Below are 57671 nucleotides of genomic sequence, written 5' to 3' on the forward strand. Positions count from 1 at the left end.
GACCACCGGCCCGCGTGATCAGTGTTCCACCGACCATCGCGCCCACCAGGAATCCGACCAGGGCGAGCACCGAGCCCCACAACGAGAAACCGGGCGCCCCGCCCAGTGCGAAACCGATGAACACGACGTTGCCCGTCATGTTGGCCACGAACACTCGACCGAGAGCCAGCAGGCTGAGCGCGTCGATCGCACCGGTGACGACCGTGACGGCCAGCAGGATCATCGGCAGCGGCCCGTGGCGGGGATGCGCGACGTAGTCCGAGAAGCCATGTGAGGTCACGGCCACGCATTCTGCCCCAGCAGCGCGGATACAGTCGGGTGATGACCACCTCGAGCAGGACCCTGACCGCGGCGGACGGCACGCTGAACGTCCACACCGGGGTGACCGGTCGAGCGTCGAAGATGGGGCACCGGCTGACCATCGCGTTCCGCGACTGGAGCGTCACCGTCGACGAGTCGGACGGCGCTCCGACGGCCGTCACGGTTCGGGTGCGCGTCGACTCCATGGAGGTCGTCAGTGGCGAGGGCGGCGTCACACCGATGTTCGGCCCCGAGAAGATGCTCGCGCGGTCCAACGCCCTCGGCACGCTGGACGCGTCGGACCATCCCGAGATCCGCTACGACGCGACCGCCGTCGAGTCGACGAAGGACGGCTACCGTCTCGACGGCACGCTGACGATCCACGGCGTGACACGCGAGCACACCGTCGACCTTTCGGTCTCCACCTCCGACGGGACGACGCACGTCGCCTTCGACGCGGTGGTGACGCAGACGGACTTCGGCGTGAAGCCCTACTCCCAGCTGCTCGGATCGATGAAGGTCGTCGACGACGTCGACGTGTCCTTCTCCGCCTCGATCTCCCAGCCGGCCTCGGCGGACTAGCCGCGCGCCATGTCGACGAAGCGCGACAGGTGCAACTGGTGCGCCACCGTGATGGTGGCCGTGGGTCCGTTGCGGTGCTTGCCGAGGATCAGGTCGGCCTCGCCGCCGCGGGGATCGTCGCGCTCGGTCGCATCCGGACGGTAGAGCAGGATGACCATGTCGGCGTCCTGCTCGAGCGAGCCGGACTCACGAAGGTCCGAGACCATCGGCTTCTTGTCCGTGCGCTGCTCGGGACCACGGTTGAGCTGACAGATGGCGACAACCGGAACCATGAGCTCCTTGGCCAACAGCTTCAGCGATCGCGAGAAGTCCGAGACCTCCTGCTGACGCGACTCCACCTTCTTGCCGGACGACATCAGCTGCAGGTAGTCGATGACGATGAGCTTGAGATCGTGTCGCTGCTTGAGTCGCCGCGCCTTGGCGCGGATCTCCATCATGGTGAGGTTGGGGGAGTCGTCGACGAAGAGTGGTGCCTCGCTGATCTCGCTCATCCTGCGGGCGAGGCGGGTCCAGTCGTCGTCCGTCATCTTTCCCGAGCGCATGTCGCCGAGCTTGATCTTGGCCTCGGCGGAGAGGAGACGCATGACGATCTCGGTGCGGCTCATCTCGAGCGAGAACATGACGCTGGCCATGCCGTGCTTGATGGAGCACGAGCGCATGAAATCCATTCCGAGAGTGGAGTTGTGTGTCGGCACCATCGAACGACCGGCGAGATAGAGGTGGTCCGTGTTATCGACCTCGACACATCTGACCGGCACCGAGTCGACGCGACGAACGTCGACGATGAAGCGACTCGAAGACCTGGACACATTCGATGAGGCACGACGCTCTTTGTGCAGCAACTGCTTTCGATGCAGACCGAAGACCACATCATCGGTCGAGAAGGTGAGTGTGAACGCCGTCGACGACGCCTCGGTGCGTCCTGCCACCCTCTTCGTCGATCGATGTACTCGGTACCCCAGACTGACGATGAGTTCCTCGACGTCGAGTGCCAGTCGCTCATTGGTGACACTGAACTGCGCGGATCCGCCTGCCGTGACGGTCCCGTCGGTGTCCAGCAGGCCGGCGAGTACAGCTCGCCGCTGCGACTCCGACGACCTGAGGTACTCCATGGGAATGTGCTTGTTGTTCAACACACCGAGTGTTCGGAGGCGAGCTTGCACCGTCCCCGTGGCGTTTCGGCACTTCTGGCACATCCGAAGTCCGGTGCACAGCTCACCGCAGAGCGGGCACAGCGGCTGATCCACCACGTCATCCTGGAAACGAGCCCGGCCACCGCATGAACGGCCGCAGGTACGCACCTGAGAAGAGAACGGCACGAAGCGTTTTCCGCACACCGTACAGAACTTGGCCGGTACAGGTTCGGGTGCGGGAAGCTGAATCGAGTATCGCAACTCAGCTGCTGCGGATCGAACGGCCACCAACCCCTCACCTTCGATCCGAGCAATGATCTCGGGATCGTCGGAGGTGATCTGCGCGCAAGCGCTGGTGCCGTCCCCCAACCACGCGCCCAGCGTGTAGGGAGGGACGGAAAGGACCGCGTCCGGACGCTGGATCGGCTTCGCGTTGGTCACCGAGTGATTCAGTCGAGCGTCCTTGGTCGCGCACCTGACCGAACCGGCGATCTGCTCGGTGGTTCGCACCTCGGCGAACGTTCCTTGGTTCTTGGTCCTGTTGTATCGAGCAGCCGCAGCCTGCGCCGACTTTCGCGATGCGCGGGTATCCGTGAGCCACTGATGCTCCGCGTCGGCCACGATGACCGTGCCGTCGGAGAACTCGACCTCGTAACACGGCCTACCGACCATCACGTCGGTCGCAGCGACGACCCGAGTCGCAGATCCGGACGCATCGATGAGATGGTCCCCGACCTCGACTTCACCCATCGTCGTCCACCCAGTGGGCGTCGCCAACGGCGTGTCGAGGGCGAGCGCCTTGCCCACACCAGGCCTCGCCGCGACGATGATCATCTGGCCCGGATGCAGACCGTTGGTCACCTCGTCGAGCTCGGTGAAGCCGGTGGGGACACCGTTCGACATGCCGCCGCGGCTGGCGATGGAGTCGATCTCGTCCATCGTGGGCTGCAGCAGTTCCTCGAGCTGGACGAAGTCCTCCGCGGTACGACGCTCGGTGACCTCGTACACCTCGGCCTGAGCCCGGTCGACGACTTCGGACACGTCCTGACCGTCCGCGCCCGCGTAGCCGAACTGGACGATGCGCGTACCGGCCTCGACGAGGCGACGCAGGATCGCCTTCTCGACGACGATCTCGGCGTAGAACGACGCGTTGGCCGCCGTGGGGACCGTCTGCGTCAGCGTGACGAGGTAGGGCGGGCCGCCGATGCGCTTGAGCTCGCCGCGCCGTTCGAGCTCCGCGGAGACGGTGACCGGGTCGGCGGGGTCGCCGCGGCCGTACAGATCGAGGATGGCGTCGTAGACCATCTGGTGGGCCGGGCGGTAGAAGTCGCCGGGACGCAGAACCTCCAGGACGTCCGCGATGGCGTCCTTGCTGAGCAGCATGCCGCCCAGAACGGACTGCTCGGCAGCCATGTCCTGAGGGGGCTGACGACCGAAGTCCTCACCGGGCGCCTCGGACGGCCCCTGGTAGTCGTTCGTTCCCCGATCGTCCACGACTGCCACAGAAGTTCGCCGCCCTCTCGCTCGACCGAAGCTCGCCCCCGGAGATCTCGTCCGTCCTCGGCCGTGTCGGCCGAGTCCGTGCTCACCACGTTGTACCCCCGGCCTCCGACACGGTCCGAACAGGTGACTGCACGCGCGTGCGCGAGCGGCTGTCCGGCGGTCGACGAGGCCCGTCGATGGTGTGCCGGAGGGACGTTAGGTGCTCGGTCCGCCAGCACCAAACGGGCCTGTTGAGCAATCTGTGGACGGGGTGTGGACAACGCAGGCGAGTCGTGTTGACCACCTGTGCAGAACCTGTGCAGCAACAAGATCACACAGCCCATCAGTGCACGTCAGGGCGATTTCGCAATTTTTCTCTCTGTGGATGAATCCGCACTCGGCGTGTCCTGCCGACTTGACATGTCGGGCGTGTCAGGTCTCCATGGCTGGAGTTATCAACATGACCTGGGTCACATGTCGGTATCCGCCGGTGAAACCGCCGAGTGATTCTGATCCGGTCCGGATAACGGCCGCCGGACACGCGACGGGGCGCCGCGATGCAGTGCATCGCGGCGCCCCGTGGAGACCCTGGTCAGTTCTGCGCTTGCTCCTGATCGAGCTCGGTGACCGAGGCCGCGTCGACGAGCACGACCCGCGCCGTGGGAATGTCGAAGAAGAGTCCGACCACCTCGAGCCTCCCCTCGGCGACCGCCTTGCCCACCACGGCGTGACGCGACAGGGTCTGCAGTTGTACTGCCACGTTCACCATGGCGAGCTGGTCGATCTCGGAGAACCCCAGCTCTGCGGCATCCCGCGCGACGGGGTGGCCACTCCGGAACGCACTGAGGCTCGCCCGGCCGTGCGAGAGCCACTCACCCACCACCCCGTCGGCGTCGTGGGCGTCCGCGAGCAGCCCCCGCATGGCTCCACAGCCGGAGTGGCCGCAGACCACGACGGAACTGATGGCGAGCGTGTTCACGCCGTACTCCAGAGCGGCCTCGAGCGACGTGTCCGGATCACCGACCGGGATCAGATTGCCCATGTTGCGGACGGTGAAGAGGTCGCCGGGTCCGGCGCTGGTGATCGTGTTCGGCAGCACGCGCGAGTCGACACAACTCAGGAAGAACGTGTCCGGGTCCTGGAACTCGCTCAGCTTCTCGAGGTGCGGGCGCATGGACGACGCGCTGCGACGGTGGTATTCCTCGACACCGGCCAGGACCGGCCGGAGCGCCGCCGGGGTGACGGCGTCGGCGGTGAACGGCCCGGAGTGGCTGTCGACGGTCTGCCATTGCGACCACGGCATGAACGTGCGCGCGGACAGCATGTGGGGCATGCGTCTCGGTGGCCCGGCCGTGGCCGACGCCATGTCCACGGCGCCGACCTCGTCGACGACGACGGTGCCGCCCGTCGCCTCGTACTGCTTCGTCCACTCGTGCAGCGCGTCGTACACCGCGTGGTCGAGGAAGTCGACGGTCAGCTCGATCGTCACGGATCGGCCGGCAGGAACGGACTGCAGCACCCGCGTGAGGCGAGGAAGCGACAGGAAGCTGAGCGATCCCTCCACCACGACGCGCCAGGAGTCCTCGGTGAGCTGCTCGGCACGCACCCGTGCCCACAGCACGCGGCGCAACACCAGCAGGACGGAGATGGCGAGCCCGATCAGCACGCCCTCGAGCAGATTGAGGGTGACGACACCGACGACCGTCGCCGCGTACACCACCACGTCGCCGGTCCTCGTCGCCGAGCGGATGTCCGCGAGCTTGACCAGCTGCACACCGATCATGACGAGCAGACCTGCCAGTGCGGCGTAGGGGACCAGCTCGACCACACCGATGAACAGGACCGAGAAGATGAGAACCCAGACACCGTGCAGCACGGCCGAAGCGGGGGATCGGGCGCCGGATCGGACGTTGGTGGCGCTGCGCACGATGACGCCGGTGACGGGCAGTCCGCCGGCGACACCGGACACCATGTTGGCGGCGCCCTGACCCATGAGTTCGCGATCGAAGTTGGTGCGTCTGCCCGAGTGCATCTTGTCGATGGCGACGGCGGAGAGCAGGCTCTCGACACTCGCGATCAACGCGATGGTCAGCACACCGGTCGCGAACGCTGCCCACTGCCCGTCCGGGAATGCCGGCAACTCCACGGCCTCGATCAGGTTGCCGGGCAGATCGATTCGTTCGACGTTCATCGAGAAGGCCAGTGAGAGACCGGTTCCCGCGACCACGGCCACCAGCGGGCCGGGGACCTTACCGAGTGGGCCGGTGATGCGCGGCCACAGCAGCATCAGCGCAACGACCACGCCGCCGATGGCGACCGGCGCCGCCTCGGCGTTCAGGATCGACGAAGGCAGAGACGTGATGTTGGCGACGGCGGAACTCCGGCTCTCCCCACCGAGCAGCACGTGGATCTGCTGCAGCGCGATGGTGATACCGATACCGGCCAGCATCGCGTGCACCACCACCGGCGAGATGGCGAGCGCCTGGCGGGCGATACGGCTCAGACCCAGCACCACCTGCAGCACACCGGCGAACACCGTGATGAGACACGTGATGCGCCAACCGAACTGGTTCACCAACTCGGCCACCACCACGGTCAGGCCGGCGGCCGGCCCGCTCACCTGCAGCGGGGACCCACCCAGCGCACCGGCGAGGATGCCGCCGATGACGGCCGCGATGAGGCCCGCCATGACGGGAGCGCCGGAGGCCACCGCGATTCCGATGGAGAGCGGTACCGCCACCAGGAACACCACGAGAGACGCGGGCACGTCGTACCGGGCGACGCTCGCCAGCCGGTCGCGCGGTGTGGGGCTCGGGGCGGGTACGGGTGGTTCGGCGGGGGACGAGCGATCGAGTTGTGCAGTCACGGTGAAGCCTCCAGGCGGACACGGATGGTGTGGGTCTGTGCGGTTTCGTCGGTGCAGAACGCCCGGTCTCTCCTCGGGGCGCATCGTTGGTCAAGACATCTCGAAGAGTACGTAAAGGTTTCGGCGCACCCTCGGCGCCGGACGGTGCTCGGGCCGCGTCTGCTCCGAGGTTTGGGGACGGTGCCAGTGGACCCACCCGGAAACACTCACCGCGTACAGAATCACCACCTCGCCCGCGCCGGAGGACGGCCGAGACAGGCAGGAAAAGAACGAACGCAAACGCAGAATGCCCCGGCCGAGAATCGGCCGGGGCATTCGGTACTGCGTGTCGGTGATGCTTACGAGGCGGTGACCTCGAGGTCGAACGACGCCGTCACATCGGGGTGCAGCGCCACGGTGATGCGGTGCGTTCCGGTGGACTTCACGTGCGACTTCGGCAGTTCGATGCTGCGCTTGTCGAGCACCGGGCCACCGGCGCTCTTGACGGCAGCGGCGACGTCGGCTGCGGTGACCGCACCGAAGAGCTTGCCCGAGCCGCCGGTTCGCACCGACAGCGTCACGGACGTCAGGCCCTCGATGGCCTGCTTGAGCTCGTTGGCATGGTCCAGCCCGCGCACGGCGCGAGCTTCCTGGGCACGACGGATGCCCTCGACCTGCTTCTGTGCTCCGCGGGTGGCCGCAATGGCCAGTCCACGGGGCAGCAGGAAGTTACGTCCGTAGCCGTCCTTGACCTCGACGGTGTCTCCGGGTGCGCCGAGGTTGTCGACATCAGCGGTGAGGATGAGCTTCATGGTTACCTTTCCCCTTATCGCGCAGTCGCGGCGTAGGGCAGCAGTGCTACCTCACGCGAGTTCTTGACTGCGATGGCGATGTCCCGCTGGTGCTGGACGCAGTTGCCGGTGACACGACGAGCGCGGATCTTGCCGCGGTCGCTGACGTACTTACGCAGCAACGTCGTGTCCTTGTAGTCGATGGACGTGTTCTTTTCCTTACAGAAGGCACAGACCTTCTTCTTGATCACCTTGTCGCGCAACGGCGGTTTAGGCATGGACAATCTCCGAATCTTGATTCACTGCATGTGTGGTGCGTACCGGATCAGAACGGCGGTTCGTCGTCGCCGCCGCCACGGGAGCCACCGAACGATCCCGATGCCTGCGGGGCACTGCCCCACGGATCGTCACCGCCCGAGCTGCCACCGGACGAACGGCTCGACGAGCCACCCGATCCACCGGAGGAACCACCGAACCCGCCGCCGCTGTTGCCGCCGCCTCCGCCGCTGCCACGACTGACCTTGTTGACCTTGGCCGTCGCGTACCGCAGGGAGGGGCCGACCTCGTCGACCTCGAGTTCGACGACAGTGCGCTTCTCGCCTTCACGCGTCTCGTAGGAACGCTGCCGCAACCGGCCCGTCACGACGACTCGCGCACCGCGGGTGAGCGACTCCGCGACGTTCTCCGCAGCCTCGCGCCAGATGTTGCAGCGCATGAAGAGTGCGTCGCCGTCCTTCCATTCGTTGGACTGACGATCGAACGTGCGGGGCGTGGACGCGACGGTGAAGTTCGCGACCGCTGCACCTGCGGGGGTGAATCGGAGTTCGGGATCGGCCGTCAGGTTCCCGACGACGGTGATGACGGTTTCGCCTGCCATGATTCCTCTTTCTCGTGCCTTGTCAGCGCATGATCTTCTCGGTTGCCGTCAGCCTAGGGCGAGACGGTGACACGAGGGATCACTTGCCGCGGCGCAGAACCTTGGTGCGCAGCACCGATTCGTTCAGGCCGAGCTGGCGATCGAGCTCCGACACCGTGGCGGGCTCCGCGTTGATGTCGATCACCGCGTAGATGCCTTCGGCGTGCTTCTCGATCTCGTAGGCGAGACGGCGCTTTCCCCACACGTCGACCTTGTCGACCTTGCCGCCGTCCTTGCGGATGACGTTCAGGAACGTATCCAGCGACGGGGCGACCGTGCGCTCGTCGAGATTGGGGTCGAGGATGACCATCAGTTCGTAATGACGCATAAGACCTCATCACCTCCTATGGACTGTGAAACGGTCACGGACGATCCGTGACAGGAGGGTCGTTGCGTCAGCAACCGGTCCAGGGTACCTGGACCGCGGCTCACCACGAAATCGGCGGATCGACGGTGCGGACAGCACGGCGCGAGGTCCGGGGCACCTACTCTTGTCCTCATGACCACCGGCCGCGCGACGATCTCCGGCCGCGCCGGGGTCGCCACGGCGGCCGCCGTCACCGCGATCTCGGTGATCACGATGGTGCTCGGCTACGTCAACAAGGCGCGGTGCGCGGGAGCACCCTTCGACGAGACCGGACGCAGTCTGGCGTTCGACCGCATCAAGGACTCGTCCGTCTGCTACTCCGACATCCAGTTCCTGTGGCTCGACCGCGGCATCGATCAGCACCTGTTCCCCTACCTGACCGGCGGTATCTCCGCCGACGGCACACTCACCGGCGGAACCGTCGAGTACCCGGTGCTCAGCGGACTTCTCATGTGGGTCGGCGGTCTGGCGAGCCACACCGACGCCCAGTTCCTCCTCTACTCGGCGCTCCTGCTCGCACCGTTCGGCGCGGTGACCGCCTGGATGCTCGGACGCCTCGGCGGCCGCGTCGCGCTGCTCTGGTCGGCCGGCCCCGCGCTGGTTCTCTACGCGTTCCACAACTGGGAACTCCCCGTGGTGGCGACGACCGTCGGCGCCGTGTACGTGATGTCCACCCGCATGCCGCTCCGACGTCGGGCGTATCTTGCGTCGGCACTCCTGGCGGTGGGCTTCTGCCTCAAGCTCTATCCGGGCGCCTTCGTTCTCCCGCTCGCGTCGTACGTCCTGGCCGGGGGCGTGGGCGGGGTGGAGTCCCCCGTGTCCGCACGCCGGTCGCCGCGCCGACTCGACGTGCGCGGGGCGGCCGGAGTGATCGCCGTCGCCGCTGCCGTGGTGGCCGCCGTCAACCTGCCCTTCGCGATCCTCGGCTACGACGGATGGCGAGCGTCGTTCGCCTTCCAGGGCATGCGGCAGGCCGACATCACGACCAACTCGATCTGGTACTGGGGACTGCGGATCCTCTACGACGTGCCGTCGGCGACGCCGGACATGAGCGCCGCCAACGACCAGGCGTACCAGAGCCTGGTCTCGGTGCTCTCGCCGTTGCTGGTGCTGGTGTCGTTCGCCGCCGCGCTGTGGTTCGGCTGGCGTCGACGTCTCGCGGAAGGCACCTACCCCTGGGTGCAGACCAGCGCGGTGATGCTCGTGGCGTTCCTTCTGTTCCACAAGGTGCACTCACCGCAGTACACGCTGTGGCTCGTCCCGTTCTTCGTCCTGTTGCACGTTCCCTGGCACGTGGTGACGGCTTACCTGATCACCGACGTCGTACTCGGTGTCGGCGTCTTCCGGTACTTCGCCGCGTTGTCGAGTGGCAGCGACGCGACCACCGAGGAGAACGTCGTGGTGTTCGGGGTGTGGGTGCGCGCCGTGCTGCTGGTCGTTCTCGTCGTCCTGTTCGCACGGTCCCGTCGCCGCACTCTCGACGCCCGTCCCACCCGGTCCCCGCGCCGCCGGACCGACGCCGAAGCGGAGGTACCCGTGTGAGCACGCCGTTCGATCCCGTCCCCCTGCTCGGCGAGCACGTGCACCTCGAGCCGCTGACGCCCGATCACGCGGGCGAGCTCGCGGCGGCCGCGGACGACCCCGCGATCTTCCGCTGGACCGGATCCGTCGTGTCCGACGACACGACCGCCCGCGCGTACATCGACACCGCCCTCGCGGACACGGCGCGGCGGGCGTTCCTGCAGCGGGACGCGCGTACCGGCGTCGCGGTCGGCACGACGTCCTACTATCAGATCGACGCCTCGAATCGGAGCGTCGCCATCGGATACACCTGGCTCTCGCGCTCGGCCCAGGGAACCAGGATCAACCCCGAGTCGAAGTTCCTTCTGCTCGAGCACGCCTTCGGCTCCGCCGGCGTGGTGCGGGTGGAGTGGCACACCGACGCACTGAACGAGCAGTCCCGTGCGGCGATCGGCAAGCTCGGCGCACACTTCGAGGGATTGCTGCGCAAGCATCGTCGCCGCGTCGACGGAACGTGGCGCACCACGGCGCTGTTCTCGATGACCGACGACGAATGGCCGGCGGCCCGGGACGTTCTGCGCAGCCGCATCGACAGCTGAGCCGTCCGTCGACCTGCGCCTTTTACAGAATGTGTGCACTCGTCCGGCAGAGTTCGTGACGAGTCATTCTCCGGGGAACGATGACAAAACCGACTGTTCGGTGAGAGACTGTTGAAGAAACCGGCAGTTCGACCGAAACCAGGGACACGAGAAACAAGGGCACACCAGTGACGACCACGACATGGCGCCGTCCGGATCAGGACGGCTCGGCCACCGTTCGCACGCATGGCCACACCGACAGCACCACCTACCAGCGCCCCAACCTCACGGTTCGTGAGATCGAGGTGCTCATCAGCTGGTTCCGCTGCGATTCCAAGCCGGCCGTCGCGGCCAGCATGTTCCTCTCGCTCGGAACGGTGAACACCCACCTGACGCGGATCCGTCAGAAGTACGCGGCCGTCGGCCGGCCCGCACCGACCAAGGCATCACTGGTCGCGCGGGCCCTGCAGGACGGCCTGATCGACATCGACGAACTCTGAGGTCCGCCCGTCACTCCTGGATGTGCACCTTGGCGTCGTCGGCATGCCCCTCGGCCGCGAGGCGCCGGTTACGGCGCACGCTGGACAGGAACGACAGTCCGATGAGGACCACACCGACGAGTCCGGTGATGATCTCGTTGATGTGCACGCCGATCGAGACCAGCAGGATGATCGACAGTGCGCCGATGGCCCAGTGGGCGCCGTGCTCGAGGTACACGTAGTCGTCGAGCGTGCCCCTGCGCACCAGATAGACCGTGAGCGACCGCACGAACATCGCACCGATGAAGCCGAGGCCCAGGGCGATGATGATGGGGTCGGCGGTGATGGCGAACGCGCCGATGACGCCGTCGAAGCTGAAGGACGCGTCGAGGACCTCGAGGTAGAGGAACAGGAAGAAGCCGGCCTTGCCGGTGGCCTTCGCGAGGTCCGACGGCCCGCCGGAGGCCTCCTCCTCGTCTTCACCGGGGACGTGGAACAGATTGCCGAGGCCGTTCACCGCGATGTAGGTGACCATGCCCAGCACGCCGGACACCATGACCGTGGAGATCTTGTCGTCCTCCGCCATGAACTCGGCCGCGAGAACCAGCAGGATGCCGGCGACGATCACGGACATCATGTCGAGCTTGCCGGCCTTGGCCAGCGGCTTCTCGATCCACGAGAGCCAGGTGTGCTCGCGCTCCTCGAAGATGAAGCCGAGGAACAGCATGAGCAGGAACATGCCACCGAACGCGGCGATCTGCGGATGCGCGTCGGTGATCAGCGTCTCGTACGACGGGCTGCCGTCGGGGAAGTAGGCGGCGTCGTCCGCGGGCGGGTTGAGCGCGAGACGGAGCGCCGCCACGGGGCCCAGGCCGGACGCGGCCCAGACGATGACCAGCGGGAAAACCAGCCGCATACCGAAGACGGCGATGATGATGCCGATGGTGAGGAAGATCTTCTGCCAGAACTCGCTCATCCGGCGCAGGACCGTCGCGTTGATGACCGCGTTGTCGAAGGACAGCGACACCTCGAGGATGCCGAGGATCACGACGAGAGCGACGGCCTGCCAGCTCCCGTAGATGAAGGCCACCACGATGGCGAGCGCGGTGATCGCGAACGACCATCCGAAGATGCGTAGAACCACGGGTGGTGGCCTTTCTCTGGTGTCGATCCCTGCGGGCTCCGGCAACGGGGCGTCGTTGCCCCGACATGCAACGGAGAGTGTCGCAGCGCCGTCCGACGAGGACGACGCGCAACACTCTCCGGTACTCGGACCGAATGCCCCGTCGAGCGGGACATTACTCCTTCACAGGGGTCAGACGTTCACTCCGAAGTCGCGGGCGATGCCGGCCAGACCGGAGGCGTAGCCCTGGCCCACGGCGCGGAACTTCCACTCCGCACCGTTGCGGTAGAGCTCGCCGAACACCATGGCGGTCTCCGTCGAGGCGTCCTCGCTGAGGTCGTAGCGGGCGAGTTCGGTGCCGTTGGACTTGTCGACGACGCGGATGTAGGCGTTGCGGACCTGGCCGAACGACTGCGAGCGTGCGTCGGCCTCGTAGATGGACACCGGGAAGTTGATGGTGTCGATGTTCGGCGGCACGGCGGAGAGCTCGACGTTGATGACCTCGTCGTCGCCGTCGCCCTCACCGGTGGTGTTGTCACCGGTGTGTTCGATCGACCCGTCGGGGCTCTTCAGGTTGTTGAAGAACACGAAGTGCTGGTCGCTGACCACCTTCTTGTCCGTACCGAGCGCGATGGCGCTGGCATCGAGGTCGAAGTCGGTGCCGGTGGTCGTGCGGATGTCCCATCCGAGACCCACCGAGACGGCCGTGAGGTTCGGTGCGGCTTTCGTGAGGGAGACATTGCCACCCTTGGTCAGGCTGACGCCCATGGCTCGAGTCCTTTCGGTTGCGTGCTACCGGTCGCGTGCTGGAAAGTGCTGTCCACTCGCGTTCATACCCTCAACGTGTGGCATCGCACCAGCGTTCCCGCGAGCCGGTGCGACTCGAGATCGCCGGCGCGTCCGAGAACTGCGCCGCCAGTACCATCGGGCGGGTGACACACCGCTGGCCCGGGCGCCTGAGCCGCGGCCGGGCGCGCACCGAGGCGGTCGCCGCCATCCGGGCCGACACGGTCCGGACCTTCCTCGACATGGACAAGCGTCAGTCGATCGCATCCGCGGGGGTCGACGCGCTGGAACGACTGGGCAGGTCGGACGACAGTCTGCGAGCGCGCTGGCGGCCGGTGGAGGAGCAGTGCTTCGCAGCGGGTGCCTCGTATCTGGCGGCCACGGAGCGCCCCGAGTCCGACGCGAGCGAGGAGGCGTACGACGCCTTCGCCACCGCCATCGCCCACCTCTCCGCCGCCAGCGCCGCGGTCGACCAGTTCTACGAGGCGCACCGGGCACGGCTCGAGCACGCGACGCTCGAGTACGCCGCGGTCCCGCGCCTGGCGAACGACGCACGCACCGCGGCGACCTCGGTGCTGGCGACCGTCACCGGATCGGAACCGCACCACTCCTATCGCTCCGTGCGTGACGCCGTCGCCGCGGTACACCGTGCACTGGACGGTCTCGCGGCGGCGGAATCCGGGGGCAGCGGCACCGCGGTCACCGGCCGCGCAGCGCAGGTGCGCTCCGCCGCGGACGATCTCCGCCAGGCACTCGCCGAGGCACCCGGCCGCGCCGGATCGGCGTCCACCGCCCTGGCATCGGTCCGCACTCGGCTCCAGGCGGTCGGCACCAAGGCCGAGTACATCGCGCCCGCCTACTCCGCCCTGCTGCGCGAGTTCGTGGCCGCCAGCTCGGACGATCTCTCCCGAGCTCGGGAGAACTGCGAGACCCACATGGTCGAGGCGGCCCGCGACATCGACGACGCGGCGACCGCACGCGACCGAGGCGATCCGGAGGAGGCACTCGACCGGATCACCGCCGCACGGCAGCATCTGGCCGACGCGGAGGCGGACATCGAGGCCGTCACCGGACGCCTGGCACGCCTGCGCGAGGTGCGGGACGACCCCGGGGCCGTGGATCGCCGCGTCCGGTTCCGGCTGCGCGACGCGCAGCTGCTGGCCGTCGACCGGGGACTGGTTGCCGAATGGGGCTCGGTGTTGGATGCTCAGCTCGCACGGATCGAGAGGGCCGCCGCGGCACTCGGAACGGGCCGACCCGACTACTGGGCGTACCTGCGCGAACTCGATTCCGTCGAGGACTTCATCTCCGGTGTGGTCGACCGCATCCGCGGCCGACAGAGTCGGACCTGATACGAAAGGGGTTGCAGTGCAGCACTTCTCTCACCTGGAACCCGCCACACTCGAGTACCTGTTCCACCGCCCGCCCGTCGCCGTGACCGCGGAGAGCGACCTCACGACGCGGGCGCTCGCCCTGGGCGCCACGCTCTACGTCCCGGCCACCAGGGCGAACCTGGTGGAGACGGTACGCAAGCGCGCGGCCGAGGGCTCCCGGTCCGTCGTGCTCGATCTCGAGGACGCCGTTGCCGACGCCGACCTCGAAGCGGCGCGCGGACACGTCGTCGCCGCGCTGGACGCACTCGCCGTCGATCCGCCCGAGGCCGCCGTCTTCGTCCGCGTCCGCACGGCGGAGGACATGCACCACGTCTGCGACCGTCTCACCACCGGCATCGACGTCCTGCACGGCTTCGTTCTTCCCAAGTTCCGGCCGGAGAGCGGCGAGAAGTTTCTCGAGGAGGTGGCCGCTCGGTCGGCCGCAGCGGGCAGACACCTGGTGGTCATGCCCGTGATGGAGTCCCGCGAGATGGTCTACCGGGAGACCCGTGACGACGAGTTGGCCGGTGCACGTGACGTGCTCGACCGATACCGCGACAGCGTCCTGGCGGTGCGAGTCGGTGCCACCGACATGAGCGGCGCCTTCGGGATCCGACGCGACCGCGACCTGACGATCTACGACGTGCGGGTGGTCGCGGACACCATCGGCGCCATCGTCAACCACCTCGGGCGCAGTGACGGAACGGGTTTCGTCGTCACCGGCCCGGTCTGGGAGTACTTCGCCGACCACGAGCGGCTGTTCCGCCCGATGCTGCGAGCCACGCCCTTCGCCGAGCACGACGCCGTCCGCTTCCGCCAGCAGCTGGTCAGCCGCGACATCGACGGTCTGCTCCGTGAGGTCGCGCTCGACCGTGCCAACGGGCTGCACGGCAAGACCGTCATCCACCCGTCCCACGTCGCCGCCGTGCACTCGCTGTCGGTGGTCACCCACGAGGAGTATCAGGATGCACAGGCCATCGCGTCGTCCTCCGGCGGAGGCGGCGTCCTCGCCTCCGGCTACGGCAACAAGATGAACGAACTCGGTCCGCACCGGCCGTGGGCCGAGCAGACGCTGCGCCGGGCCGCCGTCTTCGGCGTCACCGCCGAGGGTGTGTCGTTCGTCGACGTGATGCAGGCACTGGCCAGGCGTCCCGCGTCCACGACCGGCACTGCACGATGAGCCGCGCGATGGGCCGTCGACTGCCCTGGGCGACAGCGGAACTGGGGCTCGTCCTCGAGCACGGCACCTCGTCGGTGGGCCGGCGGGTGGGCGACCTGGTGCAGCCGGGGCTGCGGCGCAACCCGCGCCGGGCACACCTGCTGGTGTCGACCGTTCTGGGCAAACACATCCCGCAGGACCCGGCCGAGGTGATCCGAGCAGGTGAGCTCCTGGGCTCCCTGTGCGCCGACGTGCTCGCCGGGCACGACGACGGCGTGGTGGTACTCGGATTCGCCGAGACCGCGACGGGACTCGGTCACTGCGTGGCGACGCGCCTCGGCGCACGGTCCTACATCCACTCGACCCGTCGACCCGTCGAGGGATTCGCCGTGCACGGTGAGTTCGAGGAGGGCCACTCGCACGCGACGGATCATCGCCTCCTACCCACCGATCCGGAGCGCGACCTGCCCTCTTACCTCCCGATGGTCCTGGTCGACGACGAGATCTCCACGGGAACGACGGCCCTCGGTGCCATTCGCGCGGTGCACGCACTCGCGCCGCGGGCGCGCTACGTGATCGCCTCGCTCGTCGACATGCGCTCGGCGGATCAGCGCCGCGAGACCGACCGCGTCGCTGCGGAACTCGGGGTGGTCATCGACTCGGTGTCGCTCGCGACGGGCACCGTGCATCTGCCCGACGACATCATCGCCGTCGTGGAAGCGCTACCCGCTGCGTCTGCACCGGTGGATGCTCCCCACCGAGGGACCGTCACCAGGGTCGACGTGCCCTGGCCGGCCGGAGTGCCCGACGGCGGTCGCCACGGTTTTCGGGCCGAGGACGTCGCCGCCTTCGACGCCGCGGTCGAGGAGTCGGCCGATCTGCTGCGACCGCACCTCGGCTCGGGCACCACCGTCGTGATCGGGCACGAGGAACTGATGTACCTCCCGCTCCGCATCGCCCGCGCACTGTCGGACCGCGGAACGCCGACACTGTTCCAGACCACCACCCGCTCACCCGCTCATGTGCTCGACGAGCCGGGTTACCCGCTGCGGCGCGGCTTCTCGTTCGTCGCACCGGAACCCGCGGCCGGTGGCCGACGTCATCTCTACAACGCTCGGGTACCGGACGAGGAGGCGCCGAGCCCCGTTCTTCTCGTCGTGGATCCGCCCGCGGACACCGAGGCGTTGACGGGTCCGGACGGTCTCGTGGACGCCCTCACCCGCACCGGTATCGACGTCACCGTCGCCGTGGTGGCGGCGGATCCGCACTCGCTGCGGACGGAGTCTCGATGACGGCACCGCTGCACGGTCCGGCGTTCGGGTCCTACGCGGCGGACGAGGTGTCCTGGCTCCTGAAGGATCTCTCGCACGTCTCGCTGGAGGCGGACACCGCGTCGCGGGAGCAGCAGATCCAGTCGGGCGCAGCGCACTACGCCGAGAGCCTGCCCGTCGAGTATCAACCCGATGCCGCCTACCGCGACCTGTTCGCCACCGTCCTGGAGGAGAGCGCGACGCGCCTCGCCACCGCGGTCGGCATCGTCACCGATCTGGTGATCGCCGAGCGCGGTGAGAACCTGGTGCTCGCCTCTCTCGCCCGCGCCGGCACCCCCATCGGCATCCTGATGCGCCGCTGGGCGCGGGACGTGCGCGGTCTGACGTGGCCGCACTACGCCGTGTCCATCGTGCGCGATCGCGGAATCGACTCGGCCGCACTGGATCATCTCGCCCGTCACCACGACCCGGCCGACGTCGTCTTCGTGGACGGGTGGACCGGCAAGGGCGCCATCACTCGGGAATTGACCGCCGCCCTCGACGCGGTGCACCGGGCGGGAGGCCCCCGCTTCGACGACCGGCTCGCGGTACTGGCGGACCCCGGGCACTGTGTGACCACCTTCGGCACCCGCGACGACTTCCTCATCGCGTCGGCATGCCTCAACTCGACGGTGTCGGGCCTGATCTCCCGCACCGTGCTCAACGACACGCTCATCGGGCCCGGTGAGTTCCACGGCGCCAAGTTCTACGCCGACCTCGCCGCGGTGGACGTGTCGAACCTGTTGCTGGACAGCGTGTCCGCCAGATTCGACGATGTCGCGGACGCCGTGGTAGAGGGACTGTCGACGGTGCGGTCCGCCGACCGGACTCCGACGTGGAGTGGCTGGGCCTCGGTCGAGCGCGTACGGGAGGAGTACGGCATCAGCACGGTCAACTTCGTCAAACCCGGAGTGGGAGAGACCACCCGCGTGCTGCTCCGCCGGGTCCCGTGGCGCGTTCTCGTGCGCGACGCGCGGGCGCCGGAGCACCGCCACATCCGGATGCTCGCCGAGGCGAGGGGCGTGCCCGTGGACGTCGTTCCCGATCTCGCCTACTCCTGCATGGGTCTCGTCCGGGACGTCTCGTGACCGAGGCGAGGACCGCACTGGTCGCGACCGATCTCGACCGCACGATGATCTACAGCGCCGCCGCCTTGGCGGAGGGTCGCACGGACGGACACGACGACGACGTGCGCTGCGTCGAGTACTACGAGGGTGCGCCGCTGTCGTACATGACCGCACGCGCCGCGGACCTGCTCACCAGCCTCGCGTCCGAGGTGGTGGTGGTGCCGACCACGACGCGCACCGTCGAGCAGTTCCGACGCATCGCCCTGCCGGGAGCACCCTGGCGGCATGCGATCACGACCAACGGGGCCACCATCCTCGTCGACGGTGAGCCGGATCTCGACTGGCGCCGCGCCGTCGAGGACGCCGTCGCCGGGTCCGCGGTGCCGCTCGCGGAGGTGACCGCGGAGATGACACGGCGGGGCGACGACTCGTGGGTGCTCACGCAGCGGACGGCGGACGATCTGTTCTGCTACCTCGTCGTGAACGTGGAGACGATGCCCGAGGGTTTCGTCGACGAGTTCGCACACTGGTGCACCGAGCGCGGCTGGGGCGTGTCCCGGCAGGGCCGCAAGGTCTATGCGATGCCCGACGCGGTGTGCAAGTCGCATGCCGTCGTCGAGGTGCGCCGACGGTGCGTGAACGCGGGAACGCTGGAGGCCGACGCCCCGGTGCTCGCCGCCGGGGACGGCGCCCTCGACGCGGAGATGCTTCGTGCCGCGACCGCCGCCATCCGTCCGCGGCACGGTGAACTGGAACTGCTGCAGTGGGACGCCCCCGGGCTGGTGGTCACCGAACGGTCCGGCGGTGCTGCGAGCGAGGAGATCCTGGACTGGTTCCGGGCAACGGCCGGCACGTCGGGCTCCGCCGCTGCCCCGCCGACACACGTACGCTGAATTCGGACGTACCCGACCACCCCGGAAGAGGACGAGACGTGGCTGCACAGCCGTTGACCAAGGGACAGAATGCTCCTCTGTCCACCGCCACCGTTCGCATCGGTCTCGAGCTGACCGCACCGGCGGACATCTCCGCCCTGCTCGTCACCGACAGCGGCAAGGTTCGCTCCGACGCCGACTTCGTCTTCTTCAACCAGCCCTCCGGCCCCGGTGTGCAGCTGGTTCCGGGCCAGGGTGGGCCGCAGGAAGTCGCCGTGACCCTCGCCGCGGTCCCGGCCGACATCACGCAGATCCGAGTCGTCGTCACGCTCGACGACTCGTCGAGCAGCTTCGGACGCGTCTCCGCGCCCACCGCCCACGTGATCGACGGCGGCACCGGTGCGACGCTCTACTCGTACACCGTGGACGGCCTCACGACGGAGTCCATCGTCATCGCGCTCGAGCTGTACCGGCGCGGCGACGGCTGGAAGGTCCGTGCCGTGGGCCAGGGTTACGCGGGCGGGTTCGCCGCTCTCGTCGGTGACCACGGGGTCTCGGTGGACGACGCGCCCGCAGCGGCGCCTGCGCTTGCTGCACCCACACCTCCGCCTGCCGCTCCCACACCTCCGCCGGCCCCCACGCCGCCGCCCGCGGCACCTTCTGCGCCCGCGGCCCCCGCCGAGGTGAGCCTGACGAAGGCTCGGCCCGTCAGCCTCACCAAGGGTCAGAAGGTGACGCTGAAGAAGGACGGTGGCGTCGCACTGACCACCATCCGCATGGGCCTCGGTTGGGACCCCATCAAGAAGGCCGGCTTCTTCGGAGGCGGGCGCAGCGCGGACGTCGATCTCGACGCCTCGGCGCTGATGTTCTCCGGCGACAAGCACGCCGACGTCGTCTACTTCGGCCAGCTGCGGTCGAAGGACGGGTCGATCGTCCACCAGGGCGACAACCTCACCGGCGAGGGCGAGGGCGACGACGAGGTGATCACGGTGGACCTGACGCGGGTGCCCGCCCATGTGAGCTCGATCGTCTTCATCGTGACCTCGTACCGCGGGCAGACGTTCGAGCAGGTGGCGAACGCCTTCACCCGCCTGGTCGACAACACGATCAACACCGAGCTGGCACGCTTCACGCTGCAGGGCGGCATGCCGTTCACCGGGCTGGTCATGGCCAAGGTGTACCGAGCCGGGAGCGAGTGGAAGCTGCAGGCGATCGGCGACGGCATCAACGCCAAGCACGCGGGCGAAGCGTTGCCGCAGCTCCGTCCGTACCTCTCCTGACGAGGAGTCGTAGGCTCGGGTCGTGACCTCGTCGAACGATCCCTCCGTCTTCGAGTACGGAGTGGACGGCCCCAAGCTGATCGTCGTGGGCCTCGACGGCTCCGACTCCTCCTGGCGGGCGGCCGCGTACGCCGCCGGACTGGCGCGCCGGCAGCACTCCAAGCTCGTGCTGGTCTACGTGCAGACGCTGGCGGCCGGCGCCTTCGCGCAGGCGAGCGGCGTGGTCTACGACTCGGGGAGCCAGGTGGCGGACCAGCTGCTCACCGAGATCCGCGACCACGTGGTGCGTTTCGGCGAGCACCAGCACGTGAACTGGGAGTTCCGGACGTTCCGCGGCGACCCGGCGATGGGACTCGCCGCCGTCGGCGACGAACTGCGTGCCGACGCGATCGTCGTGGGCACGTCCGAGTCTGCCGGGCACCGCATCTTCGGCTCCGTCGCCGTCCGACTGGTCAAGCTGGGTCGGTGGCCGGTGACCGTGGTGCCCTAGGCGGTGGCGCCGCATCCGCGATCGGAACCTCGACGGGCCGCGGACGCACCATCGCCGGCACCCACGACGGGTACGCGTCGGGTGCTCCGTCGAGCACACCACCGGCCGGATCGTCGTCGCCGCTGCGACGCACCAGATCGTCCACCGGCCGGTAGATCTGCCGCACCACCAGGACACACAATCCGACGACGGCGAGATCGCGCACCAGGACGGTCGCCGTGAAGTACTGCTCGGGCAGACCCTTGTCGGCCACGCCCAGGTAGTACATCATCCGCGGAACCCAGACGAGTGCGTCGATGGTCATCCACGCCAACAGGATTCGCCGGTGCGGCAGAGCCAGGACCGCGAGCGGCACCAGCCACAAGGAGTACTGCGGACTCCACACCTTGTTCGTCAGCAGGAAACCGGCGACCACGAGGAAACACAGCTGCATCAGGCGAGGACGCCGCGGAGCCGTCAGCGCCACCCAGCCGATGGCGAGGCACACGACCACGAAGAGCAGCGCCGTCACGAGATTGAGGATCACCGGCTTCTCGCCGGGACCGAGCGGGCCGTCGAATCCGGCCCAGCCGGTGAACGACCGGGCCACGTTGTAGAGCGAGTCCGGATCGGCGCCGCGGTCGGAGTTCAGTCGGAAGAACTCCGACCAGCCACGCGGAAACAGCAGTGCGATGGGCAGATTGACCAGAACCCACGCCGAGAGCGCCGCCGCCGTGGTCCGCGACCAGTCCCTGATGTTCCCCGTGCGGATGCACAGCACGAGGAGCGGACCGAGCAGGAACAGCGGGTAGAGCTTCGTCGCGCCCCCGATGCCGAGCAGGACACCGGCCAGCACCGGCCTGCGTCGCGCCCACGCCAGCAACCCACCGGAGGCGAATGCCGTTGCGAGAGCGTCGAAGTTGGTGAAGACGTGCACGATCACCAGAGGAGAACACGCGGCCAGCGCGGCGTCCCACACCCGACGTCCCGCCAACATCGTGGTCGCCCAGATCGTCACGATCCAGGCGAGGGCGGAGCCGAACGCCACCACGTTGAAATACAGCGCGACCGTGAGCGCCTGCGGCAACCACGGGACCGCAGACCACGCGTGGGCCACCTGCATCGACACGTACTGGTACAGCCCCGCCACCACCGGATACTCCATGTACCGGGTGATCGTGGAACCGTCGGAACCCGTTTCCTCCCACGACTTCTTGTACGGGAACGCGCCCTGATCGAGGCGCTCCGCGCCGTAGAGGGGGACCACGTCGGAGTAACACATCGCGACGTACTGACGGCTCCCGCTCCAGTCGAGTCCCAGCTCGCCGCCGGGGCCGTTCGGGGCCTGCTGGATGCACGCGGCCTTCCCGAACCAACCCAGCGCGAGAAACACGACAGTGAACGCGAAGATCACGCGCAGTGGCGTGATGTGGCGCTGCCGCCCCACCAACGCGTGCTTGCCCACGGGGCCGCCGACCACCGTCGACAACTCCGCGACCATGGGGTCGGTCAGACTCGGCCGATCGCGCCGACGAGCGGAGCGTCGATCCGTCGCCAACTCACCCGGACTCGCCAACAACTCGTCGGACGAATGGTCCCGACCGGCCTCCGGCCCGCCCGTCGAAACTCGACCGGCCTCCGGCCTGCCCGTCGAAACTCGACCGGCCTCCGGCCTGCCCGTCACCCCTAGCCGCCGGGCGGCGTGGCCGGCTCCGGAGCCGCCCCGTCGTCGGGCGGGGTGACGGCGGAAGGTTCCGCCGGCGCCGGGGCCAGACCGGGAACCGGAATGGTGATGCCCGGCAGGATCTCGACCTGCGACGGGACGACGACCGGCGGAGCGACGGGCTCCGGCGTCGTGGGCTCCGGCGCTGCGGAAGAGGATGTGGGCGGCGCCGCGGTCCGTGTCGGCGCGGGTGCCGAGTACTGCGGCACACCGGCCTGGCCGGCGATCGCACCCGGTGCAGGGAACGACTCGACGGGCGAGCCCTCGAGGGACGCGTCGAGCGTGTCCTTCCAGATGTCCGACGGAAGTCCGGAGCCGTAGATGGGTCCCCCGTAGCTGTTCTCCAGCGGGAGGCCCTGCTCGGTACCGACCCACACGGCCGTCGCCAGAGACGGCGTGTACCCGACCATCCAGGCGTCCTTGTTCTCGCCGGTGTCACCGAGCTGCGCGGTACCGGTCTTCGCAGCGGACGCGCGTCCCTCGGCCAGGTTGTGGCCGTTCGAGTAACCCGCGATGGGACGCATGGCCGCCGTGACGTTGTCCGCTACGGCGGGGTCGACCCGCTGCTCGCCGGGGTCCGCTCCGCGATCGAGCAACACGGTGCCGTCGGCCGTCACGACCTTCTGCACGAAGTGCGGTGCGTGGTAGGTACCCGATGCGGCGAGCGTCGCGTACGCGCTGGCCATGTCGATGACACGGGACTGGTACTGCCCGAGCACGATGCCGTTGTTGGGGCCGGCGCCGTTCGGCTCGGTCAGGGTCTCGCCGATGCCCTCGACCTCGGTCGGGATACCGAGGCGGTGCGCCATGTCGGCCACCGCCTGCGGGCCGCCGTCGAGGCTGAGCTGCAACCTGTAGAAGCTCGTGTTGAGCGACCGCTTGAGAGCCTCGGCAATGGTGCAGGTGCCGCAGGACTCGCCCTCGACGTTGCCGATGGAGATGCCGTTGACCGTCAGCGGCGAGCTGTCGTACATCTGCGACAGCGGGATGCCCTGATCCAGAGCCGCCGCCAGGCCGAAGACCTTGAACGACGAACCGGTCTGCAGGCCGGACTGCGCGAAGTCGAAGCCGCGACCGTCGACACCGCCGTAGTACGAGCGCACCGCACCGGTGCGGGGGTCGATCGACACCGACGCCGTGCGCAGCTCGGACGGTTCACCCTCCATGTTGGAGTTCACGGCGTCGATGGCGGCCTGCTGATCCTGCGGATCGATCGTCGTGGTGATCTGCAGTCCGGCGGTGTTCAGGTCCTGCTCACTGATGCCCGACGCGGTGAGCTCCTTGAGCACCTGGTTCTTGATCAGTCCGTTCGGGCCGGCGTCGGCGGCGTCGCCGCTGTCCACCGAGGCGAGCGGTCGCCACTGCGGGTACTGCATCGCCTGACGCTGGGTCTGATCGAGCGCACCCATCGTGACCATGCCGTCGAGGACGTAGTTCCAGCGGCTCTGCGCACCCGTCGGGTTGTTCTCCGGATCGAGTCCGGAGGGCTGCTGGATGGTGGCCGCGAGCACGGCACCCTCCTCGACGCTCAACTGCTCGACGGGCTTGTCGAAGTACGCCTTCGACGCCGCCGCGATGCCGTACGCGCCGCGGCCGAAGTAGATGGTGTTGAGGTACGCGGCGAGGATGTCGTCCTTGGTCCACTGACGCGCCATCTTCGAGGAGATGACCAGCTCGCGCATCTTGCGGGTGAGCGTCCGCTCGGACCCCACGAGCGCGTTCTTCACGTACTGCTGCGTGATGGTGGATCCACCACCGGCGCTGTCGCGCCCGAGCACGTTGTCGCGAGCGGCGCGTGCGAAGCCGGTGACCGAGAATCCGGGGTTGGAGTAGAAGTCACGATCCTCGGCCGACAACACCGCATTGCGGACGTGCTCGGGGATCTGTCCGATCTCGACATCGGTGCGGTTGCCCTCGGGAGGGACCACCGTGCCGAGGACGGACGTTCCGTCCGACGCGAGGACGGTGGCGACCTGGTTGGTCTTGATGTCACCGGGGCGCGGAACGTCCTCGACGACGTACGCGACCATGAACACCAGGACCGGAACGACCATGCCCAGCGCGATCAAGCCGTACAGCGTGCGCCGCAGGACCTTCCACTTCGACTTCTTCTTCGTCTTCGTGGCAGTACCTCCTGATGGCGGTTCGGTGGGTCCTCCACCGAACCGGTCCCGGTCACCGTCGGCGTCGCCACGCGAGTGGGACGTCACGGGCCGGGAGGGTGGAACGTCGGTCGCCCGTGGATCGTCCGAGTACGGGCGCGGCTGCGAGAACGCCTGCGACCGCGGCGGGGGCGCGGTCGGGGGAATCTGGGTGGTGTCCGGTCCACGATCGTCGTAGGACGGCGGACCGTAGGCCGGGCGCCGCGGGTGATCGGCCGGCGGCCAGCTCGGCGGGGGACCACCGGGGCCGTCCCGGCGAGGCGCACGCGGTGGGGGTGGGCCCGACGGCCGCTGCTGGGGATCGCGGACCGGCTCGTGGCTCGGGCGCCCGTGACGCGGTGGTTCCCCGGGCCCGTCGGGTCGACCGTGGCGGCCGGACGGACGCCCGCGATCGTCACCGGAACTGTCGTAGGGGGAACTCACTCACGTACTCCACTGTCAGGACGCACGTGTGACCAGGTGGCGACGGTCACGTGTGCGTCGGGCTCGTTCGACTCGGTTGCGCGGGGGACCACCGACGGACGGTACCGCCGACGACCTGCGTCCGTCACTCACTGGCCGTGCGTCGGCGGGAGGCGGAGCGTGTGCGGGGGCTCTTGGGCGCCGGAACGGCACCCAGGACGTACGACTGCACGAGGTGGTTCCAACTGCAGGTTCGGCAGACCTCGACGACGTGCACGGAGAACTCCTCCTGCGTGCCGGCGAGGCGGGTGAGCTCGTCCGCGGTCCGGGCCGAGCCGTTCATCGTCCCGAGCTTCTCTCCGAACACCCAGGAGACCAGCGTGAGCTGCTCCTTCCGGCAGATGGGGCACGCCACGGTGGACGGCCGACCGTGGAACTTGGCCGCTCGGAGGAGGTAGGGATCGGCGTCGCAGACCTGGGCCATCGCCGTTCGTCCGGAGTAGACCTCGGCGAGCAGCGACTTGCGCTGCAACGCGTAGTCCACCACCTGCCGCTGTGATCTCACGGTGACCAGAGTACGTGCGCCGTCGAGGTGGGGTGGTGCTCGACCCCGTCCCGTGCGCTGGAGCGGAGCCGTGGAGCCGGAGCACTTGAGGGACCCGGTCCACGGGCCTACCATCTGGCGATGCCGACGGTCCGATCTGTGGGTGTCAGAGCGCGTGACCAGGACAGAGTGCACGCGTGCGCCGCGCTGGACCGTGCACTCGCGGACGGCCAGATCGACGCCGAGGAGCACGCCACCCGCATCGCCCTCGCCACCGATGCACGTGCGCTCGAGGACCTCCACGATCTGATCGGCGATCTGCAGGGCACGTCGGACCTGGCTCCGATGGCGTCGCCCGGGGCGGCAGCCGCGGGGCTCTCCCGTCGGGGTCGGCCGAGCGTGCTGAGCGCGGTGATCCGGTGGGCCGTTCTCCTGGTCGTCGCCGCACTCCTGTTCCTCGGTGTCCGCGCCTGTGCGTCCGACGACAGCGCGACCGGCACCTACGGCTCGGCCGGCTACCTCGAACCGCGCGCGATGGACGACATCGTGGCGTCGACGGGCATCCTGCTGGGAACCACCGTCGTCGACGAGCTGATGTTCTACTCCGAGTACGCGCTGCTGAGGGCGCCGAGTCCCGACGATCCGGGCCGGGAGAGGCGTTATCAGTACCGCGACGGCGAGTGGAGACAGTCGGACGACGCGGACAGGGACCGTGAGACGGCGACCGTCGACCTCGCCGACCTGGGCCCCGGCGTGCTCGGCGGGTTGGTTCTGGGCGCCGGCGCGAGCCTGAACATCGCCGAGATCGACTCGCTGTACCTGTTCGTCCGTGACACCGGCGCCGGCCCCGCGATCAGCCTGCACGCGAGCAACGAGGCCGCTAACGAGGACGGATACCTCGAGGCGTCCCTGTCGGGCGACTTCCTCAGCGTCACCCCGTTCGATCCGACCGCGTAGGAGACGACGATGGCGACCGGACAGGATCGACGGCTGCGCGCCCGTGACATCGATCGCGCGGTGGTCGCGACCGCTCTCGACACCGCGTACGCGGACGGGCAGCTGACGTTCGACGAGCACCGGTCACGGGTGGCGGCGGCGAGAACGGCGACGACACTGGGCGATCTCCACGCGTTGGCCGCCGATCTGCAGGCGGACGTACCGCTGCCCGAGGCGGTACGGCCCGCACCCGGACCGTCCCGGCGCCCGGTGATCGTGGGTCTGCTCGTGGTGGTCCTCGTCCTCGGAGTCGCCGTCGTCTTGGCGGTCCGCGGATCCGATGCACCGTCGTCGCCGAGCGTCGCGGCTCCGTCGTCGTCCGTCGGCCCGGGAGCGACGGCCGCGGGCACCGCGACGCCGATCGTCGCGCGACCCTTCGTGTTCGACACCCCGGAGGGCCTGGCCGACTTCCGCGACCGGTGGATCACACGATTCGGCGACCCCGAGGTCACCGAGTTGGTGCTGTACCCGTCGGACGATCGCGCCTCTCTGACGCGCCTCGCCGAGAGCGACCGCGTGCGCGACGTGTCGGTCCGCGGCGGCTTCGAGGAGTCCACCGCCACGAGCCCGAGGGAGACGGACGAGCTGCCCTTCGACCTCACCGCGCTCGACGTCGCGGCACTGGCGGGCCTGATGGCGGGTTCCGCGTCGTTCGTCGAGGTACCGGACGCGTCGGTCACCCACGTGATCGTGCGCAACGAGGGAGTGCCGGAGGTACTGGTCTACGCCGCGGATGCGGACGGCCGCGGTGGATACCTGCAGGCCACCCTGGCCGGTGAGGTCACGCGGGTCAGCCCCCACCGTCCCTGACGGGGCCCGTGTTCATGTTCTCGACAGTTACATGTACCCCCATATATCGGCCCGATACATGTGGCGGCTATAGTGAGCGAGCGTCATCTCGACGCGGACTCGGGTCGGAACAGGAAGGGGACCGCACATGCTCGAACTGGCGATCCTCGGCCTGCTCCTGGAGACACCCATGCACGGTTACGAGCTTCGTAAGCGACTCACCGGACTTCTCGGTGCCTTCCGGGCCTTCTCGTACGGTTCGCTCTACCCCACCTTGCGTCGTATGCAGGCGGACGGGCTCATCGTCGAGAACCCCGGAGTCCAGGGCGCCGTCAAGCGTCGGGCACGTCGTGTCTACGAACTCACGCCGGCCGGCCGAGCTCGGTTCACCGAGCTGGTCGCGGACACGGGTCCGCAGAACTACACAGATGATGGATTCGGCGTACACCTGGCCTTTTTCGGGCGCACCCCCGCTGAGGCGCGGATGCGGATACTCGAAGGTCGGCGTCGCCAGGTCGAGGAGCGCCGTGAGGGGCTCCGCGACGCCATCGGCCGAGCAAGTGGGTCGTTGGACAGGTACACGCGCGGATTGCATCAGCTCGGCCTCGAGTCGAGCGAGCGCGAAGTGCGGTGGCTCAACGAATTGATCGCTGCCGAGGCAATGGCGATCACTTCGGAGAGTCCACCGCCCGCACCCACGACCGACACCTCGGCCGTGGCACACCCGGAGAGCACGTCGGCTCCGGCCACCCGATACGGAAAAGAAGGAGAACCCGACCATGAGTGACAACAGCACTGCGGTGCGCGTGGCCATTGTGGGCGTGGGTAACTGCGCGTCGTCCCTGGTTCAGGGCGTGCAGTACTACAAGGACGCCGACGAGAACACCACCGTTCCCGGCCTCATGCACGTGAAGTTCGGCAAGTACCACGTCCGCGACGTCGAGTTCGTCGCCGCGTTCGACGTGGACGCCAAGAAGGTCGGCTTCGATCTGTCCGAAGCCATCTTCAACAGCGAGAACAACACCATCAAGATCGCCGACGTGCCCCCGAGCGACGTCAGCGTCCAGCGCGGCCCGACACTCGACGGCATCGGCAAGTACTACTCGGAGACCATCGAGATCTCCGACGCGGAGCCGGTCGACGTGGCGCAGGCACTGCGTGACGCGAAGGTCGACGTGCTCGTCTCCTACCTGCCCGTCGGATCCGAAGAAGCCGACAAGTTCTACGCGCAGGCCTGCATCGACGCGAAGGTCGCGTTCGTCAACGCGCTGCCCGTCTTCATCGCGTCCGATCCGGTCTGGGCCAAGAAGTTCACCGACGCCGGTGTGCCCATCGTCGGCGACGACATCAAGAGCCAGGTCGGTGCCACCATCACCCACCGCGTCATGGCCAAGCTGTTCGAGGATCGCGGCGTCCAGCTCGATCGCACGATGCAGCTGAACGTCGGCGGCAACATGGACTTCCTCAACATGCTCGAGCGCACGCGCCTCGAGTCGAAGAAGATCTCGAAGACGCAGGCCGTCACGTCCAACCTGCAGCGTGAGTTCAATGCGAAGGACGTGCACATCGGCCCGTCCGATCACGTCGGCTGGCTCGACGACCGCAAGTGGGCCTACGTCCGCCTCGAGGGTCGCGCGTTCGGTGACGTCCCGCTGAACCTCGAGTACAAGCTCGAGGTCTGGGACTCCCCGAACTCCGCCGGCGTCATCATCGATGCCGTGCGCGCCGCGAAGATCGCTCAGGACCGCGGAATCGGTGGACCTGTCGTGCCCGCGTCCGCGTACCTGATGAAGAGCCCGCCGAAGCAGCTCGCCGACGACATCGCTCGTCAACAGCTCGAGGCGTTCATCATCGGCTCCGACGAGCAGTAGCCACTCGCGAACGTCCCGACGGGGTCGTCACGGTCGATCACTCGGCCGCGGCGACCCCGTCGGCGTCTCACCGGTCGAGCGGGCCGTCGGGGACGCCGAGCAGGTACGACGTGGTGCCGCGGACACCGTCGGACACGAACACCTGGAACGTCTGATCGCAGGTCTCGGTACCGAAGCGGACGACGGCGAGTCGATGATGCGCACCCGTCACGCGCGGCCCCCGCGGAGGAGACGATTCCGTGAGCGGTCGGCGACGTGCGGACGCCGCCGCGTCGTGCTCGTACGTCACGACGGTGCCCTCGGTGGTGACCACGCCGACGGCCGTGATCGGTTCCGTCGCACTCGTGGACAACACCGGCGTGATCACGATCTCCCCCACCTCGTGGTCCCCGTCGGTGACGACGATGGTGAAGCGATCGGAGCCGAAGGACGACGGGTCGTCCTCCCACCGGTCCACGGACGCCGTACGCGAGTAGGTGAACATCCCGTCGGACGCGACGTCCGCAGTACCGCAGGACGGGCCGGAACCCAGTCGGTGGCTCCGCTGTGGGCACAGGGGCGAGGCGACGGACCCCGCCAGCAGGCAGGCCGTGACGGAGGTTCGAGGCATGGGGTCGCTCCTGAGGGTCGTGCGCCGGCCGGGTCGGCCGGATTCTCCTTGACTCACCGTGCCCGACGCGTGCACAAGAAGTGCAAAAGTGCCTGCGTGCGGCGCGAATACGCACAGCTGACTAGACTTGTCCGGTGACGAGTGACTCACCCGCTTCCGTCCGACTCGTCGGTGCCGTCACCGTCGAGCGTGGCTCTCGGGTGGTCGATCCCCGCATCATCGGTGGGCCGCGCTGCGTCGAACTGCTGTCGTATCTGACGCTCAATCGCCATCGAGAGGTCTCGCACGACGAGTTGGCGGACCTGCTCTGGCCCGAGAAGCGGCCGCGCACCTGGAATTCTGTGCTGCGTGGGGTGATCTCGAAGGTGCGGGACGTTCTCGACGCCGCGGACATCGCGGGTACGTCGATCGTGTCCCGTACCGGCATGGTGCGTCTGACTCTTCCGCCGGACACCACGGTCGATCTCGAGGAGATCCGGGACGCGTGCCGGCGCACGGAGGGATCACCCGCGGACCGCGCCCGCGATGCCCGGACGGCGTTGCGTCTGCTCGCCGAACCCGTGCTCGTCGGAGCCAACGGCGCGTGGGCGGACGACGTCCGGCGAGAGTTCGACGACCTGCGGCTCACGGCCCTCGAAGCGGACGCCACCGCGTCGATGGATCTGGGTGCGTTCGAGAACGCCGTGTCCTCCGCGGAGTCCCTGCTGGCAGCCGACCCCCTGCGCGAGAGCGCGTACCGCATCGCCATGCGTGGCTACGTGGCACTGGGCGACCGCGGACAGGCTCTCGGGGCGGCGGCGCGATGCCGAGCGGTGCTGGCGGACCGGCTCGGGGTGAGCCCCTCACGCGAGACCCAGTCGCTGTACCTGGAGTTGTTGGAGGACGACACCGAGACCACCCCACCGCAGCGCGAGGAGCCGCCGGTGGGATCCGCCTTCGTCGGACGCGATGTCGAGATGAGCCGCATCGTCGAGGACCTCGAGGCGGCCGCTGCCGGTCATGGACGGTTTCTCCTGGTCTCGGGTCCGCCGGGGGCAGGGAAGACGTCACTCGCCCGCGCCGTGATGCAGCGTGCCCGCGCCGCCGGGACGGACGTCGTGTCGGGTCGCTGCAGCGAACACTCCACCATCCCGTACGAACCGTTCGTGGAAGCGGTCACCCGCGACCTCGACTCGCGCGGCGTCATCGGAGCGCGTCAGTGGCTGCGGACCAACGGCGCCGACATCCTCGGCATCATCCCCGGGGCCGCACGTCGATTCGGGGACCTCATCCCCCCGCACGTGGACGACGACCGCACAGGGGCGTCCGACGCGGTGCACCGGTGGCTCGTCGGGCCGGCTCGACAGGCCCCGACCCTGCTCGTGATCGACGACCTGCAGTGGGCCTCCGGCACGACGGCCGCCCTGGTCCGCCATCTCGCGCGGTCGACGCAGAACGACCGACTCTGCATCCTCGCCACCGTGCGGGACGAGAACCTCGTGTCCCCGGAACTCCAGGCGACCCTCGACGTCACCCGGTTGTCGGCGGGGTTCCGCGAGATCACCCTGGGCGGACTGTCTCTGGCCGCGGTGCACGACCTCCTCCGCGAGCAGAACTCGACCCTCGACCCCGAGGCCATCGTGGCACGGACCGGTGGCTCCGCCCTGCTGGTCGCGGCCGTCATCGCGGCACACGAGCGCGAACCCGGCGGCTCGCTCCCCTTCACGGTCACGGATGCGGTGCGTCTCGCGAGTCGCGAACTCAGCTGTGACGCAGTCACTCTGCTCGAACTGTGCGCGGTGACCGGGGTGACGGTCTCGCGCCCGCTGCTGCGGGCCGCCTCGACGATCCCGTCCGATCTCCGTTTCGCCGAGACCCTCGACGAACTGCTGGCCGTGAACTTCCTGGTCGCCGGCGACACCGACGACGAGCTGATGATGAGACACGCTCTCGTGCAGTCGACTCTGTACGACGCGATACCCGGGGCGCGGCGAGCGCAGATGCACTCCGACGTGGCTCGGGCCCTGGTCGATCTCGGTGCCGACACCACCGCCGACGAACTCGCGCGCATCGCGTACCACTTCGGCAGGGCGTTGGACTCCGACCGCTCCGAGGCCGCGCTCTACGCGCGGCGTGCCGGCGACGCCGCCTACGCGGTGTCAGCGTACGAGGACGCGGTGGTGGGGTACCGGACCGCCCTTCGGAAGATGGTGCCGCACGGCGACTCCCGCGAGCGGTGCCGACTGCTGATCGACCTCGGCCGGGCGCAGCGCAAGTGCATCGACCGGTCCTACCGGGCCACTCTCTTCGACGCGATCGCCATGGCGCGGAGACTGGGCGACGTCGACCTGCAGGTCGACGCGACGCTGGCGGACACGATCAGTGGTGCGGGCCTGTTCCAGATGTTCGACCCGTTGCCGGAACGACTCGACAGCCTGCACGACGCACTGCACGTCCTCGAGGACTCCGGCCGCGCGAACAGTGCCGCCACGGCCAAGGTTTTGGTTCTGCTGGCCATGGAGCTGAGCTGGACCGATGACTGGAAGGAACGCCGCGACCTTCTCGAACAGGCTGTGACGCTGGCGCATTCGGTGGGAGACCGCAGTGCCCTCGAGGCGGCGCTGCGCGCGATGCTGTGGTGCCTCCTGGTGCCCCAGTGTTGGGATCTGCGCCAAGAGGCGATGACACGTCTCGTCGAGCTGGAGTCGACATCGTCTCGGCGGCATCGCGATCCGTCCGCCGCCACCATCCTGGCCAGGACCCAGCAGGCGTTCGGCGACCTCGGCGGCGCCGACTCGACACTCGCAGCGGTCACCCGGGCCGATCTCGCGGACGACCCCGAGATGACCTGGGCCATGGTGTGTTCCAAGTTCGGCGTGGACGTGTCGGCAGGACGACTGGTGCGCGCGGAGACCGTGCTGGCACGGATCTGCGAGACGCCCGACGCCGCGCTCGGCAGCCACACCTACGGCCGCGAACACACGTCGATCCTCACCCTCCGGACGATGCGCGGAGATCTCCGGCACTTCGCGGATCGGCGCGACGAGATGGCCACGATGTTCGACCTGATCCCGGCGTTCCGCCCGGTCGTGGCGTCCTCGCTCGCCGACGTCGGACGCATGGACGAGGCGCGCGAGCTGATGGACTGGTACGACGAGCAACGGCTCGCGGCGATCGCCCCGGACATGCTCTGGCTGATGTCGATGACCTTCATCGCCCGTGCCGGTGCCACGGTGGGCAACACACTGGTGTGCACCGACGTGTACGAACGGTTGCTGCCCTACGCGGAGCAGACCGTGTCGGTCGCCCCGAGCGTCTTCGGCGTGGTGCACCACCACCTGGCCGACGCGTCCCTGGCCACCGGTCACGTCGAGCGAGCGGGTCGCCATCTGCACGCCGCGCGGCGCCTGCACGTCGCCCGCGGCTTCGAGGGATGGAGCGCGGAGGACGCGTATCTCGGTCTCCGCATCGAGCACGCCCGCACCGGACGGCTCGCGGCCCGCGCTCTGGCGTCGGCCCGCACCCGTGCGGACGTCATCGGAGCCTCGGCGGTCCGGCGGCGCATCGACGCCGTCGCGGCCTTGGTGGAGAACTCCGAGCGCTGACTGCTACTCGCCGACGCGGCCGTCCGCAAGACCCTGCGAGCGCCTGTGGACGGCCGTCCCCGGGGACGCTCGGTGGGCCCGGCTCACGGCTGGTCCGGGCGTACTCTCGGCCCGTGAGTTCAGACAGGATGGTGGCCCGCATCGGTGGGCTTCTGCGTCAGGCCGAGTCCACGGACAATCCCCACGAGGCCGAGGCGTTCATGGAGGCCGCGCAGCGTCTCGCGACCGCCGCCTCGGTCGATCTGGCCGTGGCACGCTCGCACACCGCCTCGCGCGAGAAGCGGGCGACGCCGGTGCAGCGCGTCGTCCACATCGGGGAGCACGGCAAGAAGGGCCTGCGCACCTACGTCCTGCTGTTCGTGGCCATCGCCCGCGCGAACGACGTGCAGTGCGACGTGGCGCAGTCGTCGACGCAGGTCTTCGCGTACGGGTTCGAGAGCGACATCGACACGTGCGAGGCCCTGTACGCGAGCCTGCTCGTGCAGATGGTGCGCGCGAGCGACACGTACATCTCGTCGGGTGCGTACCGGGACGCCACCGTGGACCGTGAGGTCACCGTCGTCCGAGGACGCCGGCGCTATCGCACGGTCGAGCGGGCGCCGCTCGCCGGCGTCACTGCCAGGATCGAGTTCCAGACCGCGTTCGCGCACCGGGTCGGCGAGCGCCTGGCCGCCGTCAAGAAGGAGGCCGAGGCCGAGGCGGTCGCCACGGAAGCTCCCGAGGCCGGCACCGCACTGGTGTTGCGTGACAAGGAGATCGAGCTGCGCGACTTCTACCGGTCCGCTTCCACCGCCCGGGGTACCTGGCGCGGCAGCTCGGGTCGCTCGTACTCGTCGGAGGCTCGGCGAGCCGGAGACCACGCCGGTCGACGTGCACGCCTGGGCAATCAGAGCGAGATCGGCGGCCCCCGAGGACAACTCGAACGGTGACCCGCGACAGCCAGCGCTCCCGCGTCTACGACGCCGAGCATCAGGTCCGCACCATGTTCGACCGCGCGGACGAACGGGGCCTGCGCACCGTCGAGATCCTCGGGTCCACGGTCACCCTGCCGATCGAGCGGCGCTTCGCCTCGCTCGACTCGGTCCAGACCTACGTCGACGGCGTCACCGCTCTGGACTGGGTGCGCAGCGAGTGGCCACGCGCGGCGGTCCCGGTACGGGTCCGGGCCCGCTCGGGCGCGGGCGCCGCGCACTACGAGGTCGACACCGCCACCATCGCTGTCCCACTCCACGTACGGGGACGCGCCTGGGCCCTGCGCGAGATGGTGGTGCTGCACGAGATCGCGCACCATCTGGAACCCGGCGATCCGGACGACCACCCCGAACCGGCCCACGGCGGCGCGTTCGTCGATCGCTATCTCACCCTGGTCTCGGAGATCATCGGCGCCGAGGCAGGTTTCGTCCTCCGCGCGACGATGCACTCGTGTGGAGTGCGCATCGGTTGACAGGCCGGGCACCATGGAAGCGACAGCCAGCGCACTCACCGAAGGATCACACATGTCCGTTCGCATCGGAGTTCAGCTTCAGCCCCAACACGCCCCCGATTACGGCCTCATCCGCGACGCGGTGTTGCGGTCCGAGGACGCCGGCGTGGACATCGTCTTCAACTGGGATCACTTCTACCCGTTGTACGGCGACCTCGACGGCGCCCACTTCGAGTGCTGGACGATGCTGGGCGCCTGGGCCGAGCAGACCTCGAACGTCGAGATCGGCGCGCTCGTCACCGGCGGCGGCTACCGCAATCCCGACCTGCTGGCCGACATGGCGCGCACCGTGGACCACATCAGTGGAGGACGGCTGATCCTGGGCATCGGCGCCGGGTGGAACCAGAAGGACTACGACAACTTCGGCTACGACTTCGGCACCGCCGGCTCACGCCTGGCACTGCTCGACGAGAGTCTCGCCCGCATCACCTCGCGTCTCGCCGTCGGCAATCCGGCGCCCACTCGCCACATCCCGATTCTCATCGGCGGTGGCGGTGAGAAGAAGACGCTCAAGATGGTCGCCCGCTACGCCGACGTCTGGCACAGCTTCGCCGACCTGGACGCGCTGAAGCACAAGTCCGAGGTCCTGGCCGGACACGGTGAGACCGTCGGCCGCGACGTGTCGCAGATCGAGCGATCGGTGGCGTGGCCGGGCGCGGACGACGCGCAGGCCTTCGTCGACGCCGGAGCCACCCTCTTCACCGTCGGCGTCAACGGCCCCGACTACGACCTCACCGAGCTGACCGGCGCGATCTCCTGGGCGCGGTCGCACCAGGGTTGACAGTCAGCCGGACTGCTTTCCGAACAGCCCCGAGCTGCCGTGTCCGCCGTGCGAGGAGGCGAACTCGTACGCGGACTCGGCATGCTCGTGTTCGTCGATGCCGTCCGTCTCGTGCTGCGGATCCGCTCTGATCCCGATGGTCAGCTTCAGCACCGTGGCGATGGCCGCGGTGACCAGGAACGCATAGGCGAGAACGACGACGACGGCGACCACCTGTCGACCGAGCTGCGTGACGCCACCGCCGTAGAACAGGCCGTCGACACCGGGCGGCATGTCGCTGCTCGCGAGGAGGCCGATCATGAGCGTGCCGACGATGCCACCGACCAGGTGCACTCCGACCACGTCGAGCGAGTCGTCGTACCGGAAGCGGTACTTGAGGCCGATCGCCAGGGCGCAGGCGACACCGGCGGCAGCGCCGACGCCCAGAGCGCCGATCGGGGTGACGGCCGTGCACGACGGCGTGATGGCCACCAGACCGGCGACGACACCCGACGCCGCGCCGAAGGATGTGGCCTTCCCGTCGCGGATCTTCTCGACCACCAGCCACGCCACCATCGACATCGCGCCCGCGCCCATCGTGTTGACCAACGCGACCGCGGCGACGCCGTCCGCCGCGAGCGACGATCCGGCGTTGAAGCCGAACCAGCCGAACCACAGCAGCCCGGCACCCACCATGACGGCGGGCAGGTTGTGCGGCCGCATCGCCTCCCGGGGCCACCCACGACGCTTGCCGACGACCAGGGCGAGCGCCAGTCCGGCCGCGCCGGCATTGATCTCCACCGCGGTGCCCCCGGCGAAGTCGATGGCCTTCAGCTGGTTGGCGATCCAGCCCCCGGTCTCCGCCGTGACACCGTCGAACGCGAACACCCAGTGTGCGACGGGGAAGTAGACGAGTGTCGCCCAGAGGCCGGCGAAGATCACCCACGGCATGAAACGCATCCGGTCGGCGACGGCGCCGGACACGAGCGCCACGGTGACCATCGCGAAGCCTGCCTGGAAGGCCACGAAGGCGAGCGCCGGAACGGTTCCCACCAGCGGGATCTCGACCGCGCCGCCCCCTGCTCCGAAGCTGCCGCCGATCAACGAGGTGAGGCCGGCGAACTGCGTCGGGTCCCCGATCCACCCACCGACGCTGTCGTCGCCGAACACCATCGAGTATCCGAACAGGACCCACAGGACCCACACGACCCCGATGGCCGACAGGCTCATCATCATCATGTTCAGCACGCTCTTCACGCGCACCATGCCGCCGTAGAAGAACGCGAGCCCCGGAGTCATCAACAGCACCATCGCGGCACTGGCCAGAACCCACGCCGTGTTGCCGGCATCCGGAGCGCCCGTCAGCGGGTACTCGAGACTGGAGTACATACGAACACCTTCCGTCCCCCGGCGCACACCCTCCAGGCGTCCTGGATAGTCGGTGACGTGCGCCCCGACGGAGACTAGACCCCTGGTCGGAGCGGTCCCCACGGCGATCACCGGCAACAGATCACTGAGCACAACCATTGCGCGTTCGACGTTTCGGTGATCCCGGCACGTGAGCCCTAGTGTTCATCTCATGCTTGCGCACCGCGTGGGACGGAAACTCATCGTCCTCGTCTCCACACTTCTCCTCGCCGTCCTCCTCGCGTCCTGCGGCACCTCGGACGGCGGCTCGTCGGACGGCTCCTCGTCCGCTGCCGCGGCACCGACCGAACTGTGCTCACCTCCCGGTGTGGACAGCGCGTCGTCCACGCCGACCAACTTCGACGCCGCGGCCGCCGCCGCGACCGAGGATCGGTACACGACGCCGTCGGTCACGCCGCTCGATCGCATCGACACCTCGCAGCTCGGACTGATCACGCCCGGCCAGCTCACCGTCGGCACGCTCTCCGACGCGCCGCCGAGCATCTGCGTCGACGGCTCCGGCACCTACACCGGCTACGACAACGAGCTGCTGAAGGCCGTCGCCGCGAAGCTCGGCCTGCAGATCAACTTCTCGGGCACCGAGTTCTCGGGTCTGCTCGCGCAGGTCGCCGGCCGACGCTTCGACGTCGGGTCGTCGTCCATCACCACCACCGACGAGCGGCGCAACACGGTCGGCTTCACCAACGGCTACGATTTCGGCTACTTCTCCCTGGTCGCGAAGGCCGGCGGACCGATCACCGCCTTCGAGAACCTGGGGCCGGACACCCGTATCGGCGTCGTGCAGGGAACGGTGCAGGACGACTACGTCGTCAACACCCTGGGCCTGGACCCGGTGAAGTTCCCCGACTACAACACCGCGTACGCAAATCTCCGCACCGGACAGATCGACGCCTGGGTCGCACCGTCGCAGCAGGCCGAGGGCCTGGTGAAGCCGGAGGACGGCACCGCGATCACGCAGAACACGTTCAGCCTCAACAACTTCGTCGGGTGGGCCGTCGCGCGGGACAACCAGCCGCTGATCGACGCGTTGAACTCCGGCCTCGACGCGATCATCGAGGACGGGACCTGGGCCCAGCTGTACTCCGACTGGGTGCCGCGCGAACTCCCGGAAGGATTCAAGCCCGGTAGCAAGGCAGCGCCGCAGCCCGAGCTTCCCGACTTCGCGGCCATCGCCGCCGAGAACGACGCGAATGCCCCGGCCGCGCAGGCCGTCGCACCGAAGTCGACGTTCGAGCAGCTCGGCGACACGTTCTTCGACTGGAACCTCTACAAGCAGGCGCTGCCGGACCTGCTGAAGACCGGCCTGCCGAACACGCTGATCCTGGCGCTGGCATCGGGCATCATCGGCACGGTTCTCGGCATGCTTCTCGCACTGGCGGGCCTGTCCCGCACCCGCTGGCTGCGCTGGCCGGCACGCGTCTACACCGACATCTTCCGCGGACTGCCCGCCGTCGTGATCATTCTCGTCATCGGTCTCGGCATCGGACCGGTGGTCAGCGGCATCACCGGCAACAACCCGTACTGGCTCGGTGCGGTGGCGTTGTCGCTGCTCGCGGCCGCGTACATCGGCGAGATCTTCCGATCCGGCATCCAGAGCGTCGAGAAGGGGCAGATCGAGGCAGCGCGTGCTCTCGGGTTCAGCTACCGACGCTCGATGCGCCTGGTCGTGGTGCCGCAGGGTGTCCGGCGCGTGCTTCCCGCACTCGTCAACCAGTTCATCTCGCTGATCAAGGACTCGTCGCTGATCTACTTCCTGGGTCTGCTGGCGACGCAGCGCGAACTGTTCGCCGTCGGCCGAGACCTCAACGCGCAGACCGGAAACCTGTCACCCCTGGTGGCGGCCGGACTCGTCTATCTCGCGATGACCGTCCCGCTGACCCACCTGGTCAACTACATCGACAAGCGTCTGCGCGTCGGCAAGGCCGAGCAGACACTCGACCCGGTCGAGCAGGCCATCGTCGTGGAAAGAGGCTGACACATGACCACCGCACCCTCGACCGAGCCGTTGACCGGCGTCTCACTCGCCGGCCGTGACCTGCACCTGTCCTTCGGCACCAACAAGGTCCTGCGCGGCGTCGACATCGACGTCGCCGCAGGAGCCACCACCACTGTCATCGGACCGTCCGGGTCGGGCAAGTCCACGCTCCTGCGCGTGCTCAACCGACTGCACGAGCCCGAGCAGGGCGACATCCTGCTCGACGGACGCTCGGTGCTGAAGGACGATCCAGACGCGCTGCGCCAGCGCATCGGCATGGTGTTCCAGCAGTTCAACCTGTTCCCGCACCGCACCGTCCTCGACAACGTCGCGCTCGGTCCGTGGAAGTTGAAGGGACTGAGCAAGGACGACGCACACGCCGCCGCGCTCGCCCATCTCGACAAGGTGGGCCTGAAGGAGAAAGCGGGCTCGCGCCCCGGCAACCTCTCCGGCGGTCAGCAGCAGCGCGTGGCCATCGCGCGAGCACTCGCCATGGAACCGCAGGTGATGTTCTTCGACGAGGCCACGTCCGCCCTCGACCCGGAGCTCGTCAAGGGCGTGCTCGCCCTCATGGCGGACCTCGCGACCGGCGGCATGACGATGGTCGTCGTCACGCACGAGATGGGCTTCGCCCGCTCGGTGTCCGACCGCGTGCTGTTCATGGACCACGGCAGCGCCGTCGAGGTGGGCCCGCCCGCAGCGCTGTTCGACGACCCGCAGACCGAGCGACTGCAGAGGTTCCTGTCCGAAGTGCTCTGATCCCCGAGCCGCGAATGTGACGCGGCGCACAGCATCTCGCGTACGGTCGAGAGAGATGCCGACATTCGCACTCGAGAATGTCGGCGCTCTACCTCGAACGGGAGCTGAAAACATGGCCGACAACAGAGCCGTCGCCTACGCCGGAGCCGGGAAGGTCGAGGTCGTCGACATCGACTTCCCCAGCTTCACCTTGCAAGACGGGCCCGGCGTGAACCCGGCGAGTGTGGGCCGCGAGTGCCCGCACGGAGTGATCCTGAAGGTGGTGTCCACCAACATCTGCGGCAGCGATCAGCACATGGTTCGCGGCCGCACGACGGCACCCGAGGGCCTGGTGCTCGGGCACGAGATCACGGGCGAGGTCATCGAGGTGGGCCGCGACGTGGAGTTCATCAAGCAGGGTGATCTGTGCTCGGTGCCGTTCAACATCGCGTGCGGTCGCTGCAAGAACTGCAAGGAACGCAAGACCGGCATCTGCCTGAACGTCAATCCTGATCGTCCCGGCGCCGCCTACGGCTACGTCGACATGGGCGGTTGGGTCGGCGGCCAGGCCGAATACGTCATGGTGCCGTACGCGGACTGGAACCTGTTGAAGTTCCCGAACCGAGACCAGGCCATGGAGAAGATCCTCGACCTGACGATGCTGTCGGACATCTTCCCCACCGGCTTCCACGGCTGCGTCACCGCCGGAGTGGGCGTCGGATCGACGGTCTACATCGCCGGCGCCGGTCCGGTCGGGCTCGCCGCCGCAGCCAGTGCGCAACTGCTCGGCGCCGCCGTCGTCATCGTCGGCGACCTCAACGAGAGCCGGCTCGCGCAGGCCCGGAGCTTCGGTTGCGAGACCGTCGACGTCAGCAAGGGCGATCCGAAGGATCAGATCGAGCAGCTGCTCGGGGTGCCGGAAGTCGACTGCGGCGTCGACGCCGTCGGTTTCGAGGCACGCGGTCACGGTGACGGGTCGGCGACGGAAGCGCCTGCCACCGTGCTGAATTCGCTGATGGACATCACGACGGCGGGTGGTTCGCTCGGCATTCCGGGGTTGTACGTCACCGGCGATCCCGGCGCATCCGACGAAGCCGCCAAGGTCGGCGCGTTGTCGCTGAGCCTCGGCACCGGGTGGGCCAAGTCGTTGTCCTTCGCCACCGGACAGTGCCCGACGATGCAGTACCACCGCGGCCTGATGATGGCGATCCTGCACGATCGCGTGCAGATCGCGAAGGCCGTCAACGCACGCGCCATCTCGCTCGAGCAGGCTCCGCAGGGCTACGCCGACTTCGACTCCGGTGAGGCCACGAAGTTCGTGCTCGACCCCCACGGGCTCCTCGGCGCGGCCTGACCGACTCTCGCGAGGTGGGCTGTGGCGCCCACCTCGCGAGTGCGCGTCAGCCCAGGAACGCGAGCAGTTCCTGGTTGAACCGATCCGGGTGCGAGGTGTTGAACCCGTGCGGGCCGCCCTCGACGAGTACCAGGGTGCTGTTCGCGATCGCCTCGTGTGAGCGCTTGCCGCTCACCTCGAACGGAACGATGGCGTCCGCGTCGCCGTGGATGACGAGGGTGGGGACGTCGATCTTCGGCATGTCCTCACGGAAGTCGGTGCGCGCGAACGCCTCGATGCAGCCGAGGATCGCCGGTGTCGACGCTTCGGCCGACATGTCCACCGCGTACTGACGATCCTCCTCCGAGACCTTCAGCTCGCCGTTCGCGCTGAAGAAGTTGGTGGCGAAGCCGTCGAGGAAGGCGTTACGGTCCTCCTCGACGCCGTTCTCGAAACCCGCGATCGTCTCGTCGTCGAGGCCGCCGTCGGGGTTGTCCTCGGACTTGTAGAGGTACGGGGGAACAGCACCGGCGAGGACCGCCTTCGCGATGCGGTCGTTGCCGTACTTCGCGAGGTAGCGCACCACCTCGCCGCCGCCCATGGAGAAACCCACCAGCGTCACGTCCCGCAGGTCGAGCGTCTCCAGCAGGACCGACAGGTCCGCGGCGAACGTGTCGTAGTCGTAACCGGACTCGGGCTGCGACGAGCTGCCGAATCCACGCCGGTCGTACGTGACGACGCGGTGGCCCGCGTCGAGCAGTGCGACGATCTGGGGCTCCCACGACCGCTCGTTGAGCGGCCAGCCGTGGATCAACACCACCGGCGCGCCCTCGCCTCGGTCCTGGTAGTGCAGGTCGATCGGGGCGTCGTTCTCGACTCCCACCGAGAGCATCGGCATGTCGTGCCTCCTTCGTCGCGGTGTCTCCGCGTCGCTCTCGGTCTACCCGGAGCATGCTCCGACGACACACGTTCGCCCACCGTTCACCTTCCTGCACCCGGGGAGTTGCTTACCTTCCCTTTGCCTTTTGCCCGGCACTTCTACGGTCGACCGGTGACCACGATTCCGCTTCCCCTGATCGTCTCCCATCAGCACGACGGCAGCTCCTCGCGGTCGTCGCTGACGTGCAAGTACAAGTGCGGCGACGCCTGCTTCCACGAGGTGCCCAACACGTCGTCGAGCGAGTACTTCGGCGACATCGTCAAGACGGCGATGACGCGCCGCGGCATCCTGCGCGGTAGTGCGATGGCCGTGCTGGCCGTCGGCGCCACCAGCGCCCTCGCCGCGTGCGGCACAGAGGACTCCGGCACCGCCACCACCGCGTCGGCCACCCCGACCCCGGAGCCGCGTGGACTCGACTTCGCCGCCGTCGCGCCCAACACCGAGGACGCGGTCGTCGTCCCGGAGGGGTACGAGCAGGCCGTCGTCATCCGGTGGGGCGACCCGGTGGTCGAGGGTGCGCCTGCCTTCGACTTCGACAACCAGACCTCGGCGGCCCAGGAGAAGCAGTTCGGATTCAACAACGACTTCGCGGGTCTGCTGCCGATCGACGGGTCGTCCACCGAGTACCTGCTGGTGGTCAACCACGAGTACACGACGGAACCGTTCCTCTTCAAGGGGTACGACGCGGAGAACCCCACCGCGGAGCAGGTCGCCATCGGCCTTGCCGCCCATGGTCTCTCGGTGGTCCAGGTGGCCGGTGAGAACGGCTCGGGCAAGCTCACCCCGCAGATGGGCCGCTACAACCGTCGCATCACCGGATCGACCGAGTTCGTCCTCACCGGACCCGCGGCCGGCAGTGACTTCCTCAAGACCTCCGCCGATCCCACCGGCACCAGGGTGTTCGGCACGTTCAACAACTGTTCCGGTGGCGTCACCCCGTGGGGCACCGTGTTGTCCGGCGAGGAGAACATCAACCAGTACTTCGCCAACGCCGAGAGTGTGACCGACCCCGTGGTCGCCGAGCGTCTGGCGCGCTACGGCGTGGAAGGTGCTGCGTCCGAGCGCAAATGGGAGCGATTCGACAAGCGCTTCGATCTGGCGCAGGAGCCGAACGAGGTGAATCGCTTCGGCTGGGTCGTCGAGGTGAACCCGTGGGATCCCACCGCAGCGCCGATCAAGCACACGGCACTCGGCCGGTTCAAGCACGAGGCCGCGACCATCCACGTGACCGACGACGGCACCGTGGTCGCCTACAGCGGTGACGACGAGCGTTTCGACTACATGTACAAGTTCGTCTCCAGCCGGAAGATGATGCAGGGCACCGGCGCTGCGGCACTGCGGTCCAACGTGACGCTTCTCGACGCCGGAACCCTCTACGTCGCGACGCTCTCCGGTGACGCGCCCGACCAGATCGACGGCTCCGGAAAGCTCCCGACGACGGGACAGTTCGCCGGCAAGGGCGAGTGGATCCCGTTGTTGCGTACCGGCGAGGACGGCCGCGGCGAGTCCCTGGTCGACGGCATGTCCGCCGAGGAGGTCGCCGTCTTCACGCGCCTCGCCGGTGACAAGGTCGGCGCCACCAAGATGGACCGGCCGGAGGACTTCGAGCCGAACCCCGTCACCGGCAAGGTGTACGTGGCGCTGACCAACAACTCGAACCGAGGCACCGAGGGCAAGGCCGCCGCCGACGAGGCGAATCCGCGGGACAAGAACAAGAACGGCCAGGTCCTCGAGCTCGACGACGACCACGCCGGGACCAGTTTCACGTGGAACCTTCTGCTCGTCTGTGGCGATCCCGCAGCCGCCGACACCTACTTCGGTGGCTTCGACAAGTCGCAGGTCAGCCCGATCTCGTGCCCGGACAACCTGGCGTTCGACGCCGACGGCAACCTGTGGGTGTCGACGGACGGCAACGCCCTCGACTCCAACGACGGCCTGTTCTCGGTGGTTCTCGACGGTGACCGCCGCGGCCAGACGAAGCAGTTCCTCACCGTGCCGAAGGGCGCCGAGACCTGCGGTCCGATCGTGCAGGAGCAGCGTGTCGTCGTGAGCGTGCAGCACCCGGGCGAGGAGGACGACGCCAGTGCCGACGCCCCCGCCTCGCACTGGCCCGACGGTGGCGACTCGCAGCCCCGCCCGTCGGTCGTCGCGGTGTGGAAGGTCTGACCTTCTCCCTGCCGTCGTGGACCGCGGTCAGCCCAGCCAGTCGAGCACGCTGGCCGCGGTCCACGATTGCTGCATGCTTCCCAACGGCTCTCCGGTGAACGGCTCGTAGTATTCGGCGAAGCTGCCGTCGCTGGCCTGCCGCAGCCCCTCCTCGCGCAACATCGCCGACCGCTCCGACCACCCGCGTCGAGCGAAGGCCCACGAGAACAGCCACGTCACCACCGGCCACACGGGACCGCGCCAGTATTCGCGAGGTCGGAAGTCCCGCGAGATCGGCGACGTCGACGGGGGAACGGCGTACTTGAAGTCCGGGTGCCCGCAGAAGCGCGGACCCTCGAAGAGTCGCAGCAGCGCCCGCTCGGTGTCACGAGGCAACCCACCGCACAGCAGCGGCGCGAACATCGCCATCGTGTCGGTCTTGATCCACTCCCCGGACCGCACGTCGCGATCCCGAGCCGCGCCGGAACGCGCGTCGGTGGTGGCGACGACGCCGCTCCGGAACCGGTCGGCCCAGGCGCGCAGGTCCCGCACGTCCGCATGAGGCCGGGAATGGTCCTCGCCGATGGTGGCCAGCACGTCACAGGCGACGGCGAAGATCGCGCTGACGAACACGTCCTCCACCGCGAAGCTCATGGCACTGTTCAGCGCGAGATCGTCGTACCGGGCGAGCTTCATCTCCTCGAGCAGCCAGAGATAGCGGTCGTACTCGATGTTGCTCGGGCGCTGCGACGAGTCGGTGACGATGGACGTGTCCTCCCGGATGTACGGCGGCACCGCCCCCGGAATCACCTTCGCGTACGCCGCGTCCCAGCGCGGCGAGTTGTCCATGCCCGATTCCCACCCGTGGTACAGCGTGATGCGCCCCGTGTGGTTCTGATCGCGTGCGTGTGCCAGCCAGCGGTGCCACCGCACCAGATCCGGCCATCGCCGATCGAGGAACTCACCGGCGACCTGCCGCGTGGTCCGCCCACGTCGACGGGCGTGATCGAGAATGCGCTGCACGGCGATCGCGTGCACGGGGGGCTGCGTGATGCCCGAGGTGTGGACGCCGACGGGTGCGTGCGCGGCGAGTTCGTTCACCTGCCAGCGGGCGGGCCCGGGGAAGTATCCGTCGACACCGCTGGCGAAGACGATGTGCGGGATCATGCCGTTGGACCACTGAGCGGACAACAGGGTGTCGAGCTCGACGACGGCCCGCTCGACACTCAACGGGGCGAGCCCGACCGACACGAAGGCGGCGTCCCAGCTCCACATGTGCGGGTACAGACGCGGAGCCGCGCTGGTCATGGTGCCCAGATCGTTGCCGCGCAGGAGGTAGGCGGCCCGTGCTGCGAGCTGAGTCGGGGTGAATCCGGGGGCGGCCATGGGAGACATCATCCGTCGGACGGCGCGATCCTGCAGGACGCGCCGGTGAGTCGGGGTGCGGGCCCGGCGCGTCGGTCGCATACTGAGCCATCGGCGTCGAACGCGCCGGGGCAACTGGTCGGGGGTGGTGGGTGTGTCGACCGCGTCGATGTCCGCGCTGGTCGGGTGGCTGCCGGACGACTCCGGTCACGATGCGCTGGGTCTGGCCGCGCGCATGGCGACCACCGCTCGGGCCGCGGGCGGCGCGATGACGGTCCGCACGTGCACCGTCCTGCCGCGGACGTGGCCGTTCCCGTCGATGGCGCACGTGGACGCGGAGTACCGACGCTGGCTCGAGGAGCGCGGCACGGATGCGGCCGCTCGGGCCGATGCGGCGATGGCGGACCTGCTCACTCCGGCCGATCTGGGATCGCCCTCCGCCTTCTTCGCCGAGAACGCCGCCGAGTCGGCCGCACTCACCGCGGCGTCGGCCACTCACCATGCCGACCTGGTGGTGCTGGGGAGCTCCGACGGTCCCGACGATCGCTTCACGCCGGGGAGCACGAGCGAGACGCTGCTGCACTCGTCGGCTGTTCCGCTGGCACTGGCGCCGCGCGGCGCGCGCCGCCGCACCGACGCCGTCGCCCGCATCTCCTGCGCCTACACCGGGACCCCGGAAGCCAAGGATGCGCTGTACTCCGCGGCGGCTCTCGCGGTGCGCTGGAACATCGCGCTGCGCCTGGTGGCGTTCGCACCACGACGCTCGACGACGTATCCCCCCTTCGGTGGCTACGACGCGGAGGATCTGGTGACGTCGCAGTGGCGCGAGCAGGCCACCGAGATGCTGCACTCCGCGGCGTCGGACGTCACGTCCGCCTACCCGGCCCTGTCCCCTACGTGCGCGGTGGGATCCGGCGGGGACTGGCAGCACGTGGTGGACTCGGTCGAGCTGGGGCCCGAGGACCTGCTGGTGCTCGGTTCGTCCCGCCTCGGACCTCTCGCACGGGTGTTCCTCGGCTCCACCGCGTCGAAGATCCTGCGGCACAGCCCTGTTCCGATTCTGGTCGTTCCCCGTGGAAGCCGATTCGCTCGGTGAACCACGCCGATAGTGGAGGAAACATGAGCGATCCGGGCAACGGTTCGGGATTGCTGCGACGCAAGTCGATCAGCGACATCGCGGCACTGGAAACGACGGGCGAAGGTCGGCTGAAGCGGTCGATCACCACGTTCCAGCTGACGTGCATCGGCGTCGGCTCGACCGTGGGCACCGGCATCTTCTTCATCTTCTCGTCCGCCGTCCCGGTGGCGGGGCCCGCCGTCATCTTCTCGTTCGTCATCGCCGCCGTCACGGCCGGCCTGACGGCGCTCTGCTACGCCGAGCTGGCGTCGTCGATCCCGGCCTCCGGGTCGACCTACACCTACACGTACACCACCATCGGCGAGTTCGTCGCGATCCTCGTCGGCGCCTGCCTCATCCTCGAGTACGGCGTGTCGACGGCCGCGGTGTCGGTGCTGTGGTCCCAGTATCTCAACGACCTGTTGGATCGAACTGTCGGACTACGCATTCCGGACGTGCTGTCGCATGCACCCGGGGACGGCGCCGGCTTCGGCGTCAACCTGCCCGCCATCGTTCTCGTCGCGCTGTGCGCCGTGTTGCTGATCCGCGGAACGAGTGAGTCCGCTCGTGCGAACGCCGTCATGGTCGTCATCAAGATCGGCATCCTCGCGATGTTCGCCATCGTCGGTTTCACCGGATTCAGTCTCGAGAATCTGGAACCGTTCGCCCCGTTCGGAGTCGCCGGTGTCGGTGCGGCGTCCGGCCTGATCTTCTTCTCGTTCATCGGACTCGACGCGGTGTCGACGGCCGGCGAGGAGGTGCACAATCCCAAGCGCACGCTGCCCATCGCGCTCATCAGCGCGCTGGTGGTGGTCACGCTGATCTACCTGTTGGTGACGATGTCGGCGATCGGCGCGCAGAAGTACACCGAGTTCGAGGGCCAGGAGGCCGGTCTCGCCGAGATCCTGCAGTACGTCACAGGATCGAGCTGGCCGTCGATCGTGCTGTCGGCGGGCGCTGTCGTCTCGATCTTCTCGGTCACGCTGGTCACCCTCTACGGGCAGACTCGGATCCTGTTCGCGATGAGCCGCGACGGTCTGATCCCGACGGTGTTCTCGCAGGTGAACCCTCGCAGCCTCGCACCGGTGAAGAACACGATCATCGTGGCGTTCTTCGTGTCCCTGCTCGCGGGTTTCCTGCCGCTGGACTTCCTGGCGGATCTGGTGTCGATGGGCACGCTCGTGGCCTTCATCGTCGTCTCCGCCGGAGTGATCATCCTGCGCCGCCGCGAGCCGAACATCGAGCGCGGCTTCAAGGTTCCGCTGTACCCGGTGCTCCCGATCCTGTCGATCTGCGCATGCCTGTACCTCATCAGCACCCTGCACATCCAGACGTGGATCCTCTTCGCGGTCTGGCTGGCGGCCACGTCGGTGCTCTACTTCACCTACTCGCGACGGCGATCGACCCTGGAGCCGAACAGGCTCCAGGGCTGATCGAAGCGTGACGGTCAGCGACCGATGGTGGCGTGCATCTCCCAGACGATGACCTCGGCTGCGGACGTCGTCGACAGTGTCTGTCCGCCACCGCCCTTGATGCGGACCGCGTCACCCTCGCGCAGCAGGCCCACGCCCTCGAGCGAGGCCTCGCCGCGGGCGACGAAGACGTGCAGGAACGGAGCATCCGGAAGGTCCTGAGCCGGGGTGTCGGAACGCAACCGTGCGACGTGCATCGCGGCGTACTTGTTCTTGATGCGGATCGCCGAGTGGTCCTTGTAGGCGTCCATTCCCGAAGCGACCGGAACCAGCCCGCCCGAGAGCAGTTCGTCGTCGATCTCGAGCTGCTCGTACCCGGGGGTGATGCCGGCCTCGTCGGGCACGACCCACATCTGCACGAAGTGCACCGGGTCCCGATGCTTCTGCGACGGGTTCTCCGTCGACGCGAGACGCCACGAGTCGTTCTTCTCCGAGTGCAGGATTCCCGTGCCGGCGCTCATCCGCTGGGCGAGCCCCGGGTAGATGAGCCCGTTGTGCCCGATGGAGTCCTGGTGCACGAGGGATCCCTGCAGGACCCACGTGACGATCTCCATGTCCCGGTGCGGGTGCGTGTCGAAACCGGTACCCGCGTCCACGATGTCGTCGTTGTTCACCATCAGCACCCCGTGGTGGGTGTTGTCGGGATCGTAGTGATGTCCGAACGAGAACGAATGGTGCGAGTCGAGCCAGCCGATGTTCGTGGCCGGCCGGTCGTCGGCGCGACGGACGTCGAGTTCGGGTGCGGTGGACGTCGTCATGGGGGTCCCTTCTCGGGATGGGAAGTGAGACTACCGAGCGAGCTTGCCCGCGATGGTGACGACGCGGGTGGCGAGATGTCCGAGGGCGGCGCGGGTCGCGTCGTCCAGTTCGTTCTGGTTGTCGGGTCCGGTGACGTGGCCGACGCCGTAGGGGTTGCCGTCGGCGAACTTCAGTCCGTCGGTGTAGCCGGGGGGAACGAGGATGCCGCCGAAGTGCATGAGCGAGGTGTACAGGTTGACGATGGTCGTCTCCTGGCCGCCGTGGGCCGTCTGGCTCGAGGTGAACGCGGCGTAGGCCTTGTCGGCGAGCTTGCCCTGGGCCCACAGGCCACCGAGCGTGTCGAAGAAGGTCTGGAACGGGGACGCGACGCTGCCGAAACGGGTCGGCGAGCCGAAGATGACGCCGTCGGCCCACACGATGTCGTCACCGGTGGCGGCCGGCAGATCCTTGGTGGCCTCGTAGTTGGCAGTCCAGGCGGGGTTCTCGGCAAAGGTGGCCGGGTCACGGGTCTCGGCGATGTGCCGGACGCGCACCTCGGCGCCGGCCGCCTGAGCGGCCTTCTCGAGCTCGGCCGCCATCGTGGTGCCGTGGCCGGTGGAGGAGTAGTAGAGGATCGCGAGCTTCGTCATGAGTGACCTTTCGGAAGAGGGACGTGGTTCGGGGGTGATTCGGACTCAGAGAACGTGGTGGCCGTACATCTCGCCGAGCGGGTCGGCGATGAGTTCGAGGCGTGCACCGTCGGGATCACGGAAGTAGATCGAGACTCCACTGTGCTCCGTGAGCTCGACGCCCGCATCCGTCAGCTTGGTGCGCAGGTGTTCCCAGCGGTCGGGTTCCACGCTGATGGCCACGTGATGCAGTCCGCCGAGCACCTCCTCGTAGGGGCCGACGTCGAGGCCGGGGAAGTCGAAGAAGGCGAGGAGGTTGCTGTTCCCGATGTCGAAGAAGAAGTGCGACGAGCCGGGGTAGTCGCGGTTCTCGATCAACTCGGTCAGTGGGAACTCGAGCACACCCTGGTAGAACAGGATGGTCTGCTCGACGTCGCTGCTGATCAGCGCGGTGTGGTGCAGTCCGCGCGCCGAGGACGTCGGGCGGGACTCCGCAGGCTGCAGGTGCAGGCCCCGCAGTCGGTCGCGCCGGGCCTCGAACTCGTCCGAGCGCTGCTGCTCGTCGGCTGTCATGTTCATCGTCTCCGCCTTCGATCGAATCGTTGCGTTGTCAACTACCGAGAACAGTACCGCACATGGTTGCGCTGTCAACTACTTGGGTAGACTCGTGTCATGACTCAGTGGCTGACCGAGGACGAGCAGCGCGCCTGGCGCTCGTACCTCGACGCGACGCGTCTTCTGATGCAGACGCTCGATCGGCAGCTCACGCGCGATTCCGGGATCTCCTTCACCGACTTCGAGCTGCTCGTCGTGCTCTCGGAGGCACCAGGCCGACAGATGCGGATGCGCGACCTGGCCGATGCGGTGACCACCACCCGCAGTGGCGTGACCCGGGCGATCACCCGACTCGTCGACGCCGGCTGGGTCGTCCGCGTCGAGTGCGAGGACGACCGTCGGGGGATGCTCGCGGAACTCACCGACGCGGGTATGGACAAGCTCGCGGCGTCGAGCCCCGGCCATGTCGGCGCCGTCCGGGCGTCGATGTTCGACGTCCTCACCGACGACGACGTCGCGACCTTCGCGAGGGCGTACTCCGACATGCGGACGCACATCCAGAAGGGCGCCGGATAGCCTCGCTGTATGCCACGCACAGCACTCGTCACCGGAGCCTCCCGCGGACTGGGAGCGGGAATCGCTCGCCTGTTGTCCGCCGATCACGACGTCTGGGTCGGGGGATCGACGGCCGACTCCGTCGCGGGCATCTCCGACGAACTGATCAGCGCGCGGCCGTGGCCCGTCGACCTCACCGACGCAGACGCTCTCGCCGCGGCCACCGCGGACATCACGAGCCTCGACGTCCTGGTGCACAACGCGGGCGTCGCCGATCTCGGCACGGTGGAGACGCTGACGCTCGCGGACTGGCGACACACGTTCGAGGCCAACGTCTTCGCGGTGGCCGAGCTCACCCGCCTCCTGCTGCCCGCGCTCCGAGCAGCCGGCGGCCACGTCGTGTTGATCAACTCGGGCGCCGGCATCAGGGCCAACCCGGGGTGGAGTGCCTACGCCGCGAGCAAGTTCGCGCTGCGGGCCTTCGGCGACGCACTGCGCCTCGAGGAGCCGACCCTGCGCGTGACGTCCGTCCACCCGGGGCGCATCGACACCGACATGCAGCGCGCGATCGTCGCGGGCGAGGGCGACGAGTACGACGCCTCGAAGTACCTCACCGTCGAGACCGTAGCCCGCGCCGTCCGCCAGGCCGTGGACACCCCTGCCGATGCGCATCCCACCGAGATCGTCCTGCGCACACGGTGATCGGGGATCAGGGGCGAGCGTGACTCAGTGCTCGTTCGCCTTGACCACGAGCACGGGGACCGGACTGTCGAGCAACACGCGCTGAACCGTGCTGCCGGTCAGGAACTTTCCGACCGCGCTTCGGCGACGTGATCCGATGATCACCAGCGTGGCACCGACATCCGAGACCAGATCGACGAGAGCCCCCGCCGGATCGCCGCCGTCGGGTTCGACGCGCACCGTGAAGGAGTTCTCTCCCAGCACCTGACGTGCCTGCGCCTCGGCTGCGTCCCGGTGGGCGGTGGTGACCGAATCGGCGTCGATCACCGACAGGACGACGAGATCGGTTCCCCTCAGCGTCGCCTCCGCCTGTCCCTGCACGAGCGCCTCACGGCCTTCGGGTGTCGAATTCATCGCTACTGCAACGGTCATGACGGTGCCTTTCACATCGGGGAGACTCCAGGTTCACCGAGATTCCGTCGCGGCGACGTACGTTTCGCGGTATTCGTCCGTGCACACTATGGCCACAACTCGGATTCCCTGGACTATTCGGACATCCAGAACCTAGCCTCCTGATGTGACCGAAACCACTCATGAGTTGTCGTGCCCATGCAGATCACAGTGAAGCGCGCGCTCGGCACGCTCGCTGTCGTCGCCGTCGTCGCCGTCGCCGGCATCGACGCGGCCGGCAGCGCCAGCGGATCCGACGCCCGCGCCAAGTTGACCCTGATCGCTCCCGCCGCCGCGGGAGGTGGATGGGACCTGGTGGCGCGTGAGTCGCAGCAAGCACTCCGTTCCGACGGCATCGTGAACAACGCCCAGGTGGTGAACGTCCCCGGAGCCGGCGGGACCATCGGGCTCAGTCAGCTCGAGAATCTCACGGGCCAGTCGACCACGGTCATGGTGACCGGCACGGTCATGCTCGGCGGTATCGCGATCAACGATTCCGACATCACCCTGCAGGACACCGTGCCCATCGCCAAGATGGCCGAGGACTTCGAGGTCTTCGTCGTACCGCGAGACTCGCCGTACCAGAACCTCGAGGACTTCATCGCCGCATGGCGGGCCAACCCCGGCGGTCTCCCCATCGGCGGCGGCTCGCTCGGCGGTATCGACCACATCGTCTCCGGCCAGCTGGCACAGCAGGTCGACATCGATCCGGCAGCGATCAACTACATCGCGTTCTCCGGCGGTGGTGAGGTGCTGACCTCGCTGTTGTCCAACACCGTCGGCATCGCCGTCAGCGGATACAACGACTTCCGCGACCAGATCGAATCCGGGAACGTCCGCGCCCTCGCGGTGGCGGCACCCGAGCCCGTCGACGGGATCGACACCCCGACGTTCAAGGAACTCGGGTACGACGTCGACCTGGTCAACTGGCGCGGATTCGTCGCACCTCCCGGCATCTCGGACACCGACAGGCAGACGTTGATCGAGATCGTCACCGAGATGCAGGAGACCGAACAGTGGGACACCGCCATCGAGCGCAACCGGTGGAAGCCGTCCTTCGTCACCGGGGACGACTTCGGTGACTTCCTCGAGATCGAACAGACCCGCATCACCGACATCCTCCGAGAGTTGGGCCTGGTATGAGTGAGAGTGTTTCGACCACGCGGGCGGAAACGCCGCCCGATACCGATCGTGGTTTCCTCCACGGCCGGAGCGGACTGGTGGTGTCGGCGCTTCTCGTCGCCCTCGGCCTGTTCCTGATCTACGGCACCGTCACCATGGACGTACCCGACACCGCGACATCGCCCGGCCCGCAGGTCTTCCCGGCCATCATCGCGGGACTGTGCTTCGTGATCGCCGTGCTCGTCGCGGTTCAACTGCTGCGCACTCCGGACGAGGTCGACCTCGGCGTCGACGAGGCAGGCGAGCCCAACACCGGAACGGTGTCCAACTGGCGTTCCGTCGGCATCACCGTCGGCTCGATCGCCCTGTTCATCGCCCTGCTGAATCCGCTGGGATGGGTTCTCGCCGGTGCGCTGCTGTTCTGGGGCGTCTCGATCGGACTCGGCGGCACCCGGTTCGTCTTCGACGCCGGTGTGGCGCTGGTCATGTCGTCCGTCGTCCAGCTGGTCTTCTCCGGTGGACTCGGGCTCACGCTGCCCGGCGGCATCCTCGCGGCGGTGTTCTGATGGACGCACTCTCCAATCTCATCGACGGCTTCGGCACCGCGCTGACGCCCATGAACATTGTGTGGGTCGTCGTCGGCGCCCTGCTCGGCACCGCGGTGGGTGTCCTCCCCGGACTCGGATCGGCCATGGCTGTCGCCCTGCTCCTGCCCGTGACGTTCACCCTCGAGCCGACCTCGGCGCTCATCATGTTCGCCGGCGTCTACTTCGGCGGCCTGTTCGGTGACTCGATCTCCGGCATCCTCATGAACACCCCCGGAAACAGCACGGCGATCGCGGGAACGTTCGAGGGGCACCGCATGGCGAAGAACGGCCGCGCCCCACAAGCGTTGGCCACCTCCGCCATCGGCGCCTTCATCGGCGGCATCATCGCCACCACCCTCGTGGTGTTCTTCGCCCCGACGCTCGCCGACCTGGCCACGAACTTCGGACCCGCGGAGTACTTCGCCCTGGCGGTGTTCGCCTTCATCGCGACGTCCGCAGTCGTGTCCGACTCCGTCCTCAAGGGTCTGAGCGCACTGCTGATCGGCCTGACACTCGCCGTCATCGGTATCGACGGACCCTCCGGCGCATCACGGTTCACGTTCGAGGTACCGGCACTGTTCGACGGCATCTCCGTGGTGGTCATCACCGTCGCGATGCTCGCCCTCGGCGAGGTCATCTTCATCGCCTCGAAGATCGGCAAGCCCGACGACACCACGCTGATCCCGTCGAAGGGTCGACCCTTCCTGAGCAAGGCAGAGTTCCGCGAAGCGATGCCTGCATGGTTGCGCGGCACCGCATTCGGCGTCCCCTTCGGCGTCATTCCCGCCGGCGGCGCCGAGGTGCCGAGCTTCCTGGCCTACGGCACCGAGCGCCGGTTGGACCGACGCAGCAAGAACCCGATGTTCGGCAAGGGCGCGATCCGCGGTGTCGCCGGACCGGAAGCCGCCGGCAACTCCACCGCCGGTACCGCGATGGGTGCACTTCTCGCTCTCGGGCTCCCCACGTCGGCGACGGCAGCGATCCTGCTCGCAGCGTTCCAGCAGTACGGGATCCAACCGGGACCGTTGCTGTTCGAGCGCAACGGTGAGGTCGTCTGGGCACTGCTCGCCAGCCTCTTCGTCGGCATGGTGGTCCTGTTGATCCTGAATCTGCCGTTCGCCCCCCTGTGGGCGCAGCTGCTCAAGATCCCCAAGAACTACCTGTACGCCGGCATCACCGTGTTCGCCTCGCTCGGCGTCTACGCGGTGAGCGCCTCGATCGTGGACCTCATCGCCATGCTCGGACTCGGCATCATCGGATTCATGCTGCGCCGTTTCGGAATCCCGTTGGCGCCGGTGCTCATCGCCGTCATCCTGGGACCGCTCGCCGAGGATTCGCTGCGACGAGCCCTGGCCGTCAGTGAAGGGGACGTCTCCGTCCTCGTCGGCAGTGGCATCACCGTCGTGCTGTACACGCTGATGGTCATCGCGGTGGTCTTCTCCATCGTGACGAAGGTGCGGTCGCGGGCGAAGGTGGACTTCTAGAGCACCCCGCTTCACCCCTCACCCCTCGCGAGTACGTCGACAGTGTCGTGATCCAGCTGCTGATCACGACAGTCAGGACGTACTCGCGGGGGGTTCGTGGGTGTTCACCCCCGTGTCACCCCACCGTGGCTGAATGACGGCATGGGATACGACGAGACCTTCCTGTCCACCACCCCGCTGCCGCTCCCCGCCCGGCCGGACCTGACCGTCCTGACCTACACGCACTTCTCCGTGTCGATGGACACCGAACGGCGCCTCGCCGCCGTGACCGCGGTGAACATCGACGGCGGCGCGTTGCAGGAGGTGGACCGCGGCGACGACTGGCGCCTCGATCCGCGACTGCCGGCGACCGCGCAGGCGGGCCCGGAGCTGTACGCGAACAACGACATCGACCGTGGGCACCTCGTACGACGACGCGACCCGGTGTGGGGTTCGCGTGACGTCGCCGAGCAGGCCAACGAGGACACGTTCCACTACACGGTGTGCGGACCGCAGACGGCCACGCTGAACCAGTCCAAGACTCTCTGGCTCGGCCTCGAGGACTACGTACTCGAGCACGCGCGGACGTACGGGCAGACGATCTCCGTCTTCAGCGGTTGCGTGTTCGCCGAGGACGATCCCGTCTACCGCGGTGTCGCGATCCCGCGGCGCTTCTTCAAGATCGCGGCCTGGTGGCAGAACGACGTGCTCGCCGCGACCGGCTACGTGCTCGACCAGTCGGAGTCGCTGGCACCCATTCTCGAACGCGGCGTCCTGGCGAGCGACATCCCTCCGCTCGGGGCGTACCGCACGTATCAGGTGCCGATCACCGACATCGCCGCTGCGACCAGCCTGGCGATGGCCGAGCTGACGGCGGCCGATCGCCTCGCCCTGGTTCCCGGCGTCCGGCCCGTCGAATGGCGCGAGATCGAGGGAGCCGACGACCTGGTGTGGTGAGGTCGGTCGAGCTACAGAACGATGTTCACCATTCTGCCCGGCACGACGATGACCTTCTTCGGATCCTTGCCGTCGAGAAGCGCGACGATCTTCTCGTCGGCCAGGGCCACCGCCTGCACGTCCTCGCGGGACGCGTCGGCCGCCACCGTGATACGACTGCGCACCTTGCCGTTGACCTGGATCGGGTAGTCCACCGTGTCGTCCACGAGCCACTTCTCGTCGACCGTGGGGAAGGGACCGTGAGCCAGTGACTCGCTGTGTCCCAACGTGTTCCACAGTTCCTCGGCGATGTGTGGTGCGAGAGGAGCCAGCATCAGCACCAACGGCTCGACGGCGTCCCGAGGTGCGCCCTGCGGGTACTCCTTCGTGAGGTGGTTGGTGTACTCGATGAGTTTCGCGCCGGCCGTGTTGTCGCGCAGCGCAGCGTAGTCCGCGTCGACACCCTCGACGGTCCGGTTGAGTGCCTTCAGCGTGGCGTCGCTCGGCGTCGCGTCGGTGGTCCGGACAGCGCCGGTCTCCTCGTCGACCACCAGACGCCAGACGCGCTGCAGGAAGCGGTGCGCGCCGACGACGTCCTTGGTCGCCCACGGCCGGGACGTGTCCAGCGGACCCATCGACATCTCGTACATGCGCAGGGTGTCCGCGCCGTACTCGGTGAAGATCTCGTCGGGGGAGACGGAGTTCTTCAGGGACTTGCCCATCTTCCCGTACTCACGAGTGACGGGCTGCCCGTCGTGGAAGTACCCGCCGTCGCGCTCCTCCACCTCGTCGGCCGCGACGTAGACGCCGCGCGCGTCGGTGAACGCGTACGCCTGGATGTACCCCTGGTTGTACAGGCGGCGGTACGGCTCCTTCGAGCTGACGTGCCCCAGGTCGAACAGCACCTTGTGCCAGAACCGCGCGTACAGCAGGTGCAGCACAGCGTGTTCCACGCCGCCGACGTAGAGGTCGAGGCCGCCGGGGTCGTTCTCGCCGTGAACGTCGGGGCGCGGTCCCATCCAGTACGCCTCGTTCTCCGGAGCGCACATCTGCTCGGAGTTGGTCGGATCGATGTAGCGCAGCTGGTACCACGAGCTACCGGCCCACTGCGGCATGACATTGGTGTCGCGCGTGTACGTCTGCAGCCCGTCGCCCAGGTCGAGCTCGACGTTCACCCAGTCGGTCGCCTTCGCCAACGGGGGAGACGGCTCACTGTTCGCGTCGTCCGGGTCGAACGACACGGGTGCGTAGTCCTCCACCTCCGGAAGTTCCACCGGCAGAGCAGAATCCGGCAACGGGTGCGCCTTGCCGTCCGCGTCGTACACCACCGGGAAGGGCTCGCCCCAGTACCGCTGACGGGCGAACAGCCAGTCGCGCAGCTTGTACTGGATGGTGCCCCTGCCGCGGCCCTCGGACTCGAGGTGCTCGATGACACGCGCCTTGGCCGCGTCGACGGTGAGGCCGTCCAGGAAATCGGAGTTGATCAGCTCGCCGTCGCCGGTCCACGCGGACTCGTCGACAGCGCCACCCGAGATCACCTGCACCACAGGCAGTCCGAACTTCGTGGCGAACTCCCAGTCACGCTGGTCGTGACCCGGGACGGCCATGATGGCACCGGTGCCGTAGCCGGTCAGGACGTAGTCGGCGATGAAGATCGGCACCGACGCGCCGTTGACGGGGTTGACGGCGAAGGCGCCGGTGAACACACCGGTCTTCTCCTTGTTCTCCTGGCGCTCGAGGTCCGACTTGGCTGCGATCGCACGACGGTAAGCACCGACCGCGAGCACGGGAGTTCCCTCACCGTGCGTCCAGCGCTCGTCGGTGTCCGTCGGCCATGCCGCCGCCGTGATGTCGTCCACCAGCGGGTGTTCGGGTGCCAGCACCACGTAGGTGGCGCCGAAGAGCGTGTCGGGGCGGGTGGTGAACACGTCGATGTCGGCGGTGCCGGACCCGTGCGGCAGACCGGCGACGAACGTCACCTCGGCGCCGCGGGAGCGCCCGATCCAGTTGCGCTGCATCGTCTTGACCTTGTCCGGCCAATCCAGCAGATCCAGGTCGTCGATCAACCGGTCGGAGTACGCGGTG

Annotated in this window: 52 protein-coding genes (2 of these 52 running past the window's edge); 31 read left to right on the top strand and 21 right to left on the bottom strand. The window is 68.1% G+C overall.

Annotation, left to right across the window (positions count from 1 at the left end):
• Window positions 1-280, bottom strand: the start of a protein-coding gene (locus HQ308_RS11365; protein WP_222646431.1) for a YoaK family protein. Its footprint begins 428 nt before the window's first position; the window shows 280 of its 708 coding nt (coding positions 1-280); its start codon is at window positions 278-280; its stop codon lies beyond the left edge, outside the window.
• Window positions 281-321: 41 nt separating this feature from the next.
• On the opposite strand from HQ308_RS11365, the gene HQ308_RS11370 reads away from it, so the two are divergent.
• Window positions 322-882: a YceI family protein gene (locus tag HQ308_RS11370; RefSeq protein ID WP_222646432.1), complete on the top strand. Its 561-nt coding sequence runs from the start codon at window positions 322-324 to the stop codon at window positions 880-882.
• On the opposite strand, the gene dnaB is transcribed toward HQ308_RS11370, so the two are convergent.
• The 6 genes from dnaB to rpsF all read right to left on the bottom strand — a co-directional run bounded on the left by dnaB (window position 879) and on the right by rpsF (window position 8377).
• A complete protein-coding gene (dnaB, locus tag HQ308_RS11375; protein ID WP_222637870.1) occupies window positions 879-3518 on the bottom strand; it encodes a replicative DNA helicase in 2640 nt (879 codons plus the stop codon). The genes HQ308_RS11370 and dnaB overlap by 4 nt on opposite strands.
• 571 nt (window positions 3519-4089) lie before the next feature.
• Window positions 4090-6363 carry a SulP family inorganic anion transporter gene (locus tag HQ308_RS11380; protein WP_374198527.1) on the bottom strand — a complete coding sequence of 758 codons (2274 nt, stop codon included), beginning with the start codon at window positions 6361-6363 and terminating at the stop codon, window positions 4090-4092.
• Window positions 6364-6701: 338 nt separating this feature from the next.
• Window positions 6702-7154: a 50S ribosomal protein L9 gene (gene rplI, locus HQ308_RS11385; RefSeq protein WP_027506022.1), complete on the bottom strand. Its 453-nt coding sequence runs from the start codon at window positions 7152-7154 to the stop codon at window positions 6702-6704.
• A 14-nt stretch (window positions 7155-7168) separates the two neighbouring features.
• On the bottom strand, window positions 7169-7411 hold the full coding sequence (rpsR, locus tag HQ308_RS11390; RefSeq protein WP_027506021.1) for a 30S ribosomal protein S18: 243 nt from the start codon (window positions 7409-7411) through the stop codon (window positions 7169-7171).
• Window positions 7412-7458: 47 nt separating this feature from the next.
• A complete protein-coding gene (locus HQ308_RS11395; protein ID WP_027506020.1) occupies window positions 7459-8010 on the bottom strand; it encodes a single-stranded DNA-binding protein in 552 nt (183 codons plus the stop codon).
• A gap of 79 nt (window positions 8011-8089) precedes the next feature.
• Window positions 8090-8377 carry a 30S ribosomal protein S6 gene (rpsF, locus tag HQ308_RS11400; RefSeq protein WP_027506019.1) on the bottom strand — a complete coding sequence of 96 codons (288 nt, stop codon included), beginning with the start codon at window positions 8375-8377 and terminating at the stop codon, window positions 8090-8092.
• Window positions 8378-8548: 171 nt separating this feature from the next.
• On the opposite strand from rpsF, the gene HQ308_RS11405 reads away from it, so the two are divergent.
• The 3 genes from HQ308_RS11405 to HQ308_RS11415 all read left to right on the top strand — a co-directional run bounded on the left by HQ308_RS11405 (window position 8549) and on the right by HQ308_RS11415 (window position 11015).
• Window positions 8549-9958 carry a glycosyltransferase 87 family protein gene (locus HQ308_RS11405; protein WP_056440943.1) on the top strand — a complete coding sequence of 470 codons (1410 nt, stop codon included), beginning with the start codon at window positions 8549-8551 and terminating at the stop codon, window positions 9956-9958.
• Window positions 9955-10536: a GNAT family N-acetyltransferase gene (locus tag HQ308_RS11410; RefSeq protein WP_056440941.1), complete on the top strand. Its 582-nt coding sequence runs from the start codon at window positions 9955-9957 to the stop codon at window positions 10534-10536. The genes HQ308_RS11405 and HQ308_RS11410 overlap by 4 nt, the downstream gene beginning before the upstream one ends.
• 167 nt (window positions 10537-10703) lie before the next feature.
• Window positions 10704-11015 (top strand): LuxR C-terminal-related transcriptional regulator, encoded by a 312-nt coding sequence (locus HQ308_RS11415; protein WP_081821310.1) that lies wholly within the window; start codon window positions 10704-10706, stop codon window positions 11013-11015.
• Window positions 11016-11025: 10 nt separating this feature from the next.
• Here the strand turns inward: HQ308_RS11415 and HQ308_RS11420 are convergent, their stop codons facing one another.
• Both HQ308_RS11420 and HQ308_RS11425 read right to left on the bottom strand, forming a co-directional pair.
• Complete coding sequence (locus HQ308_RS11420) at window positions 11026-12138, bottom strand: DUF475 domain-containing protein (RefSeq protein ID WP_222646434.1); 1113 nt, start codon at window positions 12136-12138, stop codon at window positions 11026-11028.
• A gap of 171 nt (window positions 12139-12309) precedes the next feature.
• Complete coding sequence (locus HQ308_RS11425; RefSeq protein WP_027506015.1) at window positions 12310-12885, bottom strand: TerD family protein; 576 nt, start codon at window positions 12883-12885, stop codon at window positions 12310-12312.
• Between the two features lie 77 nt (window positions 12886-12962).
• On the opposite strand from HQ308_RS11425, the gene HQ308_RS11430 reads away from it, so the two are divergent.
• From HQ308_RS11430 to HQ308_RS11460, 7 genes are read left to right on the top strand one after another with little or no spacing between them, the layout of a single operon-like run.
• Window positions 12963-14255 carry a hypothetical protein gene (locus HQ308_RS11430; protein ID WP_308115756.1) on the top strand — a complete coding sequence of 431 codons (1293 nt, stop codon included), beginning with the start codon at window positions 12963-12965 and terminating at the stop codon, window positions 14253-14255.
• 16 nt (window positions 14256-14271) lie between these two features.
• Window positions 14272-15456: an HpcH/HpaI aldolase/citrate lyase family protein gene (locus HQ308_RS11435; RefSeq protein ID WP_056440932.1), complete on the top strand. Its 1185-nt coding sequence runs from the start codon at window positions 14272-14274 to the stop codon at window positions 15454-15456.
• Window positions 15453-16727 (top strand): phosphoribosyltransferase family protein, encoded by a 1275-nt coding sequence (locus tag HQ308_RS11440; RefSeq protein ID WP_222646435.1) that lies wholly within the window; start codon window positions 15453-15455, stop codon window positions 16725-16727. Before HQ308_RS11435 ends, HQ308_RS11440 begins: the two co-directional genes overlap by 4 nt.
• On the top strand, window positions 16724-17833 hold the full coding sequence (locus HQ308_RS11445; protein WP_222646436.1) for a cysteine protease StiP family protein: 1110 nt from the start codon (window positions 16724-16726) through the stop codon (window positions 17831-17833). The genes HQ308_RS11440 and HQ308_RS11445 overlap by 4 nt, the downstream gene beginning before the upstream one ends.
• Before the next feature lie 44 nt (window positions 17834-17877).
• Window positions 17878-18705: an HAD family hydrolase gene (locus tag HQ308_RS11450; RefSeq protein ID WP_222646490.1), complete on the top strand. Its 828-nt coding sequence runs from the start codon at window positions 17878-17880 to the stop codon at window positions 18703-18705.
• 38 nt (window positions 18706-18743) lie between these two features.
• A complete protein-coding gene (locus tag HQ308_RS11455) occupies window positions 18744-19964 on the top strand; it encodes a TerD family protein (protein ID WP_308115757.1) in 1221 nt (406 codons plus the stop codon).
• 22 nt (window positions 19965-19986) lie between these two features.
• Entirely contained in the window at window positions 19987-20454 is a 468-nt protein-coding gene (locus tag HQ308_RS11460; RefSeq protein ID WP_027506008.1) for a universal stress protein, read from the top strand.
• Here the strand turns inward: HQ308_RS11460 and HQ308_RS11465 are convergent.
• From HQ308_RS11465 to HQ308_RS11475, 3 genes are all read right to left on the bottom strand, one after another.
• Complete coding sequence (locus HQ308_RS11465) at window positions 20417-21934, bottom strand: glycosyltransferase family 87 protein (RefSeq protein ID WP_081821328.1); 1518 nt, start codon at window positions 21932-21934, stop codon at window positions 20417-20419. The two genes, HQ308_RS11460 and HQ308_RS11465, sit on opposite strands and share 38 nt — an antisense overlap.
• Window positions 21935-22119: 185 nt before the next feature.
• Window positions 22120-24210: a transglycosylase domain-containing protein gene (locus HQ308_RS11470; protein ID WP_081821327.1), complete on the bottom strand. Its 2091-nt coding sequence runs from the start codon at window positions 24208-24210 to the stop codon at window positions 22120-22122.
• A 655-nt stretch (window positions 24211-24865) separates the two neighbouring features.
• The gene (locus HQ308_RS11475; RefSeq protein ID WP_056695695.1) at window positions 24866-25285 is read right to left on the bottom strand and encodes a DUF5318 domain-containing protein; all 420 of its coding nucleotides are present in this window, start codon (window positions 25283-25285) and stop codon (window positions 24866-24868) included.
• 138 nt (window positions 25286-25423) lie between these two features.
• Between HQ308_RS11475 and HQ308_RS11480 the strand changes: the two genes are divergently transcribed.
• The 4 genes from HQ308_RS11480 (at window position 25424) to HQ308_RS11495 (ending at window position 28920) form a co-directional block, all read left to right on the top strand.
• On the top strand, window positions 25424-26221 hold the full coding sequence (locus HQ308_RS11480) for a DUF1707 domain-containing protein (RefSeq protein ID WP_222646437.1): 798 nt from the start codon (window positions 25424-25426) through the stop codon (window positions 26219-26221).
• 9 nt (window positions 26222-26230) lie between these two features.
• Window positions 26231-27070 (top strand): DUF1707 domain-containing protein, encoded by an 840-nt coding sequence (locus tag HQ308_RS11485; RefSeq protein WP_222646438.1) that lies wholly within the window; start codon window positions 26231-26233, stop codon window positions 27068-27070.
• 127 nt (window positions 27071-27197) lie between these two features.
• On the top strand, window positions 27198-27836 hold the full coding sequence (locus HQ308_RS11490; RefSeq protein WP_027506004.1) for a PadR family transcriptional regulator: 639 nt from the start codon (window positions 27198-27200) through the stop codon (window positions 27834-27836).
• A complete protein-coding gene (locus HQ308_RS11495) occupies window positions 27829-28920 on the top strand; it encodes an inositol-3-phosphate synthase (protein ID WP_027506003.1) in 1092 nt (363 codons plus the stop codon). The genes HQ308_RS11490 and HQ308_RS11495 overlap by 8 nt, the downstream gene beginning before the upstream one ends.
• A 67-nt stretch (window positions 28921-28987) precedes the next feature.
• Here the strand turns inward: HQ308_RS11495 and HQ308_RS11500 are convergent, their stop codons facing one another.
• A complete protein-coding gene (locus HQ308_RS11500; RefSeq protein ID WP_056440918.1) occupies window positions 28988-29530 on the bottom strand; it encodes a hypothetical protein in 543 nt (180 codons plus the stop codon).
• Between the two features lie 134 nt (window positions 29531-29664).
• Between HQ308_RS11500 and HQ308_RS11505 the strand changes: the two genes are divergently transcribed.
• From HQ308_RS11505 to HQ308_RS11520, 4 genes are all read left to right on the top strand, one after another.
• Window positions 29665-33114: a BREX system ATP-binding domain-containing protein gene (locus HQ308_RS11505; protein WP_222646439.1), complete on the top strand. Its 3450-nt coding sequence runs from the start codon at window positions 29665-29667 to the stop codon at window positions 33112-33114.
• A 113-nt stretch (window positions 33115-33227) separates the two neighbouring features.
• Entirely contained in the window at window positions 33228-34043 is an 816-nt protein-coding gene (locus HQ308_RS11510; RefSeq protein WP_056440912.1) for a DUF2786 domain-containing protein, read from the top strand.
• The gene (locus HQ308_RS11515; RefSeq protein ID WP_056440909.1) at window positions 34040-34558 is read left to right on the top strand and encodes a TIGR04338 family metallohydrolase; all 519 of its coding nucleotides are present in this window, start codon (window positions 34040-34042) and stop codon (window positions 34556-34558) included. Before HQ308_RS11510 ends, HQ308_RS11515 begins: the two co-directional genes overlap by 4 nt.
• Before the next feature lie 52 nt (window positions 34559-34610).
• A complete protein-coding gene (locus HQ308_RS11520; RefSeq protein WP_027505998.1) occupies window positions 34611-35378 on the top strand; it encodes an LLM class F420-dependent oxidoreductase in 768 nt (255 codons plus the stop codon).
• 3 nt (window positions 35379-35381) lie between these two features.
• Here the strand turns inward: HQ308_RS11520 and HQ308_RS11525 are convergent, their stop codons facing one another.
• On the bottom strand, window positions 35382-36746 hold the full coding sequence (locus HQ308_RS11525; protein ID WP_027505997.1) for an ammonium transporter: 1365 nt from the start codon (window positions 36744-36746) through the stop codon (window positions 35382-35384).
• A gap of 190 nt (window positions 36747-36936) precedes the next feature.
• On the opposite strand from HQ308_RS11525, the gene HQ308_RS11530 reads away from it, so the two are divergent.
• From HQ308_RS11530 to fdhA, 3 genes are all read left to right on the top strand, one after another.
• Window positions 36937-38760, top strand: a complete 1824-nt coding sequence (locus tag HQ308_RS11530; RefSeq protein ID WP_222632432.1) for an ABC transporter substrate-binding protein/permease — start codon at window positions 36937-36939, stop codon at window positions 38758-38760.
• 3 nt (window positions 38761-38763) lie between these two features.
• Window positions 38764-39519 (top strand): amino acid ABC transporter ATP-binding protein, encoded by a 756-nt coding sequence (locus HQ308_RS11535; protein ID WP_222646440.1) that lies wholly within the window; start codon window positions 38764-38766, stop codon window positions 39517-39519.
• A gap of 112 nt (window positions 39520-39631) precedes the next feature.
• The gene (gene fdhA, locus HQ308_RS11540) at window positions 39632-40852 is read left to right on the top strand and encodes a formaldehyde dehydrogenase, glutathione-independent (protein WP_056440903.1); all 1221 of its coding nucleotides are present in this window, start codon (window positions 39632-39634) and stop codon (window positions 40850-40852) included.
• A gap of 46 nt (window positions 40853-40898) precedes the next feature.
• Here the strand turns inward: fdhA and HQ308_RS11545 are convergent, their stop codons facing one another.
• A complete protein-coding gene (locus HQ308_RS11545) occupies window positions 40899-41729 on the bottom strand; it encodes an alpha/beta fold hydrolase (protein WP_222646441.1) in 831 nt (276 codons plus the stop codon).
• A 153-nt stretch (window positions 41730-41882) separates the two neighbouring features.
• Between HQ308_RS11545 and HQ308_RS11550 the strand changes: the two genes are divergently transcribed.
• The gene (locus HQ308_RS11550; protein ID WP_027505992.1) at window positions 41883-43937 is read left to right on the top strand and encodes a PhoX family phosphatase; all 2055 of its coding nucleotides are present in this window, start codon (window positions 41883-41885) and stop codon (window positions 43935-43937) included.
• 27 nt (window positions 43938-43964) lie between these two features.
• Here the strand turns inward: HQ308_RS11550 and HQ308_RS11555 are convergent, their stop codons facing one another.
• The gene (locus HQ308_RS11555) at window positions 43965-45302 is read right to left on the bottom strand and encodes an amylo-alpha-1,6-glucosidase (protein WP_204869410.1); all 1338 of its coding nucleotides are present in this window, start codon (window positions 45300-45302) and stop codon (window positions 43965-43967) included.
• Between the two features lie 133 nt (window positions 45303-45435).
• Here HQ308_RS11555 and HQ308_RS11560 point away from each other — a divergent pair, with 133 nt between their 5' ends.
• Together HQ308_RS11560 and HQ308_RS11565 are read left to right on the top strand one after the other, a co-directional pair.
• A complete protein-coding gene (locus tag HQ308_RS11560) occupies window positions 45436-46377 on the top strand; it encodes a universal stress protein (protein WP_222646442.1) in 942 nt (313 codons plus the stop codon).
• Window positions 46378-46400: 23 nt separating this feature from the next.
• Window positions 46401-47831, top strand: coding sequence for an amino acid permease (locus HQ308_RS11565; protein ID WP_222646443.1), 1431 nt, complete (start codon window positions 46401-46403; stop codon window positions 47829-47831).
• Between the two features lie 14 nt (window positions 47832-47845).
• Here the strand turns inward: HQ308_RS11565 and HQ308_RS11570 are convergent, their stop codons facing one another.
• Genes HQ308_RS11570 through HQ308_RS11580 form a run of 3 tightly spaced genes read right to left on the bottom strand, consistent with a single transcriptional unit; the run spans window position 47846 to window position 49810 of the window.
• Window positions 47846-48628 (bottom strand): pirin-like bicupin family protein, encoded by a 783-nt coding sequence (locus HQ308_RS11570; protein ID WP_027505989.1) that lies wholly within the window; start codon window positions 48626-48628, stop codon window positions 47846-47848.
• A gap of 30 nt (window positions 48629-48658) precedes the next feature.
• Window positions 48659-49258, bottom strand: coding sequence for an NAD(P)H:quinone oxidoreductase (gene wrbA, locus HQ308_RS11575; protein WP_027505988.1), 600 nt, complete (start codon window positions 49256-49258; stop codon window positions 48659-48661).
• 45 nt (window positions 49259-49303) lie between these two features.
• Window positions 49304-49810: a VOC family protein gene (locus HQ308_RS11580; RefSeq protein WP_027505987.1), complete on the bottom strand. Its 507-nt coding sequence runs from the start codon at window positions 49808-49810 to the stop codon at window positions 49304-49306.
• A gap of 99 nt (window positions 49811-49909) precedes the next feature.
• Between HQ308_RS11580 and HQ308_RS11585 the strand changes: the two genes are divergently transcribed.
• A complete protein-coding gene (locus tag HQ308_RS11585) occupies window positions 49910-50368 on the top strand; it encodes a MarR family winged helix-turn-helix transcriptional regulator (protein WP_027505986.1) in 459 nt (152 codons plus the stop codon).
• 9 nt (window positions 50369-50377) lie between these two features.
• Window positions 50378-51049, top strand: a complete 672-nt coding sequence (locus tag HQ308_RS11590; RefSeq protein WP_222646444.1) for an SDR family oxidoreductase — start codon at window positions 50378-50380, stop codon at window positions 51047-51049.
• A gap of 24 nt (window positions 51050-51073) precedes the next feature.
• On the opposite strand, the gene HQ308_RS11595 is transcribed toward HQ308_RS11590, so the two are convergent.
• Window positions 51074-51460 (bottom strand): universal stress protein, encoded by a 387-nt coding sequence (locus HQ308_RS11595; RefSeq protein ID WP_027505984.1) that lies wholly within the window; start codon window positions 51458-51460, stop codon window positions 51074-51076.
• Window positions 51461-51637: 177 nt separating this feature from the next.
• Between HQ308_RS11595 and HQ308_RS11600 the strand changes: the two genes are divergently transcribed.
• The 4 genes from HQ308_RS11600 to HQ308_RS11615 all read left to right on the top strand — a co-directional run bounded on the left by HQ308_RS11600 (window position 51638) and on the right by HQ308_RS11615 (window position 55607).
• The gene (locus tag HQ308_RS11600; protein ID WP_261775956.1) at window positions 51638-52621 is read left to right on the top strand and encodes a tripartite tricarboxylate transporter substrate binding protein; all 984 of its coding nucleotides are present in this window, start codon (window positions 51638-51640) and stop codon (window positions 52619-52621) included.
• Window positions 52618-53166 (top strand): tripartite tricarboxylate transporter TctB family protein, encoded by a 549-nt coding sequence (locus HQ308_RS11605; protein ID WP_056440883.1) that lies wholly within the window; start codon window positions 52618-52620, stop codon window positions 53164-53166. The genes HQ308_RS11600 and HQ308_RS11605 overlap by 4 nt, the downstream gene beginning before the upstream one ends.
• A complete protein-coding gene (locus HQ308_RS11610; RefSeq protein WP_222646446.1) occupies window positions 53166-54671 on the top strand; it encodes a tripartite tricarboxylate transporter permease in 1506 nt (501 codons plus the stop codon). Before HQ308_RS11605 ends, HQ308_RS11610 begins: the two co-directional genes overlap by 1 nt.
• Before the next feature lie 141 nt (window positions 54672-54812).
• The gene (locus HQ308_RS11615) at window positions 54813-55607 is read left to right on the top strand and encodes a DNA/RNA non-specific endonuclease (RefSeq protein WP_222646447.1); all 795 of its coding nucleotides are present in this window, start codon (window positions 54813-54815) and stop codon (window positions 55605-55607) included.
• An 11-nt stretch (window positions 55608-55618) separates the two neighbouring features.
• Here the strand turns inward: HQ308_RS11615 and leuS are convergent, their stop codons facing one another.
• Window positions 55619-57671, bottom strand: partial view of a leucine--tRNA ligase gene (leuS, locus tag HQ308_RS11620; protein ID WP_222646448.1) — the 3' portion only. Its footprint extends 803 nt past the window's final position; 2053 of the gene's 2856 nt are visible here — the last part of the coding sequence; its start codon lies beyond the right edge, outside the window; the stop codon is at window positions 55619-55621.

This window comes from Rhodococcus sp. BP-241 (assembly GCF_019836145.1).
Lineage (GTDB): Bacteria > Actinomycetota > Actinomycetes > Mycobacteriales > Mycobacteriaceae > Rhodococcoides.

What these genes read in the sequence shown, in the direction of transcription:
- HQ308_RS11370 (WP_222646432.1), top strand. Translation starts at nt 322, where the DNA reads ATGACCACCTCGAGCAGGACCCTGACCGCGGCGGACGGCACGCTGAAC.
- rplI (WP_027506022.1), bottom strand. Translation starts at nt 7,154, where the DNA reads ATGAAGCTCATCCTCACCGCTGATGTCGACAACCTCGGCGCACCCGGA.
- rpsR (WP_027506021.1), bottom strand. Translation starts at nt 7,411, where the DNA reads ATGCCTAAACCGCCGTTGCGCGACAAGGTGATCAAGAAGAAGGTCTGT.
- HQ308_RS11395 (WP_027506020.1), bottom strand. Translation starts at nt 8,010, where the DNA reads ATGGCAGGCGAAACCGTCATCACCGTCGTCGGGAACCTGACGGCCGAT.
- rpsF (WP_027506019.1), bottom strand. Translation starts at nt 8,377, where the DNA reads ATGCGTCATTACGAACTGATGGTCATCCTCGACCCCAATCTCGACGAG.
- HQ308_RS11405 (WP_056440943.1), top strand. Translation starts at nt 8,549, where the DNA reads ATGACCACCGGCCGCGCGACGATCTCCGGCCGCGCCGGGGTCGCCACG.
- HQ308_RS11425 (WP_027506015.1), bottom strand. Translation starts at nt 12,885, where the DNA reads ATGGGCGTCAGCCTGACCAAGGGTGGCAATGTCTCCCTCACGAAAGCC.
- HQ308_RS11440 (WP_222646435.1), top strand. Translation starts at nt 15,453, where the DNA reads ATGAGCCGCGCGATGGGCCGTCGACTGCCCTGGGCGACAGCGGAACTG.
- HQ308_RS11445 (WP_222646436.1), top strand. Translation starts at nt 16,724, where the DNA reads ATGACGGCACCGCTGCACGGTCCGGCGTTCGGGTCCTACGCGGCGGAC.
- HQ308_RS11450 (WP_222646490.1), top strand. Translation starts at nt 17,878, where the DNA reads ATGATCTACAGCGCCGCCGCCTTGGCGGAGGGTCGCACGGACGGACAC.
- HQ308_RS11465 (WP_081821328.1), bottom strand. Translation starts at nt 21,934, where the DNA reads ATGGTCGCGGAGTTGTCGACGGTGGTCGGCGGCCCCGTGGGCAAGCAC.
- HQ308_RS11470 (WP_081821327.1), bottom strand. Translation starts at nt 24,210, where the DNA reads ATGGTCGTTCCGGTCCTGGTGTTCATGGTCGCGTACGTCGTCGAGGAC.
- HQ308_RS11485 (WP_222646438.1), top strand. Translation starts at nt 26,231, where the DNA reads ATGGCGACCGGACAGGATCGACGGCTGCGCGCCCGTGACATCGATCGC.
- HQ308_RS11490 (WP_027506004.1), top strand. Translation starts at nt 27,198, where the DNA reads ATGCTCGAACTGGCGATCCTCGGCCTGCTCCTGGAGACACCCATGCAC.
- HQ308_RS11495 (WP_027506003.1), top strand. Translation starts at nt 27,829, where the DNA reads ATGAGTGACAACAGCACTGCGGTGCGCGTGGCCATTGTGGGCGTGGGT.
- HQ308_RS11500 (WP_056440918.1), bottom strand. Translation starts at nt 29,530, where the DNA reads ATGCCTCGAACCTCCGTCACGGCCTGCCTGCTGGCGGGGTCCGTCGCC.
- HQ308_RS11520 (WP_027505998.1), top strand. Translation starts at nt 34,611, where the DNA reads ATGTCCGTTCGCATCGGAGTTCAGCTTCAGCCCCAACACGCCCCCGAT.
- HQ308_RS11525 (WP_027505997.1), bottom strand. Translation starts at nt 36,746, where the DNA reads ATGTACTCCAGTCTCGAGTACCCGCTGACGGGCGCTCCGGATGCCGGC.
- HQ308_RS11530 (WP_222632432.1), top strand. Translation starts at nt 36,937, where the DNA reads ATGCTTGCGCACCGCGTGGGACGGAAACTCATCGTCCTCGTCTCCACA.
- HQ308_RS11535 (WP_222646440.1), top strand. Translation starts at nt 38,764, where the DNA reads ATGACCACCGCACCCTCGACCGAGCCGTTGACCGGCGTCTCACTCGCC.
- fdhA (WP_056440903.1), top strand. Translation starts at nt 39,632, where the DNA reads ATGGCCGACAACAGAGCCGTCGCCTACGCCGGAGCCGGGAAGGTCGAG.
- HQ308_RS11545 (WP_222646441.1), bottom strand. Translation starts at nt 41,729, where the DNA reads ATGCCGATGCTCTCGGTGGGAGTCGAGAACGACGCCCCGATCGACCTG.
- HQ308_RS11555 (WP_204869410.1), bottom strand. Translation starts at nt 45,302, where the DNA reads ATGGCCGCCCCCGGATTCACCCCGACTCAGCTCGCAGCACGGGCCGCC.
- HQ308_RS11565 (WP_222646443.1), top strand. Translation starts at nt 46,401, where the DNA reads ATGAGCGATCCGGGCAACGGTTCGGGATTGCTGCGACGCAAGTCGATC.
- HQ308_RS11570 (WP_027505989.1), bottom strand. Translation starts at nt 48,628, where the DNA reads ATGACGACGTCCACCGCACCCGAACTCGACGTCCGTCGCGCCGACGAC.
- wrbA (WP_027505988.1), bottom strand. Translation starts at nt 49,258, where the DNA reads ATGACGAAGCTCGCGATCCTCTACTACTCCTCCACCGGCCACGGCACC.
- HQ308_RS11580 (WP_027505987.1), bottom strand. Translation starts at nt 49,810, where the DNA reads ATGACAGCCGACGAGCAGCAGCGCTCGGACGAGTTCGAGGCCCGGCGC.
- HQ308_RS11585 (WP_027505986.1), top strand. Translation starts at nt 49,910, where the DNA reads ATGACTCAGTGGCTGACCGAGGACGAGCAGCGCGCCTGGCGCTCGTAC.
- HQ308_RS11590 (WP_222646444.1), top strand. Translation starts at nt 50,378, where the DNA reads ATGCCACGCACAGCACTCGTCACCGGAGCCTCCCGCGGACTGGGAGCG.
- HQ308_RS11595 (WP_027505984.1), bottom strand. Translation starts at nt 51,460, where the DNA reads ATGACCGTTGCAGTAGCGATGAATTCGACACCCGAAGGCCGTGAGGCG.
- HQ308_RS11600 (WP_261775956.1), top strand. Translation starts at nt 51,638, where the DNA reads ATGCAGATCACAGTGAAGCGCGCGCTCGGCACGCTCGCTGTCGTCGCC.
- HQ308_RS11605 (WP_056440883.1), top strand. Translation starts at nt 52,618, where the DNA reads ATGAGTGAGAGTGTTTCGACCACGCGGGCGGAAACGCCGCCCGATACC.
- HQ308_RS11610 (WP_222646446.1), top strand. Translation starts at nt 53,166, where the DNA reads ATGGACGCACTCTCCAATCTCATCGACGGCTTCGGCACCGCGCTGACG.
- HQ308_RS11615 (WP_222646447.1), top strand. Translation starts at nt 54,813, where the DNA reads ATGGGATACGACGAGACCTTCCTGTCCACCACCCCGCTGCCGCTCCCC.